This is a genomic window from Streptomyces sp. NPDC015032, from assembly GCF_043080425.1.
Lineage (GTDB): Bacteria > Actinomycetota > Actinomycetes > Streptomycetales > Streptomycetaceae > Streptomyces.
The window spans coordinates 459,483-516,848 of the sequence record NZ_JBIBVN010000002.1; the positions used below are offsets into that span (position 1 = coordinate 459,483).

Below are 57,366 nucleotides of genomic sequence, written 5' to 3' on the forward strand. Positions count from 1 at the left end.
CCCTGGGGGTGGGTGGTGCCGGGGCGGTTGCTTGGGGCCGGTCCCGCCGCCGCGCCCAATCCCAGCGGCGGGGGGGGCGGGGGCGGCCCACGAGGCCCCCCCCCCCCCCCCCCCCTCCTCGTCTTCCGTCCTCTCGGTCCCGCCCAATCGCGCGGGCCCTCGCCCGGATTCGGTCCCGCTCAGATACGGACCTGAACCGCACGGGCCAGCCGGTCGTGCAGACCACGGCCGTCACGGTCCCAGACCAGGGCCGGAATCGCCAGGCACAGCAGCACACTCCGGACGACCGCCCGCCCGAACGTCAGCCGGCCGCCGTTCTCGGAGATGACCCTGGTACCCAGGACGCGCTTGCCGGGCGTGCAGCCGATGGTTCCGACGGTGAGCACACTCAGTACGAGAAAGACGCCGAGCGCCCAGTTTCCCGCCGCCTGCTGGTCACCACGTGCGAACAGTCCGTATGCGATCAGCATGCACAGGGCCCAGTCGATGAAGAGCGCGCCGACGCGCCGCCCGAACGGCGCCATGGATCCCGGCCCGTGCTCGGGCAGACCGAGCCGCTTGCCCCGGTGGCCGAAGTCGGCCCCCATCTCCTCGGCGGCCGCGCGCGGCCCGGAGAGCCACGATCCGATTGCTTGCCTAGTGTCCACCCGAACACGGTACTGCGCCCTGTTTCGCTCCCCGCCGGGCGGGGGGCCGCCGCGGGCTCCCGGGCGGGCCGGACGAGGGGCCGGTACCGGCCTCGATGTGCCGCTCGCGCTCGGCTCGGTTAACTTCTGCGAAACAAATGGGTCATGCTGGAGAAATCCGGTCTGCCTAAGGTCGGGTCGAGCGTGTGCCACCGCACTGGCCGCACCACGAGTTGCAACCCCGTCCCTCCCGGGCCGGGAGTAGGAGGATTTGGATGTTCCAGAACGCCGACGACGCGAAGAAGTTCATCGCTGACGAAGACGTCAAGTTCATCGATGTCCGGTTCTGCGACCTGCCCGGTGTGATGCAGCACGTCACCGTACCGGCGGCGACCTTCGACCCGACCGAGGAGCTTGCCTTCGACGGTTCGTCGATCCGCGGTTTCCAGGCCATCCACGAGTCCGACATGGCGCTGCGCGCAGACCTGTCGACCGCCCGTGTCGACCCGTTCCGCCGTGACAAGACCGTCAACATCAACTTCTTCATCCACGACCCGATCACCGGCGAGCAGTACAGCCGTGACCCGCGGAACGTGGCCAAGAAGGCCGAGGCGTACCTCACCTCCACCGGCATCGCCGACACCGCGTACTTCGGTCCCGAGGCCGAGTTCTACGTCTTCGACAGCGTCCGCTTCCAGACGTCGTCGAACGAGAGCTTCTACCACATCGACTCCGAGGCCGGCGCCTGGAACACCGGTGCGATCGAGGACAACCGTGGGTACAAGGTCCGCTACAAGGGCGGCTACTTCCCGGTACCGCCGGTCGACCACTTCGCCGACCTGCGCGCCGAGATGTCCCTGGAGCTGGAGAAGAGCGGTCTCCAGATCGAGCGCCAGCACCACGAGGTGGGCACCGCCGGCCAGGCCGAGATCAACTACAAGTTCAACACGCTGCTCGCCGCAGCCGACGACCTGATGCTCTTCAAGTACATCGTGAAGAACGTCGCCTGGCGCAACGGCAAGACCGCGACGTTCATGCCGAAGCCGATCTTCGGCGACAACGGCTCGGGCATGCACGTCCACCAGTCCCTGTGGGCCGGCGGCGACCCGCTGTTCTACGACGAGCAGGGCTACGCGGGCCTCTCGGACACCGCCCGCTACTACATCGGCGGCATCCTCAAGCACGCCCCGTCGCTGCTGGCCTTCACCAACCCGACGGTGAACTCGTACCACCGTCTGGTTCCCGGCTTCGAGGCCCCGGTCAACATGGTCTATTCGCAGCGCAACCGTTCCGCCGCGATGCGTATCCCGATCACGGGCTCCAACCCGAAGGCCAAGCGCGTCGAGTTCCGCGCCCCGGACCCGTCGTCCAACCCGTACCTCGCCTTCTCCGCCCTGCTGATGGCGGGCCTCGACGGCATCAAGAACAAGATCGAGCCCGCCGAGCCGATCGACAAGGACCTGTACGAGCTGGCTCCCGAGGAGCACGCGACCGTCCAGCAGGTCCCGACCTCCCTCCCGGCCGTACTGGAGGCCTTGGAGGCGGACAACGAGTACCTGCAGGCCGGCGGGGTCTTCACCGCCGACCTGATCGAGACGTGGATCGACTACAAGCGGACCAACGAGATCGCCCCGATCCAGCTGCGCCCGCACCCGCACGAGTTCGAGCTGTACTTCGACCTCTGAGCCGCAGGGTCGGGCAGCCTGGGCAAACGCCCTGGAAACCGGCCATGACTTGTGAGAACTCTTCCCAGCAGTTCTCACTGTCACTGGTTGCCGTCCGTCCGCTCGTGTACCGGGTGCGCACCGCCCGGCCCGATCGCCGACGTGACGTCAGCAGCGTGAACGAGGGCCGCTGTCCCGTAACCGGGGCGGCGGCCCTCGTCCGCGTGCGGTCCGGTGCCCTCAGCGGCCGTGCACACTGCGGCGCTCGCGCGGCCACTCCGTTCCGGCTGAGAGCCTGTCGGGTGACCTTCGATCGGGTAGCGGACGCGGTCTGGTGCGTGCGGTTCCAAGGCGCCGGGATGTCCTTGGATGGGGTCTTCCCTGCTCGAACGAAGCTGAGAGCTTGGGGAAGGAGCTACTTGGACATTTCGGCAACGCGGGAAGCGTGCGTGCCAGGGCGTGGCCGCCCGATCAGAGGTCACCCGACAGGCTCTGAGCACGTCCGCCCGGGAAGGAAGACCTGGTGCCCGCACCGGCGGCCCGGACCACCCCGTGTGCCGTGACCGGCGAGCGCTACGGCCTCGATCGCGCGGAGCCGGCCGGGAAACCTCTCCCGCGTACGGTCTCTCCGGCGGTCACGTACCCGCGCTTCCTTTCTCGGGGACGGCCGCCACGCGGTTGCGGAGCGTACCGATGCGCTCGACCTCGACCTCGACGACATCGCCGGGGCGCAGATGGCGACCGGAGAACAGGCCGGCGCCGCGCGGTGTTCCGGTGAGGATCACATCGCCGGGTTCAAGGGTCTGGTAGCGCGAGAGGTAGGAAATCAGCTCGGCCACGCCGTGAATGAGACCGCTGGTGCGATCGTCCTGGCGTACCTCGCCGTTGACCAGTGTGCGCAGCCGCAGGTCGAGCGGCTCGGCGAATTCGTCCGGGGTGACCAGGCAGGGACCGAGCGGCTTGAAGGTGTCGAAGCTCTTGGACACGCCGATGGACGCGGTCGGATCACCCGACATCGCCCGCTGCTGGATGTCGCGCGCCGAGACGTCGTTGGCGATGGTCAGGCCGGCGAGGTGGCTCGCCGCGTCGGTGGCGTCGACGGCGGTGGCGGGCCGGCCGATCACGGCGGCCACCTCGCCCTCGTAATCGACCTGTCCGGCGGCGACCGCGGGGAGACGGATGTCGTCGCCGGGGGCGGTGACCGCGGAACCGGCGACCACCTGGAAATTCGGCTCCGTGGGCAGGGTGATGCCGGACCGCCCCATCGCGGCGAACATCTCCAGGGCCTCCTCCGCGTGGCTGGGGTAGTTGAGACCGACGATCAGGATCTTCCCCGGCCGGGGCACGGGGGCATGCACACGGACCTCGTCGAGAGCGACCCGCCGGACGACCGCCGCCGTGCGGGCCGCCGCGATCCCGGGACCGCGCAGGAGGGCGCCCAGGTCGGCGAAGGGGAGATCGAGTACGGAGAGCTCGCCGGGGCTCTCCTCCCTGGCAATGCCCAGGGCTGTGCTGTACAGGCGCATCACGGACTCCCGCGTGTCGGGGAAGGAATTTTTCTTGCTTCAGAGTCAAGAGTGTTCTTGTCTTGGAGTCAAGAGTTCACCGGTTGCCAGGCCCCTGTTTCCCGGTGCCGCTGATGAGGATGAGGGGGCGCCACCCAAAGGCCGTCCCGCAAGAGGGGCTGACGGGCCCGCGGCGAGGGCCCCTGGTGAGACCCCCCGGGTTCGGTGAGCCGCCCATATGCTCGACTCCATGACCACCGCTGCTCTTGTTCCTTCTGACGTCGTCCGTTATGTCGCTGAGGTATCGTCCGCCCTCGCCGGTGTGCGCCCGGACCTGATTGGTGTCTATGTGCATGGCTCGGCCGTGCTGGGGGGATTCAGCGCTGCACGCAGTGACGTGGATGTGCTGGCCGTGGTCGCCGAGCCCGGCACCCAGGCCGACCAGCAGGCCATGGGTGAGGCGGTGGTGGGGACCGCAGCGCGGTGCCCCGGCACGGGACTGGAGATGAGCATCATCACCGCGGCGACCGCGGCCGGCCTCGATTCCTGTCCGTTCGAGGTCCACATTCGCACCAGTGCGACCGAGAGCACGATCATCCCCGGAATCAACCATGCCGGTGACACCGACCTGATCCTGCACTGCGCCGTGTGCCGGGCGCATGCGCTCGCCGTCCACGGTCCCCCAGCAGCCGAGGTCCTCGGACCGGTTCCCGCCGACCGCGTCGGTGCGGCGATGGTCAGCGAACTTCAGTGGGCACTGGACCACGCGAACGCAACGTATGCCGTCCTCAACGCCTGCCGTGCGCTGCGATTCGCCGAGGACGGGCAGCTGTGCTCCAAGCTCGACGGCGGCCATTGGTACCTGGCTCACCACGGGGCCAACGCGGCCGTGGCCGCGGCCATCGCCCACCAACGTGACGGACGTACAGGACCGACGACGCCCGAAGCCGCCGCGTTCGTGGCGACGGCACGTGGCCGACTGGGCGGCCCGGAACTGCACTAGCACCCGTTCCCGGCACGCTCTGCCCCGTCGCGCCGCCGAGCACGCACGCGTGGCATCGCCCGCCCCCACGACCTCGCCCTCACCGGACAGCCGACGAGTCCGTCCAGCAGGGGCAGGGGTCCGACACCCCGAGATCATTGCGGGACAGCCTCTAGGCTGGGTTGCTATGCCACGGAACCGTCAACAGATCCCGAAAGCCGAGCGCGAGGCCGTCCTGGTCGACGGCGCCTGGGAGCTCTTCACCGCCAAGGGATACAAGGGGACCAGCCTGACCGAGGTCGGCAAGTCGGCGGGCGTCGCGGCCAACGCCGTGCGCTGGTACTTCCCGACCAAGGACGACTTGTTCGCCGCCGTACTGGACCGCCTCTTCCTGAGCGAGCGGGAGCGCGTCGAGACGGATCCCGCGATCAGGGACGACCCGCGGCGGCAATTGGTGACGTTCCTCGTCGACCTGGAGGTATATCGCGGGCTGCACCGGGAGGCCTATGACCGCATGGACGAGTCGCCCGCCCTCGCCGACGCCTACTCCCGCATGCAGGAGTGGCTGGAGGGCCGCCTTCTCGCGGCCGTCGCAAGCCGGCTGCCCGAGGGGGCAGATGTCGCGCCGGTGGCGGACGTGGCGCATGTGCTCTTCGAAGGGCTCCTGGTCAGCACCCGGGAGCTGGACCGGCCGGCCGAGGAGTTCGTCGACCTCCTCATGGAAGCGCTGGCGGCTCTCGCGGCAGCGCGCTGACGACGGTCTCTTGACTGCCATACAAGAGAATCCCTAAGCTTCTCTTGCATGGCAGCCAAGAGGGCTGTCGTGCCCTCGATAAGGAGGTCGCCACCCCATGGCTTCTCCCGGCAAACTTGCCCACGTCGTCCTGCGCACCGGCCGTCTGCCGGTCATGACCGACTGGTACGTACGCGTCCTCGAAGGCCACGTCACCTTCGCCAACGAGGCCCTCGCCTTCCTGACCTACGACGACGAGCACCACCGTGTCGCGCTGGTCGCCACCGGAGCGTCCGAGCATCCGACGGACGCGCACACCGGTCTGCACCACGTGGCGTTCACCTACGCGACCATCAAGGATCTGCTCGACACGTACCAGCGGCTGAAGGGGGACGGCATCCGTCCTTTCTGGTGCATCAACCACGGGCCGACCACCTCGATGTACTTCGAGGACCCCGACGGCAATCACATCGAGCTCCAGATCGACAATTTCGCCACCGTGGAAGCCCTCGACGAGTGGTTCCGGTCCGGAGCCTTCGAAGCCAATCCGATCGGGGTCGCGTTCGACCCCGACGACTTGGTGCGGCGCTTCGACTCGGGTGAGCCCTTCGCGGAACTGGTCAGGCGCGCATGAACGACATCGACGTCCCGGTCGTCATCATCGGAGCCGGCCCCGTGGGGCTGGCCACCGCGCTCGTCCTGGGCCGGCACGGCGTCCGCAGCGTGGTCTTCGAACAGTACGGCGGGATCAATCCGCACCCCCGGGCCCACATCGTCAACACGCGGTCCATGGAACTGTTCCGCGCCTGGGGCATCGCGGACGCCGTCCGCGCAGACGCGGTCGACCCGGTGTCGGCCGGCACCATCCTGTGGAAACAGACCCTCGCCGGGGAATCACTGGGCCGGATCGGCCTTGTCGAAGGACCGGAGGACCAGCTCCTGCGCCGGATCCATTCCTCCGCCGAGCAGCTCATCTCCTGTGCCCAGGACCGTGTGCAGCAACACCTCCTCGACGCGGTCCTCGCCCAGGGCATGGCCACCGTCCGCTACAACACCACCGTCGTGGAGGTGACGGACCACGGCGACTCGGTCGACGTCACCGTCGAAGACGTGAGCGGGCGAAGGATCCTGCGCACCCCGTACGTTGTGGCGGCGGACGGGGCGACCGGGGGCATGCGCGACAGGCTCGGCATCGCGATGGACGGCTCTCCGGTCCTCGGCCACCAGCTGAGCATCTACTTCCACGCCGACCTGTCCCCCTGGACGCGGCAGGATCCCGCCCTGCTGATCTGGCTGATCAACAGCGCCTCCCCGGGACTCCTCATCGGGATGGACGGCGTCCGCCGCTGGACCTTCCAGCGGAACTTGGACCCGGCCGTCGAATCGCCGCAGGACTACCCGCCCGAACGGTGCGCCCAGATCGTCCGGGACGCCGTCGGAACCACCGAACTCGACGTGGACATCCGCTCCGTGGGGCAGTGGACCATGACGGCCCGGACCGCCGAGACCTACCGCAGCGGCCGTGTCTTCCTCGTCGGCGACGCGGCACACCAGTTCCCGCCGACAGGCGGCCTGGGCATGAACAGCGGCCTCGCCGACGCGGACAACCTCGGCTGGAAACTCGCCGCCGTCCTGGCGGGCCGCGCCTCCGACGCCCTGCTCGACAGCTATGAGCGTGAACGCCGGCCCGTCGCCGTCGCCAATGCCCGCCACAGCATGCTCAACGCCATCAAGATGGCCGAGGTCGGGATCGGGCCCGAGACGACCAGGATCGCCGCACGCCTCGAAGGCGCGGACCCGGCAGTCGCCGCGGCGGAACGCCGACGGATCGCGGAGGCCATCCCTCCGCAGCGCCCGCACTTCGACGCGCTCAACCAGGAGATCGGATACGTCTACGGCCCGGCCCGGCAGGCCGACGGCGTCGACGGTCCCCCGCCGTCGGCCACCGACTACACACCGACCGTCGTTCCCGGAGCGCGACTTCCGCACGCCTGGGTCGAACGTGACGGGGAACGGGTGTCCACGCACGACCTCCTCGTGCCGGGCTTCACCCTCATCACGGGGCCGGGGGGAGCCACTTGGGCCGACGCCTTCTCGGAGGCCGCTGAGACCGGGGAAGGCATGGCGAAACGGACCGTCGTGATCGGACGTGACGTCACCAGCCCGGACGGCCACTGCCCTGAGCTGCTCGGGATCGGTGAGGACGGAGCCCTCCTCGTCCGGCCGGACGGCCACATCGCCTGGCACAGCACCGAGGGATCTTCCCTCGCGTCGGCTCTCGCCGCCCTGCTTCACGGGGCAGCGCGGCCCTAGGTACGGCCCGCCCAGGTTCTGTGCGGCCGCAGCCGGAAGACGCGGCCCTGTCCCTGCGCTCCCGGATTCTCGCCCAAGGCCGCTCGCCCCGCTCGGTGGCCCGGCGAGCCGGCCGACGGGCCCGCGGCCGGCGTTGCTTTCATTCCAGCGAGCCGGCTGCCGGGGCGCGCCGGCACTCCCGTGCCCCGGCCGTCGGCGCCCCGGCCCTCCGGCTCGGGAAGCCGGGCCCGGCCGCCCCGGTCTGCCATGCCCGGCTGCCCCCCGTCTGCCGGGCCCGGCCCACGGATGCCGCGTTCCGACCGGTGCCGACCGGCGCATCGTGGCGGCCCCTTCGGCATCACCGCCCCGGGCGCCCGCCCCTGCCGTACCGGGCAGACTCCGCGCCCGCCCCGCCGACCACCGATGCCCCATCTGGAGGAACCCAGTGGTGACCCCTCAGAACACAACCGGAACCCAGCCCACGCTTCAGGATCGATTCGTACGCGAAGAGGGCACCATCCACCTCACCGGCATCCAGGCTCTCGCCCGCCTGCCGCTCGACATCCGTCGCGCCGACCGTCGTGCGGGCCGCAGCACCGCGGGGTTCGTCTCCGGGTACGAAGGCTCGCCGCTCGCCGGATACGACATGGAACTCGCGCGCTGCCGCCCCCTCCTCGACGAGTACGACGTCGTCTTCCGCCCGGGTGTCAACGAAGAGCTGGCGGCGACGGCCGTCCAGGGCACCCAACTCGCCGCCGCGCAGCCGGACAAGCGCGTCGACGGCATCACGGCCATCTGGTACGGCAAGTCCCCGGGGCTGGACCGCGCCTCGGACGCCATCCGGCACAACAACCTGATGGGCACCCACCCGGCCGGGGGTGCGCTCGCCCTGGTCGGTGACGACCCCGCCGCCAAGTCGTCCACCGTCCCCGGTGCCTCCGAACTCCTCCTCGCCGACCTCGGCCTGCCCACGCTCTACCCGTCCGACCCCCAGGAAGCGCTCGACTTCGGACTGCACGGCGTGGCGATGTCCCGGGCAGCCGGCCTGTGGGTGGCGCTGAAAGTCGTGACGGCGGTCGCGGACGGCTCCGGCACCGTCGACGTGAGCGCCGACCGGATCTCACCGGTCGACCCGGATCTCGTCGTCGACGGAGTGCCGTACCGCCACACCGTCGGCACCCGGATGGTGCAACCGGCCCTCGGTGACCTGGAACGCAGCCGGGACGGCGCCCGCCTGGAGATCGCCCGCCGCTACGCCGTCGCCAACAACCTCAACCGGATCACCGTATCGGGGTCCGACGACCGCATCGGGATCGTCGCGGCAGGCAAGACCTTCCTCGACGTCCGCCACGCCCTGCGCATCCTCGGGCTCGACGACGCCGAACTGAAGCGGCGGGGTGTGCGCTTGCTCCACCTCGGCATGATCCACCCGCTGGAACCCACGGTCGTCGAGCGGTTCGCGAGGGGACTGCGTCACATCGTGGTCGTGGAGGAGAAGCGGCCACTGATCGAGGCCGCCCTCAAGGACCTGCTCTACGGGAGCGGTGACCGGCCGTCCGTTTCCGGCAAGCGCGCACCCGACGGTTCGGTCCTGTTCCCCCTCGACGGAGAACTCGATCCCGACACCGTCGCCGCACGGCTCGCACCCCGGCTGAACGAAATGTCCGAATTCCCCACCGTACGCAGCTGGTTGGACACGACGCGGCCGGCAGCGGCCCGACGCAGGACGCTGCCGCTCCTGCCGGTGGTGACCCGCACCCCGTATTTCTGTTCCGGTTGCCCCCACAACCTCTCGACCAAAGCACCCGAGGGTGCCGCCGTCGGAGCCGGGATCGGCTGCCACGCCATGGTCACGCTCATGGACCCCGCCCTGACCGGGGACGTGATCGGCATGACGCAGATGGGGGGCGAGGGCGCCCAGTGGATCGGCATGCAACCGTTCCTCGCACGCGACCACTTGATCCAGAACCTCGGCGACGGCACGTTCCACCACTCCGGCAGCCTCGCCGTCCGGGCGGCGGTCGCGGCCGGGGTGAACGTCACCTACAAACTGCTCTACAACTCCGCGGTGGCGATGACCGGCGGACAGCAGCCCACCGGTGTCATGCCCGTCCCCGCGATCGTCCAGGAGCTGTTGGCGGAGGGTGTCAAGCGCGCCATCATCACGACCGAGGACGTCAAGCGCTACCGGAAGGTCACTCTTCCGAAGGGCGTCGTCGTCTGGCACCGCGACCGGCTGCCCGAGGCCCAGGAGGTGCTCGCCCGGACCCCCGGCGTCACCCTGCTCCTTCACGACCAGGAATGCGCGACGGAACTCCGGCGCAAACGCAAGCGCGGCATCGCACCCGAGCCCACCGAGCGTGTGGTGATCAACGAGCGGGTGTGCGAGGGGTGCGGCGACTGCGGACAGCAGTCGAACTGCCTCTCCGTGCAACCCGTCGGCACCGAGTTCGGCCGCAAGACCCGGATCGATCAGTCCTCCTGCAACAAGGACTACGCCTGCCTGGCCGGGGACTGCCCCTCCTTCCTCACGGTCGTCCCCGCCGGAGGGAAGCGCGCCTTCACCTCCGCGCCCATGCCGGACAGCGCCGCCCTGCCCGATCCGAATCCTGCCGCTCCGGCGTCCCACACCACCCGGATCACCGGCATCGGTGGCTCCGGCGTGGTCACCCTCGCGCAGATCCTCAGCACCGCGGCCTCGCTCGTGGGCCTGCACGTCCGAACCCTCGACCAGACCGGCATGGCCCAGAAGGGCGGCGCGGTGGTCTCCGACATCAAGATCACCACGGAGCCGACGGATCAGGCGGGCAAGGCGGCCCTGGACGAGTGCGATCTCTACCTCGGCTGCGATCTGCTCGTGGCCGCGGAACCCGGAAACCTGTCGGCGACCGCCCCGGCGCGAACCGTGGCGGTCGTCTCCACGGCAGAGGTCCCGACCGGACAGATGGTGATCGACCCGGACGTGTCGTTCCCGCCCGCCGAACCGCTCAAGGAACGGATTCGGGCCGGGGCCAGGAACACAGTCTTCCTGGACGCGCGGCGGCTCGCCGTTGACCTGCTGGGCGAGGACCAGTTCGCCAATCTCCTGCTGGCGGGCGCGGCCTACCAGAGGGGTGGGCTGCCGCTCCCGGCGCACGCCATCGAGGAGGCGATCACCCTCAATGGCGTCAAGGCCGAAGCCAACCTCAAGGCGTTCCGCCTCGGCCGCCAGGCCGTCGCCGCCCCCGATGCCTTCGCCGCTCTCCTGAAGGGGCGTGCCGCTCCGGCGGGGCCGGGGCCCAGCCTCTCCTCCGCAGCCCGCCGCACCCTCGCGTCGGTCGGGGCTGCCCCCGGGTCGGAGCTTGCCCGGCTCCTGGAGGTCCGCGTTCCGGATCTCATCGCTTACCAGAACGCCGCCTACGCGACGAGGTACGCACGCTTCGTCGAACAAGTGAGGCAGGCCGAGTGCGAACGCGTCCCCGGCTCGACCGCCCTCACCGAGGCCGTGGCCACGTACCTGTACAAGCTGATGGCGTACAAGGACGAGTACGAGGTGGCCAGGCTCTCCCTCGACCCCGCGGTCGAACGGGAGGTGAGAGACCGCTTCGGGGACGGCGCGCGCATGTCCTACCGCCTCCATCCGCCCGTCCTGCGGGCACTGGGGATGAACCGTAAGGTCGAACTCGGCCCCTGGTTCAAACCCGTCTTCCGCGCCCTCGCGGCGATGCGCGGCCTCCGCGGCACACGCCTCGATCCGTTCGGGCCGGCGCGCGTGCGACGCACGGAACGGGCCTTGGTGGTCGAGTACGAGGCCACGATCACCGAGGTCTGCCGGGACCTCGACGAGAACGCCCACGGCCTGGCCGTCGAGATCGCTTCACTGCCCGACATCGTGCGCGGCTATGAGGAGATCAAGATGGCATCAGTCGCGCGGTACAGGGCCCGTTCCGAGGAACTCGTCGGCCGTCTGCGCTCCCTGACGCCCGCCTGAGTCCCATGCCGGGGTCAGAGCGCTTCTCCGGCTCTGCTTCGAGCTCTGGGGAACGGGATCGGTCACGGCGGGACCTGATTCGCCGCCAGATGTCATGACGGGGCCGCCGCCTCCTTCCGGAAGCGGCGGCCTTCACCCTATTCATCCCTCACCGAATCGCGAATGCGTATCCCCCGAATTCGCAACCGCACGGAATTAAACCTGAGACTGCCAATCCCAGGATGAACGGTCTCTTGTTGCCCCTCGGACCCCATGTGACGCTTTTCATTGCACGGACCCACCACGAAGGGGAATCTCATGCACGGAAAGAAGCGAATTCTCGCCCTGCTCGGCGTCCCGCTGGGTGCATCGCTGGCAATGGCACCCGGAATCTCCACCGGAGCGCACGCCGCAACACCTGGCAAGAGCGCGACATCGGGGGCCGCTTCACAGCCGTCGGCCGTTCCAGGAGCCTCCTGCTCGATTACTGGAATCGAAGACCCGAATGAGAGCGCGCAGATATCCGGCGCCGGATTCACCCCCGGACAGCTGGTCTCCTTCATCAGCGGGAAGCGCACGATCACCACTGCAACGGCTGACATCGGTGGAGCGGTCAAGGCGGTGGCGGTAGTCAAGGCCGACGACTCCGTCACGGCCCAAGAGGGAGCCAACCAGCAAGGTTGCCTGAACCTCGTCAAGGCGAGTGCGACATCGCAGACCGGCACAACCGTTCCGGGCAGCCCCGACGAGAGGGAACAGGCGCTCACCGCCGGGGCGGACGACGGCGCCGCGACGTGCAGGCAGAATTCCGACAAGCTCAGCGAGAACACCGGAAAGAGCCAGAGCTACGTGGCTGCCTACACTGAAGGGTTCAACAACAAGGTGGCATCCATCAGGGGTTGCGCCGCGATGCTGGAGCAGCTGAGGTCGGGAGTCCCGGTCTCGCAGAACCAGAACCAGAACCAGAACGAAAACCAGCGTGAAAACCAGAACCAGCGCGAAAACCAGCGCGAGAACCAGAACAGGAACCAGAACCAGAACCAGAACCAGGGTGAGCGTGCAGGCGGGCAGGGGAACCGCTGACCTCAGCCTCACCTGGAGGGCCCGGCAGCTCGCTGCCGGGCCCTTCGCGGTGTGGCCGGCGTGGTCGGCGTGGCCGGCGGGCTTCCCGGGCTCGCCCGGCGCACGGACCGTCCTCGTCCGCCACTCTCTGTGCACCCGAACACCGCCGGGCCGACTCCCCGGCTCGGTCCCTCAATGCGATCCCACCAATGGCGTAGTGCGGCGGTACGCCTCCTGGCGCTTCCGGCCGCATTTTCGCGCGTCACAGAGCGCTTTTCCGGAATCCGACTATCCTGGGGAGGAGGTACGACGAGGTACCAGGTAATGCCATCCGCAACAGTCGCCCAGCAGAGGGGACAACGGATGAATTACAACCAACGGCGAGTGGAACTCGCGAACTTCCTCAAAACACGACGACTGGCCCTTCAACCGGAAGAGGTCGGTCTTCCTTCGCGAGCAGCGCGGCGGACCCCGGGTCTGCGACGGGAAGACGTCGCCGACCTGGCAGGGATCAGCGTCTGCTGGTATTCCCGCCTCGAACAGGCCCGGAACATCCGGGTCTCCGACCAGGTCCTCAATTCGCTGGCCAAAGCCCTGCGCCTCAACGCCGAAGAGCGCGACTACCTCCTCGCCCTGGCGAACATGGACGCCCGTTCCAGCGCGAGCGTTCCCGCCGATGGTGTGACCCCGGCTCTCCAGCACATCCTGGACAGCCAGCACCCGCATCCGGCATTTGCCCTCGGCCCCCGTTTCAATATTCTGGCCTGGAACCAGGCCAGAACCGACGTCTACGGCGACCTCACCGAAATCCCCCCTGAGCACCGTCACATGCTGTGGCTGTTCTTCGGCGGATATCTTCGTGGACTGGTTCAGAACTGGGAGCCGAGCGCGCGATCGGTACTGGCCGCGTTCCGCGCGGCCACCGGTCTGTACGTCCACGAGCCGTGGTTCACCGCATTGGTTCGCGAACTGAGCGAGAGCAGCCCGGAGTTCCGCACCTGGTGGCAGCAGCACGAGATCGAAAGGCGTCGCGTCACCGCCCGGGAAGTGAAGCATCCTTCGGTCGGCCGCATGGTGCTGGAGGAGGTCGCACTCGTCGTCGACGACTGCTCGGACCAGCGGATCGTCCTTGAGGTCCCACAGCCCGGCACCGGCACCGAGAACAAGTTGACAGCACTCTCCTGCCTGCCTCGCCGGGCCCTTACTCCGCCGTGGTACGTGCTTCGTCGGCCGGCCTCGCGGGAACAGCGGAACAACACCTTCTGACAGCCGGCCCGGTGCCGGAACCGGCCCGCGCCCCGTCGGCGGCGCGGGCCGGTCGGCCGTCAGCGGCCGTAGCGGATCAGGGCGCGGACCATGCGGCAGGTCGTGTCGGACGGCGGGTGGATGCCGATGCGCTCGGCAGTCGTTCGTATCCTGGCGTCGGTCGCGGTCGACGGGTGGTAGACGCCCGTATCGAGCAGGGCGATCGCCAGGCGCATGGCCTTCAGGCGGCGGTTGTGGGAGACGTACCACTCACGGGGACGGCCCGCGGGGAGCGGCTTCTTCTGCAGGGGCTTGTGGAGCGGCTTGGTCGTGACTGCGGCAACGGCCATCGGCAACCTCCTGGCACGGTCGTGAAACCCTCACGAACTACCTCCATTTTACGGCCCACCACTGACAATCGTCGCTGGCCAGACGGGATTTCACGGCGTTCCTCCCGTACCGTTGGCCCCATGGAGATCTGGATCAATCCCGCCTGTTCCAAGTGCCGCAGCGCGGTGCAGCTGCTCGATGCGGAGGGTGCCGAGTACACCGTCCGCCGCTATCTGGAGGATGTGCCGTCACCGGACGAGATCCGGGCCGTGCTCGACCGTCTCGGGCTGGAGCCGTGGGACATCGCACGGATGCAGGAGGCGGACGCGAAAGAGCTCGGGCTCGGGGACTGGCCGCGCGAGGCCGGCTCGCGGGAGCGGTGGATCTCGGCGCTCGCCGGGCATCCGAAGCTGATCCAGCGGCCGATCATCACGGCGGACGACGGGACCGCCGTCGTGGCGCGTACGGACGAGGCGGTGCGGGACGCCATGGGGCGCTGAGCGTCCCGCGCGGCGGGCGCTATCGGGCGTCCGTCAGGAAGTCCTCGATCCTGCGGTTCAGTTCGGTGGCCGCCGGCTCGTGCAGCGGCAGGCTGTGGTGTGTCGCGCCGGGGATCGTCGCCGTCCGCGCATGCGGGAGCAGCCGGGCGGCGGTGGCGGCGACACGGGCCGGGTCATGGGCGCGGCTGTCCCCGGCCGTCAGGATCAGGGTCGGCACGTCCAGCCCGCTCAGGGCCTCGGGCGCGGGGCGGGGTCCGGTGACGGGGCGGGCCGACGGGAAGCCGGCGGCCGCACAGCGCAGCCGCAGCCACGCCGGATCGAGCGCGGCGCCGCCCGTCTCCCACCCCAGGAAGATCCGCGTCCGCGCGGCGCCGGGGCGGAGCAGCATCGGCAGAGCACGCAGCAGACAGCCGGGCCGGAATCCGGCGAAGCACTGGGCCGGGTCGAGCAGGATCAGCTTCCGCACGCGGTGGGGCCGCGCGTGCAGGGCGTGATGGAGGGCGATCCAGGCCCCGTACGAATGCCCGCACAGGACGCCGCCGTCGGCGCCCAGGCCGTCCAGCACCGTGTCGAGCGACGAGAGCGAGACGGCCGCGGTCCGGCGCTTCCTGAACACCGCTCACCGGGCCGTCACAGCACCTCCCCCACCCGCGCCCGGCACGGATTCGGCTCCGTCGGCGGGGTGATGCCGGCCGACCCCCCGGGCGCCGCCCCGACGTCCTGCTCGCGGTCGGCGCCGCGCACGCCACCTCGTTCCTGTCCGGTCAGGCGTCGAGCGTTGCTCTGGCCGGCGCGTACGCCCTGGCCCACAAACCGGCCGCGCGCGCTCCGACCACACCGCCTTCGTGAACTCCTCCTACTCCGCCACCTGCTTCTCCGCCTCGGCCAGCAGTTCCGTCAGGCGCAGTCCGAACCGGACGTCGCAGGGGTGCGGCACCCCGGTGCGTACCGAATCGATCAGTGCGTCCACCGCCGCGCGGAAGGAACCGACCGGGTCGCTCCACCGCGGCAGTGCCGCCGTTCCCGCCTCGCCCCTGAGCTCGATCTCGGTGCCGACCGCGCCGACCGGGGCACCCAGCGCAAGCGTCACGGTGCTGGACGCGCCGGAGGTGTGGCGGAGGATCAGGTGGGTGGTGTCGGACGGGCCGCGGGCCGCGGTCAGTCGCGTGACATCGCCCAGGACCGGGATCAGGACGGACAGGACGTGCGGGCCGACGTCCCACAGTCCGCCCTTCTCCCGGCGCCAGGGCGAGGCCGCGTACTCGCTGGTCACGCCGGGAGAGAACAGCGCCCCGATCCACTCGGCACGTGCGGTGAACCAGCCGTCCAGGGCGGCCTGTTCGGTGATCCAGGCGGAGGTCTCGGCCGCGAAGCGCAGGGTGCAGAAGACGACGGACGCGACCCCGGCCTGCCCGGCGGCGCGGGCGACCTCATGGGCCGCCGTCACGGTGGTCGCGACCGGCTTGTCCAGCAGCAGATGGCGGCCGGTGGCGGCGGCGCGGGCGGCGAGCGGGGCCTGGACGTCCGGCGGTACGGCGAACGCGATGGCGTCGCTGGCCGCGAAGAGCTCGTCGATGCCCGTCTCGCCGGTGTACGCCGTGGTGCCGTGGGCGGCGGCCAGCGCGTTCGCGGCCTCGGGGCGGCGGCCCCACACGCCGCTCAGTCCGGCACCCGGATGCGCGGCGAGGGCGGGGGCCTGGGTGTTCCGGGCCCAGGGGCCCGCACCGACGAGGCCGATACGCAGAGAGGTCGGGGGAAGTGTCGTCATGGCCCAAGTCTGCCGGGTTCACCGGGCCGATCCCGTATTGAGTTGGCGCAGCGTGAACTTCCTGGCTACGTTTGCGGTGCCGGCCGCGGGACTCCGGCCGCGACTTCCGGGACTTGCCTATGAAGCAGTGATTTCGCTGTTCGCGCCCCCATTCCCCGGCCGGCGTTCCGCCCCGCCCCGCGTACGGCGGCGCGTGACACCACGAGGGAAACCATGACGACCAGCACCGGCACCGATCTCGTGGCGGCCGAGGACGTGCTCCTTTTCGTCAATGCGACGATCACCGCGACCGGGCAGCGCGAATTCCGCACGACCGCGCACCAGCAGCAGCTCTCGCTGGACTTCCTCCACGCGTACGTACGGGTCAACTACCGCCGCGTGTACGCCGCCGCGCTCGCACTCGACATCAACGACCACAACGCCGCGCGCATCGTCCAGGGGCTGCTGGAGACGGCCGCCGACGCGGCCGCCGAGGAGAAGCGCACCGAGGGCCGGCTGATCGCCGCCCGGCTGGCGAAGCTGCCGCCGCAGCGCGTGTACCGGCTGTTCCGGGCGCTGCGCGCGGCCAAGGTGAACAACCGGCGCACCCGCGCGATCATGCGGGACTGGCTGACCGCCCGGCCCGACCCGGCGCACGACGCGGTGAAGTACCGCTCCGGGCTGAAGAGCGCCGCCCGCCATGTCCACCTCCGGTTCGGCGGCCCGGATGGGCCGGACGAGACGGGGGACTTCCTGTTCCGGCCGGGGCACCGGACGAGCTACCGGCACGGGCTGCTCGACGCCTGGCGGCGCGCCCACTACGAGCAGGGGGCCGTCGAGGAGTTGCCGTTCACCGTCGCCGAGGGCTTCGCCGCCCGGCGCGGGATGAAGCGCGAGGTGTTCCTGGAGCGGATGGCACCGCGGATGACCCGGCTGGAGCGGCTGCGGACCCTGGGGCAGCGCGGTGCCGGAGACGACCCGCGGCTGCCCGCGGAGGTGGATCTGACCGTGATGCCGCTGACCCGGCTCGCCCTGTACGTCCTGTCGCTCGGCTTCGAGGCGCGCAGCGCGCACCGCGCGGAGCTGACCCGTGCGTTGCGCACGGCGGCCCGTCGCGCGGCGGGGCCGCACGCCGGGGGCTGGGGCCGGGTCGCCGCCGTGCTGGACGACAGCTACTCGTCGTCCGGCTCGGGCGAGAAGCGGCGCCGCCCGCTCGCCGTGGCGCTGGCCTGCCACTTCCTGCTGGAGGCGCTGGCCGCGCCGGGCGCGTACACCCCGCTGTGGACGTCGGGCCGCACCGATCCACTGCTGGTCAGGCCCTGGGGGCCGACCCCGCTCGGCACCCGTGTGCTGGACGCGCTGGAACTGGGCCCCGACCGGCTGGTCATCGTCTCGGACGGCTGGGACAACGCGCCGCCCGGACTCGCGGGCGAGGTGCTGCGGGTCTGGCGGAGCCGGCTCGATCCGGACCGGCGTACGGCGGTGGTGCATGTGAACCCCGTATACGACGCGGACGGTTTCGATGTGCGGCGCCTCGCGCCGAGCGTGCCCACGGCGGGTGTCCGGGACGCGGAGGACCTGCCGGTGCTGGTGGAGATCGCGGGGTTCGCCGAGGGACGCACCGGAGCGGCGGCGCTGTACGCCTATCTGGACCGGCAGGTGGCACGTTTCGTGAGTGACGACGGGGCGGGAGCGGCATCGTGAACAGGCTCGAACTGACCGGGCTCGCCACCCGCCCCGCCCAGGTGTGGGGCGGCATCCGGCTGGTACCGCTGGTGCGCGAACAGCCCGTCGAGGGGCTGCGGCTGCACGAGGAGCTCTACACGGATTACGGGTACGGCGTCGTGGACGTCGGGCCGCGCACGCACTACGCCTCGGTCATCCCGCACGGCTTCGTCGCCGACTGGTCCGGCGGGGGCGAGCAGTCCGCCGCGTACGGTACGCAACTCGGCGCCGTGGCGGGCTCCGCGGCGCCGAACCGGCCGGCGCCCCGGACCGCGCGGCTCCAGCGCCACCGCCACCACCGGATGGCGAAGCGCCGGCCGGGCGACCGGCTGCGGTTCCTGCCGCTGCACCTCGCGCTGGAGGGCTATCTCGCCCTGCACTTCGGCGGCCCCTCCGTCGCCTGGGAGGAGTGGTCGCGGCGGGCGCTGCGCGACGGGCTGTCGCCGCGCGCCGAGGACGCGTACCTGGGGTGGTCGGTGCGCGGGCTCGGTGACGCGCTGCGGGTCTTCGAGATCCATCCCGGCCAGTGCGGAGTGATGGTGTACGCGGCCGACGCGCTCGCCGGCGCGTTTGTGCTGCCGCACCCGGACGACTACCGGCTGCTGCACCCGTCGCTGGTCGAGGACCTGTACGGCGAGCTGATCCACCAGTACGCGCTGTACGGCGCTCCGGTGCCGGAGTTCGCGGCGCGGATACCCGACGGTCCGCGGCTGCGGTCGCTCGCCGCGCTGCGGGTGGCGGCGCGGGAGTGCGAGCGGGAGTGGGCCGAGGCGCACGACACCCTGTTCGTGGGTGAGCTGCTGGACAGCTCGTACGCCTTCGACCGGGTGTACCGGATGGGTTCGTTCACGCTGTGGCGGTTCCTGCCGCCGTTCCGGACGGGCGGGGCGGGGCAGCACATCGGTGAGACGATCACCGATCACAAGGGGCAGGTCGCGTACCTGAAGACGTTCCGGCTGTCCGAGGCCCAGATCAGGCGCGGCCATCTGCTGCACCGGCTGGCCGACGCGGACTGGCGGCTCGCGGGGGCGGCCCGGGCGCTGGGCACCACTCAGGAGGAAGTGGTCCGCCGGATCCGCGCGGCCGGCTTCGAGTCGCTGCTCAGGGCCCGCGCGCAACCCGGCACACCTCGGTAACACGGGGTTCACATCCGGGCAACGGACGGGAAATCGCGCCTTGCGAAGCTGCCGACCAGGTCTGATCCCCGGCCGCCGCCGGCACGAGGGGCGTCACACCCGTCCGGGTGGGGCGCCCCTCGTCCTGGCGTCACCCGGTCTGCCGGGAGGCCACAGCGGTCCGCCGCTCCCTGAAGTACGGGGTGAGCAGGGCAACGCCAAGGGCCCGTATCGACGGGTGGGAGAGGTCTGCTGCGCCGTCACGTTCTCTGGTTCAATGGGGGCATGGCCGGTATTCAGTACACCTCGACAGGTCGCAGCGACCTCGAACCGTTCTGGCCTTCCCGTCAGCATCACGACTTCGACCGGGTGTGTTGCCGCGCGTTGAACGCGCAGGCCCTCTAAAGCCGCTCACCCCGGTCTTCGGTCCGCGCGCACGCAAGCAAGTCCGTCCCTCGACGACTCCTTCGCGCGAAAGAGCTGACCCTCATGGCGAACACTCGTACCTTCTCCGCCGCGACCGATGCCGCAACCGGTGCCGCCACCGCGGCGTCCTCGGCGACCGCTGCGGCCACCAGCCCCGCCCGCCCCCTCTCCCCCAACCGCCACCGGCTGCGCGCCGTCGACCCCGACGAGTTCATCCAGCTGGCCGACGTGGCCGAGTTCCTGCCGCCGGACGCCACCTGGCTGCCGGCACCCCAGCACACCGTTCCGGCGCTGCCGGGCCGGCCGCCGATGATCGGCTACCTGGTGCTCGTGCCGGCCGATCAGCAGCCGGCCGTCACCGCGGCCGCCGCCGCAGCCGCCCAGTACGTGGTTCGTGCACCGGTGGAGGACCCGGCCACGGGCCCGGTGCGCGTCGACCCGGTCCAGCGCACCGCCGCGGTGGACGGGAACACGCTCGACCTCACCTTCCTGGAGTTCGAACTGCTCGCCCACCTCGTCGCGCACCCGCACCGGGTGCACACCCGCGACCAGTTGGTGACCACGGTCTGGGGCTACGGACACGTGGGCGACGGACGCACCGTGGACGTCCACATCGCCCGGCTGCGCCGCAAGCTGGGCGCCGAGCACCGCCGGTCGATCCAGACCGTGCGGCGCGTCGGCTACAAGTACGCCCCCTGAGGTCCGCGGCGTACGCGGGAGAACGGCCCCGGTCCGGGTACGTCCGGACCCAGGCCGCCTCCACGTGCCCGGCGGGTCAGCCCCGCGTCCCGGACTCCACCGGGACCTCGGCCGCCCCCCGTACCCGGCTGGGGGCGGGCTGGGGCGGCCTGCTCGCAAAGACGTAGGGCGAGGTCGGCGGGGTGGTGCTGGGTACACCCCGCCCGGGTGGCGGAGCGGCTGACATCCGGGGCACCCGGCAGGCGAGACTGTCCCGGACGGGTCCCGCCACGGGGCCCGCCGAGGGGAGGACGGGACCGGGATGAACGCGATACGGACACGGACACGGGGCGCGCTGCGGGCCGCCGGGCGCGGATTCATCCTGTCGCTCGCCAGTCTGGTCGGGTCGCTCACCCTCTTCGTGTGGACCGTGCTCTCCCTCGTCTTCATCCCGCTGGGCGTCGGCGTGCTCACCACCCCCTACGTGCTGGAGCTGGTCCGCAGGCACGCCAACCGGCGGCGGCTGCTCGCGGTCACCTGGTCCGGCATCCGCGTTCCGGTCCCGTACCGCCCCTTCCCGAAGGATCTGCGCACCGGCTTCACGGGGCAGGTGGAGCGGACCACGCTGATGCTGAAGGACCCGGCGACCTGGCGGGACCTCCAGTGGCTGCTGGCCGACATGACCGCGGGCTATGTCGTGGCGACCCTGGCGACGGCCCTGATGCTGTACCCGCTGGAGGGCTTCGTCCTGGCGGCCGGGCTGTGGCGGGTCTTCACCGACGACCGGTACTGGTACGGGTTCGTGCCGGTCGACAGCCAGGCGTCGGGGCTGGCCGCCGCCGCGCTCGGCCTGGCGCTCCTGGCGACCGGTGTGCTGGTCAACGACCGGCTGGTGCGGCTGCACTTCGTGATCGCCCGCGCGTTGCTGGCCCCCACTCAGGAACAGGAGCTGGTGCGGCGCATCGACCGGCTGACCGAGACCCGGCACGAGGCCGTGGACACCGCCGCCTCCGAGCTGCGGCGCATCGAGCGCGATCTGCACGACGGGGCGCAGGCCCGGCTGGTCGCCATGGGCATGAACCTGGGCACCGTGGAGGCACTCATCGAGAAGGACCCGGCGCAGGCGAAGAAGCTCCTCGCCATGGCCCGCGAGTCCTCGGCGGAGGCCCTCACCGAACTGCGTGATCTGGTACGGGGCATCCACCCGCCGGTCCTCGCCGAACGCGGACTCGGGGACGCGGTCCGGGCGTTGGCGCTGCGGCTGCCCATCGAGTCGGAGGTCGGTGTGGAGCTGGACGGCCGGGCGGACGCCGCGGTCGAGTCGGCCGCGTACTTCGCGGTGAGCGAGGCGCTGACCAACGCCGCCAAGCATTCGGGGGCCGACCGCGTCTGGGTGGACATCCACCATGCCGACGCCGTGCTGCGGGTCTCCGTCACGGACAACGGCAGGGGCGGTGCATCGGTCGGGTCCGGCTCGGGACTGAGCGGAATCGAACGCCGGCTCGGTACATTCGACGGCGTCATGGCCGTCAGCAGCCCCGCGGGCGGTCCCACCATGGTGACCATGGAGATCCCTTGCGAGTTGTCCTAGCCGAAGATCTCTTCCTGCTGCGCGACGGCCTGGTCCGTCTGCTGGAGGCGTACGACTTCGAGATCGCGGCGGCCGTCGAGACGGGCCCCGAACTGGCCCGCGCGCTGGCCGAGTCGGCGCCGGACGTCGCGGTGGTCGATGTCCGGCTTCCGCCGTCCCACACGGACGAGGGCCTGCAGTGCGCGCTGGCCGCGCGGCGGGCCAGGCCGGGACTTCCGGTGCTCGTGCTCTCGCAGCATGTGGAGCAGTTGTACGCGCGCGAGCTGCTGGCGGACGGTATCGGCGGCATCGGCTATCTGCTCAAGGACCGGGTCTTCGACGCCGAGCAGTTCATCGACGCGGTGCGCAGGGTCGCCGCGGGCGGCACGGCGATGGATCCGCAGGTGATCTCGCAGTTGTTGTCGCGGCGCTCGCAGGACAAGCCGATGGGCGGGCTGACCCCGCGTGAGCGGGAGGTCATGGAGCTGATGGCGCAGGGCCGTTCGAACGCGGCGATCGCCTCGCAGATGGTGATCACGGAGCGGGCGGTGGCCAAGCACACCTCGAACATCTTCGGGAAGCTCGGTCTGCCGCCGTCCGACGACGACAATCGCCGCGTTCTCGCGGTCCTGGCCTATCTGGACCGGGGCTGAGCCGGTTTTCCCCGCGGTCGTGGGGTCACGGGGCCGGCCGGCCGGATGTCGCTCCAGCTCCGGCGCGGCCCCGGCCCGCCGCCCCTCCCCCACCTCCGCACTCGGTACCCTGTCCACCATGACGACCGGGGTGCGGCGCAGGATGGGCGTCGAGGAGCGCAGACAGCAGCTGATCGGTGTCGCGCTGGAGTTGTTCAGCCACCGCTCCCCGGACGAGGTGTCGATCGACGAGATCGCGGCCGCGGCGGGGATCTCGCGGCCGTTGGTCTACCACTACTTCCCGGGGAAGCAGAGCCTGTACGAGGCGGCGCTGGGGCGGGCGGCCGAAGAGTTGGCGGCACGGTTCATGGAGCCGCGCGAAGGGCCGCTCGGGGCACGGCTGTTGAGAGTGATGGCGCGGTTCTTCGACTTCGTCGACGAGCACGGTCCGGGGTTCTCGGCGCTGATGCGGGGCGGGCCCGCCGCCGGGTCGTCGACGGCGAACGCCATGATCGACGGGGTCCGGCAGGCGGCGTACGAGCAGATCCTGGCCCATCTGGGGGTCGAAGATCCCCCGGCACGGCTGGAGTTGGTCGTGCGGTCGTGGGTTTCGCTGGCCGAGTCGACGGCGCTGATCTGGCTGGACGGGCGCCGGATTCCGCGCGAGGAACTGGAGACGCAGCTGGTGCACGACTTCGCGGCGCTGGCCGCGGTGAGTGCCGCACACGACACGGAGATGGCGGGCATCGTGTTGCGGGTCCTCTCGCAGGAACCGGCGGACGGGCCGTTCGCGGAGCTGTTGAACCGGCTCTCCGCGCTGGCGCCCACCGCACCGGCCGTTCCCGCGCAGCGGCTGCCGTAGCCCTGGACGGGACGGCTCTCAGCCGAGCAGTTCGCCCTGGAGCGCGGCCGCCAGGCCCACCTCCGCGTTGTCCGCACGGCCCCGTTCGAAGGCGCGCTGGTAGGCGGCGTCGCCGACCGCCGCGCGGGCCTGGCGTTCGCAGGCTTCGCGCAGCGGGCCCAGTTCCGGGGTACCGCGTTGCGGGTGGCCGACCATGCGCCAGTAGACCTGCCCCGTGCCGTAGACCCGGGCGGCGCGGGCACCCGCGCCCTGGGCCGCGATCGCCGCCGCCAGGATGTCCAGACCGAGCGCGATGCCGAATCTGTCCCGCATGCGGTGCTTGCCGGCGAGCATCGAGCGGGCGTAGGTGGCGGAGGAGTCGGCGTCGCCCCGCAGCAGAGCGATCAGGGCGAGTTGGTAGTCGACATAGCTACGGGTCCAGCACTCGTCCTGGGCGTCGCAGGCCGTGCGCAGGGCCATGGCCGCGTCCACCGCCTCGTCCAGCCGTCCCAGGCTGGTGAGGGCGAAGACCGTGATGAGATGGCAGCGCAGCCGGTAGGCCGATTCCAGCGGGTTGGCGGCGCCCGTGGAGCGCAGTACCCGGTCGACCTGGCGCAGGCTCGCCTCGGGGCGGCCCGTCATCAGATCGGTGAGGCCGCGCAGATAGGCGGCGGCGAGGATGCCTTCGTCGGCCCCGTCCCGGACCGCGGACTGGGTGCACTCCCTGCCCAGACGCCGGGCGGCCGGGTAGTCGCCCTGGAGCATGACGGTGATGCCCAGCACCCACAGGGCACGGGTGCGGTGGGGGCCCTCGGCCGGTCCGACGTCCAGAGCGCGCTGCGCGTACTCGCGGGTCTGCGGCAGATGGCCGCAGCAGCACCAGAAGAAGCCGATCCGGCCCGCCATCTCCTGGGCGGCCACGGTGTCATGGGCCAGCAGGTGGTCGAGGGCGGCGCACAGGTCGGCGTGCGACTCGGTGATGCGGTGGTACCAGAAGATCTGGTCGTCACCGGTCCAGCCCGCGTGTGCGTACCGGGCCAGGCCGAGGAAGCAGGCGGCGTGCCGGTCGGCCGCGGCCCGTTCCTCGCCGAGTTCGGCGAGCCACATCCGCCCGTACTCGCGGATGGTGTCGAGCATGCGGTGCCGTACGCCGTCCCGTCCGACGACGGACTTGGCGACCAGGCCCTTCAGCGCCTCGGCCACACCGTCCTCGGTGAGCGGCCCCGCGGCGCAGATCCGGCGGGCCGCGGCCTCGTCGAAGTCGCCGCGCAGGACGGTCAGCCGCGCCCAGAGCAGCCGCTCCAGCGGGGTGCACAGCTCGTGGCTCCAGCCGATGGCCGTGCGCAGGGTGCGGTGGCGCGGCGGCCAGAGCGAGCCGTCGGCCGGTACGTCGAAGCGGGAGCCGATCCGGGCGGCGACCTGTTCGACGGTGTCCCGGCCGAGGGCTCCCGCCGCGAGTTCGATGGCGAGCGGGATGCCTTCGAGGCGGCGGCAGATCTCGGTGGCGGCCTCGGCGTCGCCCGGCGCGTCGAGGGCGAGGCCGGGGGCCGCCGCGGCCGCCCGGTCCCGGAACAGGGCGAGTGCGTCGCCCGCGCCCTCGACGGGCAGCGGTTCCACCCCGACGAGCTGCTCGCCCCTGATGTACAGGGGCTGCCTGCTGGTGGCCAGCACGGTGAGGCCGGGTGACGTGGTGAGGATCTCGCCGAGCAGATGGGCGCACGCGGAGCGCAGATGCTCGCACGAGTCGAGGACCAGCAGTAACTCCTTGTCGACGAGCCATTCGCACAGCACGTCGATGGGCATGCGCAGGGTGTGGTCGGAGAGCCCGACCGCGTCGGAGACGGTCGCGATGAGCAGCCCCTCGTCGTGGAGCGGTGACAGATCGGCCCACCGGGCTCCGTCGCGGTACGCGTGCGCCGCCTGCCGGGCCGCGCGGACCGCGAGCCTGGTCTTGCCGACACCGCCGCTGCCGGTGAGGGTGGTCAGCCGGTGCGTGGCGAGGGTGCGTTCGAGCCGGGCAAGTTCCGCCTTCCGTCCGACAAAGCTCGTTGTCTCCTCGGGGATGTTGCTCGCCATGGTCACCGTCGCTGAAACAGGTGGACCGGCCGGTCCCGGCCCCTGGTTCCGTACGGCTCAGGCAGGGGAGAACACCTGGCGTACCGGAAAGGGGCCGGAACCGGTCGGGGGGGTGGGAGGGCGCGCCCGGAAGTGCGGTACTGCTGGCACTCCCCGGCGGCTACTGCCTTCCCACGTTAGACCGTTTTGGCTCAGCGGAGGGAGAACACCGCCACCGTGCGTCCCGGGACGGTGAAGCTTCCCGAACTCCTCTCGTACGTGGACTTCTTGACGGTAGGATTCGCGCCCGCAGCCTGGACGGGATGCAGGGTGTACCGCTTCCCCGCCAGGCCGGCGACCCTCTGGGTCCCGGTGCCGGGGGTGGCGTTGACGACGACCACCAGTTTCCCGAGCCGCATGGTGATCACCCCCGGTGTCTCGTCCTTCCCCGAGAGCGGGAAGGACAGGGCGGACTGCACCTGCTCGGTGGTGGAGAGGCCGAAGTCCTTCTCCGTGGACCGGATGGTGAGCAGGTCCCGGTACGCGGCAGAGGCGCCGTCGATCTGCGCGCAGCCGGGGCTGAGCGCGGCATCGGCCAGCAGTGGCCTCGCATAGGACCACATGGACCCGTTGTCGGCGGCCGACGGCAGTCCGCGGCCGAAACCGTTGCCGTCGCGGCAGTCCCAGTGCAGGGCGTTGAACCAGTCGCCGCTGTCGTACGAGTTGCGGTCCAGGGACTTGGAGCGCAGCAGGTCGGTGCCCGCCTGGGAGAGCGAGGGTCCCTGCGAGAGGGTGGCCGTCGCCATCGCCAGGACCTGCATGCGGGCCCGGTCCGCCGCCGAGGTGCCCGTCGGGAGCTTGAAGGCGAGCGCGTCGTACAGCGATTCGTTGTCGTGGGCGTCCGCGTAGGCGAGTGCGTCACCGGGGGCCGCGGCGTATCCGGCCGGGGCACCGTTGCAGTCGACGCCGGAGCCCCTGACCGTGTTGCCGGACGAGTCGGTGAAGGCGTAGTCGGCGAGGTTGCCGGTGAGGCCGACCTTGATCAGGTCCTGGTAGTGGAGCAGCCGGGCCTTCTGTTCGGCCTTGGTGCCATTGGCGGTGGAGGTGTTCGGGTCGGTGTAGAGGCCGCTCGCGAAGCCCTGCACGCGCGGGTCCCCGTCGAAGGGACTGCCGCCGCGGACGGCGTCGCGGGACCGGTCGGAGAAGGTGGCGACACCGGTGCCGGCCATGTTCTTCTGGGTGGCCTGGACGAAGCGGGCGTCGTCGGCGATCTCGCCGAAGTTCCAGCCCTCCCCGTAGAGGATGATCTTCTTCCCGTCGACGCCGTCCTCGGCCACGGTCAGCGCGTCGAGCGCCTTGCGGACGGCGAGGATGTTGGCCTTGGGGTGGTGGCCCATCAGGTCGAAGCGGAAGCCGTCGACCTTGTACTCCTTGGCCCAGGTGACGAGTCCACGACGAGCTTGCCCATCATGGTGTTCTCGGGCGCGGTGTTGGCGCAGCAGGTGGAGGTGGCGACGGTGCCGTCCGCCAGCAGCCGCTGGTAGTAGCCGGGCACGATCCGGTCGAGTACGGACTTGTCGTCCTGGCCGGAGGCGACGGTGTGGTTGTAGACGACGTCCATGACGGTCCGCAGTCCCGCGCCGTTCAGTCCCTGCACCATCTGCCGGAACTCGACGGTGCGCCTGGTGCCGTTGGGGTCGGAGGCGTAACTGCCCTCCGGGACGGTGTAGTGCAGCGGGTCGTAGCCCCAGTTGAAGCCGTCCCGCGCCGCGGCCTTCGCGACGCAGGCCTGCTGCTCCTCGGGGTCGGGGGCGTACCCGGACAGGTCGCAGGCCGGCTTCTGCTGACCGGACTTCTCCTCGGGGATGGTGCCGATATCGAAGGCGGGCAGCAGGTGGACGTAGCTCGTGCCCGCGGCGGCGAGCCGCTTGAGGTGTTTCATCCCGTCGGAGCGGGTGTCGGTGAAGGCGAGGTACTCGCCGGGGTGCTTCGAGGTGCGGTCCGCGATCGAGAAGTCGCGGATGTGCAGTTCCTGGATCCGGGCGTCCCGCAGGGGGACGGCGGCGGGCTTCCTCAGCCCGGACCAGCCCTTCGGCGCGAGGGCCGGGTCGTCGAGGCCGACCACGAGGCTGCGTGCGGAGTCCGTGGTCAGGGCGGTGGAGTAGAGGTGGGCGAACAGGTCGGGTGGCGGGACGTGAACGGGGGCCGGGGGCGGGGCGTACCGTGGCGTTCCCGCGGGGCGACGCGGAGTCGTCCCGCACCGCGGGCGGGCCGTTCCCATGAGGGCGTCGCCCCGCGGGGAGCACCCCGATGTGTTCCCGGCCCCGGGGGTCGCCTGCCGGACCGGGGCGCTCGGGCCCGCCCCGGTCCGGTCACCGAGGTCAGCTGCGCCAGACGTCGCTCGTCGGGAAATGCGGGTGACGGTGCAACCTCACCGGCCGGGCCGGTCACGGACAGGAGAGGCGGCCGGAGTCGCTCACTCCCCGCCGGCCCGATCAGGGCCGGCTCCGGGCGCTTCTCCGGTACGCCCGGACGCGGCGTCCGGGTCCCGGGCGCCGCGGACCGGGGCGGTGGACCCCCGTACCACCAGCTCCGGCTGGAACACGTACTCCGTGCGCTGCACGGGGCTCCCGCCGATCTCCTCCAGCAGGGCGCCCACCGCGGCCGCCGCCATCGCCTGGACGGGCTGACGTACCGTCGTCAGCGGCGGATCGGTGAACGCGATCAACTGCGAGTCGTCGAAGCCCACCACCGACACGTCGTGCGGCACGTCGAGCCCCCGCTCCCGGGCCGCGCGCACCACGCCCAGCGCCATCAGGTCGCTGCCGCAGACGATGCCCGTGCATCCCCGGTCGAGCAGCGCACCGGCCGCGACCTGACCGCCCTCGACACCGAACAGGGCGGAGCAGACCAGGAGTCCGGCCTCGTCCCGGTCCAGGGCCAGCAGGTTCACGGCGGCCTCGATGAAACCTTCCCTCTTGCGGCGGGACGGCACATAGCGCTGCGGCCCGATGGCCAGGCCGACCCTGCGGTGGCCGAGATCGGCGAGGTGGCCGACGGCCATCCGCGCGGCGGCGGAGTCGTCGGGCGAGACGAACGGGGCGCTGATCCGCTCGTTGTAGCCGTTGATCAGGACGAACGGCACACCGCGCTCGGTGAGCACGGCGTACCGGGCCGGGTCGGCCGACAGGTCGGCGTGCAGCCCGGACAGGAAGACGATCCCGCCGACGCCCCGTTCGACGAGCTGCTCGACGAGTTCGTCCTCGGTGGCGCCGCCGGGCGTCTGGGTGCAGAGCACCGGGGTGTAGCCGTGCCCGGCCAGTATCTGTTCGACGGACTGCGCGAACGCCGGGAAGATCGGGTTGGTGAGTTCGGGGGTCACCAGTCCGATCAGCCCGGCGCTGCGCTGCCGCAGCCGTACGGGGCGTTCGTAGCCCAGGATGTCCAGCGCCGCGAGCACCCGCTGACGCGTGGTGTCCGCGACGCCCGGTTTCCCGTTGAGCACCCGGCTGACGGTCGCCTCGCTGACCGCTGCCTGGCCGGCGATGTCCGAAAGCCTCGGCGCACCGCCGGCTCTGGGCTCAGGGACGGTCACACCGTCCACCACACCGTGGTGTCCGCGGGCAGCTCGATCTCGGCGCCGTCGGTGACGACCGGGGTGCTGGACAGCAGGACGGTGCCGCGTACGGGGATGCGCACCGGGCGGCCCGTCGTGTTGACGGTGCAGACGAAGCCGAGGCGGGCGAAGATCAGCAGCCCCTCGGGGGCCTGGAGCCACTCCACCGCGGTACCGGCGCCGAGCCCCGGGTGCGCCCGGCGGGCGGCGATCGCGGCCCGGTACAGCTCCAGTGTGGAGCCGGCGACGCCGGTCTGCGCCTCGACGCTCAGCGCACCCCAGCCTTCGGGCTGGGGCAGCCAGCTGCCGCCGCTGCCGAAGCCGTACGAGCCGCCGTCGCGGGTCCACGGGATCGGCACCCGGCAGCCGTCGCGGAAGCCGTCCTGGCCCTCCGCGCGGAAGAACGACGGGTCCTGACGGGCCTCGTCGGGCAGGTCGGTGACGTCGGGCAGGCCGAGTTCCTCGCCCTGGTAGACGTACGCGGAACCGGGCAGCGCCAGCATCAGCAGGGTCGCGGCGCGGGCGCGGCGCAGGCCCAGCCCGGGGTCGCCGGCCGTGCGGATCTGGGTGCCGAGGCCGGGCGGGTTGGCGAACCGGGTGGCGTGCCGGGTGACGTCGTGGTTGGAGAGCACCCAGGTGGTGGGGGCGCCGACGGGGCGCATGGCGTCGAGCGAGGTGTCGATGACCTCGCGGAGCTCGGCGGCGTCCCAGGCGGTGGACAGGTACTGGAAGTTGAACGCCTGGTGCATCTCGTCGGGGCGCACGTAGTTGGCGGTGCGCTCGACGGTCGGGGTCCAGGCCTCGGCGACGAGGATGCGCCCGCCCGTCGCCCACCACCGCCCTTCCGACGAAGACCCTTCGGGCCTCTTCTTCACGGGGTACTCGTCGAGAATGGTGCGCCAGGAGCGGTAGATCGCGTGGACCCCGTCCTGGTCGAAGAACGGCATGACGTCGTTGCCGAGCAGCTTGAGCTGGTCGTGGCTGCCGAGGTCGGGCAGGCCCGCGGCCTTCACGAGGCCGTGGGCGACATCGACCCGGAAGCCGTCGACGCCCATGTCGAGCCAGAAGCGCAGGATCGAGCGGAACTCGTCGGCGACGGCCGGGTGTTCCCAGTTGAAGTCGGGCTGCTCGGGCGCGAAGAGGTGGAGGTACCAGTCGCCGGGGGTGCCGTCCGGGTCGGTGGTGCGGGTCCAGGCGGGGCCGCCGAAGATGGACTCCCAGTCGTTGGGCGGGAGTTCGCCGTCCGCGCCCTTGCCGGGCCGGAAGTGGTAGCGCCCGCGCAGCGCGGAGCCGGGCCCCTCGGCGAGGGCACGCCTGAACCACTCGTGCTGGTCGGAGGAGTGGTTGGGCACCAGGTCCACGATGATCCGCAGACCCAGGTCGTGGGCGTCCCGGATCAGCGCGTCGGCGTCCAGCAGGGTGCCGAACATGGGGTCGATGGCACGGTAGTCGGCGACGTCGTAGCCCGCGTCGGCCTGCGGGGACGCGTAGAACGGGCTGAGCCAGACCGCGTCGACACCGAGCTCCTTGAGGTACGGGAGTCTGGCGCGTACGCCGGCGAGATCGCCCATGCCGTCGCCGTTGCCGTCGGCGAAGCTCCGTGGATAGACCTGGTAGATCACCGCGTCCTGCCACCAGCCGGTCTGGTGGGCCGGAGCGTCGGCGGACGTGCCGGTGGAGGGGGCAGCGAGGTGCTGGGTCATGTCGTCCCTGGGGTGTCTGGGTGGGGAGCGTCGCCGGGACCGGTCGGGAATCCGGCGAGGCCGTGACTTGGTGCGTGCGGTACGGGGCGTGTTCTCAGCCCTTGACGGCTCCGGCGGACATGCCGGTGACCAGGTGGCGCTGGGCGAAGAGGAAGACCAGGGCCGCGGGTATCGCGATGAGCACGGATGCGGCGGTCATCAGCCCCCACTGGGCTCCGTACCGGTTGACGAAGAGCTGGAGTCCGCCGGCGAGGGTGAGGTTGTCCTCGCCGACCATGAAGGCGGAGGCGTACGCCACTTCGCCCCACGCGGTGATGAAGGAGTAGAACGCGGTCACGGCGAGGCCGGGCTTGGCGAGCGGCAGGATGAGCCGCCAGAACGTGCCGAACGGGGTGAGGCCGTCGACCTGCCCGGACTCGTCGATCTCGCGCGGGATGGTGTCGAAGAAGCCCTTCATCATCCAGGCACAGAACGGCACCGAGATGGTGAGGTAGGTGATGACGAGTCCGGCGGGCTGATTCAGCAGCCCCATGCCCGCCATGATGTTGTAGATCGGCACGATGAGGACGGCGACCGGGAACATCTGGGTGATCAGCAGCGTCCACATCAGCCCGCGCTCGCCGGGGAAGCGGAAGCGGCTGACGGCGTAGCCGGTGGAGGCGGAGACGATGACGCCGAGAAGCGTGGTGAGCCCCGCGATCAGCAGGGAGTTACCGAACCAGGTGAGGAACTTCGTGTTCTGGATCAGGTTCGTGTAGTTCTCGAACGTGGTCTCTTTGAAGAAGTCCGTGGTGGTCGCGTACGCGGCGGGCTTCAGCGAGGTGAGCAGGACCCACAGCACGGGGAAGACGGCGATCACGGACGCGACGACGAGCGTGAGGTGCAGCCCGGCGGAGGCGATCGGCGAACGCTCGCCGCGCAGCCGGACCTTGCGGACGGAGTGCCGTGCGGAGGTCGCCGGGGCGGTGGTTGCGGGGGCGGTGGTCACCAGTCGTCTCCCTGGGTGCGCAGGACTCGCCGGTACACGGCGGCGAAGATCAGCAGGAGTACGAGGATCAGCACGCCCCAGGTGGAGGACTGCGCGAAGTCGCGCGGGCTGATCTCGAAGGAGAACTTGTACGCCTGGGTGACCAGGATCTGGGTGGCCTCACCGGGTCCGCCGCGGGTCAGCAGGAAGATCACCGGGAACATATTGAAGGTCCAGATGGTGGAGAGCAGGATCACCGTGGTGGAGACCGGCCGCAGTCCCGGCAGCGTGATGTGGCGGAACCGCTGCCAGGCGGTGGCGCCGTCCATCTCGGCGGCCTCGTACTGCTCGCTGGGGATCGACTGCAGTCCGCCGAGCAGGGCGACCATCATGAACGGCACGCCGAGCCAGACGTTGACGGCGATGACGGAGAACTTCGCCCAGGTCGGGTCGTTCAGCCACGGTATGCCGTCGATCCCGCCACCGGAGAGGATCTTGTTGAGCAGCCCGCGGTCCTCGTTGTAGAGGAAGCGCCAGGCGAAGACGGAGACGAAGCCGGGGATGGCCCAGGGCAGGATGAGCGCCATCCGGTACGCGGAGCGTCCGGCGATCCGGCGGTTGAGGATGTTGGCGAGGGCCATGCCGAGACAGAAGGTGATGGCCACGCAGGAGACCGTCCACACCAGGGTCCAGCCGAGGGTGCCGAGGAACTGATTGCCGGTCAGGGCGTCGGTGTAGTTGTCCAGGCCCACGAACTTGTACGTGGCGGGCATGTGGTTGACACCGATGGACCGCTCGACGTTGCGCTCGTTGGCATCGGTCATCGACAGGTAGATGCCGCGGACCAGCGGATAGCCGATGATCACGCCGATGACGACGGTCACCGGGGCGACCATGGTCCAGGCGTACCAGTGGGTCGACAGGGCCCGTCGGAGCCTGCCCGGCGGCGGGGGGTTGCCAGTACCGCGGCTCCGGCCGCGGGCGACGTCGTCGCCCGCGGCCTTCGCCACCGACTGGCTGGTGTGGACAGCCATCAGCCGGCCTGCCTTCCTGTTACTTCCAGCCCTTGAGGAGCTTGCGGTAGGAGTCGCCGGTCGCCTTGACGGCCTTCTCCGGCGAGGTCTGGCCGGTGAGGACCTTGGTGTATTCGGTGACGAGCGGCGCGAAGAGGCTGCCGGTCTCCGGGATCCAGGGGCGCTCGACAGCGGTCTCGACGACGGGCTTGAAGAAGCCGACGATCTCGTTGTCGATGACGTCCTGCTTGGCGTAGGCGGAGGTACGGGTCGGCAGCAGGCTCAGCTCCTTGGTGACCTTCGCCTGGGTGTCGGCGGACGTCATGTAGTCGACGAACGCGTAGGAGGCGTCGAGGTTCTTGGAGCCCGCGTACACGGCCAGGTTGTGACCGCCCTGCGGGGCACCCTGCGCGGCGGAGCCGGCCGGGACCGGGGCGATGCCCAGGTTGGCCTTGTCCTTGAACTCCTTGCCGGCGTAGGTGTCGGCGACGGCCCACGGACCGTTGATCATCATGGCGACCTTGCCGTCCTTGAAGGACGCCTGCATGTTCTCCCAGCCGTCCGTGGCATCGGTCTTGGCGGCACCCGAGTCGACGAGGTCCTTGGCGACCTTCATCGCCTTGACGCCCTCGGGGTTGTCGATGGTGACGGACTTGGTGGAGGCGTCGACCATGTCGCCGCCCTCGCCGTAGAGGAAGGAGAGGAACCAGTACGCGTCGTCGCCACGCAGGTACATACCGGTCTTGCCGGTCTTGTCCTTGATCTTCTTGGAGACGGTCTTCAGCTCGTCGACGGTCTTGGGGACCTCGACGCCGGCCTCCTTGAAGATCTTCTTGTTGTAGAAGATGCCCATGGAGTCGATGACCTGCGGCACCGCGTACGTCTTGCCGTTGTACCTGGTGGACGCGGCGGCCTGCTTCAGGAAGTCGTCCGGCTTCTGCAGGGCGGAGGTGCCGTCGAGCGGGGCCAGGTAGCCGAGGTCTGCGAACTCGGGGGTCCAGGCGACCTCGGAGCGGATGACATCGGGGGCGTCGGAGCCGGCCTGCGCCGCGTTCTTGAACTTGTTCTGCGCGTCACCGAAGGGCACGTTGACGTACTTGATGCGGACCTTCGGGTGCTGCTTGGTGAAGTCCTCGGCGATCTTCTTGAAGACCTTGTCCTCGCTGCCCGCGGTGGAGGTGTCCCACCACGTCACCGTGCCGGAGAGCTCGCCCGAGCCCTTGCTCGTGCCATCGGACTCGCTGCCGCTGCCGCAGGCGGTCGCCGCGAGCGCCAGGGCCGCGACCAGGGCGGTGGCCGTTATGCCACGTCGCATCTGAACTCCTTCAACTGCCGTACCGCTCCGTCGCGGCGCCGGGTCGACGTGAACGTAACAAGGATGAAAGAACGCCGAAAGAGTTTGCGGAAGATTTCTGCAAGCTTCGGCGATCGTTACATTTGCGTGTCCTCACGGTTGCCGTCAAGCCTCTTGACGGCAGGAGTCGACCCCTGACAGGGGCAGGCGAGAGCCCCCATCTCCGCAGTGCGACGATCTGACCGCGATCCGCAAACCAGGCTCGCAAAGCTTTGCAAGAAGTTGCCGCGACCTCCCCCCGTCCCCTCCCGCAGGCACGGTCGTCCGATTCCAGCGGATGGTGGGCAATCCGACATACGCCCGGTACAGTCCACTTCCATGACCGCACGGCTTGCCGATATCGCAACTCAGGCGGGGGTCAGCGAAGCTACGGTCAGCCGTGTACTGAACGGCAAGCCCGGTGTTGCAGCGGCCACCCGCGAATCCGTTCTCGCCGCGCTCGACGTTCTTGGCTACGAGCGTCCCGTACGCCTGCGCAGGCGTAGCGCGGGACTGGTCGGGCTGATCACGCCCGAGCTGGAGAACCCCATCTTCCCGGCGCTGGCGCAGGTCATCGGCCAGGCGCTGACCCGGCAGGGCTACACCCCGGTGCTGGCGACCCAGACCCCCGGCGGCTCCACCGAGGACGAGCTGACCGAGATGCTGGTCGACCGCGGCGTCTCGGGCATCATCTTCGTGTCCGGGCTGCACGCCGACACCTCGGCCGACATGCAGCGCTACGAGCAATTGCGCGCCCAGGGCGTCCCGTTCGTCCTGGTCAACGGCTTCTCGCCCAAGGTCCAGGCGCCGTTCATCTCGCCGGACGACCGGGCCGCGATGCGGCTCGCCGTGACGCATCTGGTGTCGCTGGGGCACCAGCGGATCGGCCTGGCGGTCGGGCCCAAGCGGTTCGTGCCGGTCCTGCGCAAGATCGAGGGCTTCCGCTCCACCGTGCAGGAGCAGTTGAACCTCACCCCGGACGAGGTGGAGGGGCTGATCCAGCACTCGCTGTTCACCCTGGAGGGCGGGCAGGCCGCCGCGTCGGCGCTGATGGAGCGCGGGTGCACGGCGGTGGTGTGCGCGAGCGACATGATGGCGCTCGGCGCGATCAGGGCCGCCCGCCGGCTGTCGATGGACGTGCCGCGCGATCTGTCGGTGGTCGGCTTCGACGATTCGCCGCTCATAGCGTTCACCGATCCGCCGCTGACGACGATCCGTCAGCCGGTGACGGCCATGGGCCAGGCCGCTGTGCGCACCCTCCTGGAGGAGATCGGCGGCACCCCCGCCCCGCACAGCGAGTTCGTCTTCATGCCCGAACTGGTCGTCCGCGGCTCGACGGCCGCGGGTCCCGGGCCCGCTCCGGCCTCCGCGGGCGGACCTCTTCCGGGTTCGCAAGCCCGCGCCTGAGGACTGTCCGGCACACAGAACACAGATGTGCGACCCGGAACCGATCGGCGGATGATCGGGTGGGGTGGCCCTTTCTGGCAGACTCTGCGCCTATGGGTGAATTGAGCGCGACGTCACAGGACAGCCGGCTGGAGGCCACCCCGTCACCCATCGTGGACGAGGCGGCCTCCGGGGCTGACACGAGGCGGAACGCCGGGCGGCTCGACGACTCCCCGGCGAGATCGCGTTTCCCGCGTTCGCTGCGGTCCTTGCGGTCCCCTCGCCGGCCGCGCATCTGGTTCGAGATCCTGCTGGTCGCGGCCAGTTACTGGGTGTACTCGCTGGTGCGCAACGCGGTCCCGGAGCAGAAGACCGAGGCCCTGCGCAACGCCGACCGGATCTGGTCGGTCGAGACCCACCTGGGCATCGCCGTCGAACAGGCGGTCAACCATGCCGCGAATTCCGTGACATGGCTGATCGTGTCGATGAACTACTACTACGCGACACTGCACTTCGTCGTCACCGTCTGTGTGCTGGTGTGGCTGTTCCACCGTCATCCCGGCCGTTACGCGGCGGCCCGGCTGGCCCTGTTCGCCACCACGGCCGTGGCGCTGCTCGGTTACTACCTGTTTCCGCTGGCACCACCCCGGCTGATGAACGGCGCCCACTTCATCGACACCGTCCTGGTCCATCAGACCTGGGGTTCGATGGCCTCGGGCAACTTCAAGAACATGTCGAACCAGTACGCGGCCATGCCCTCGATGCACATCGGCTGGTCGCTCTGGTGCGGCCTGACCGTCTTCGCCCTGGCCTCCGCCCCGTGGGCCCGCGTGCTGGGCCTGCTCTACCCGGCGGCCACCCTGATCGTGATCGTGTCGACCGCCAACCACTTCTGGTTGGACGCGCTGGGCGGCATGATGTGTCTGGCCATCGGTTACGCGGCGTCGTACGCCTGGTACGGCTCGCTGCCGCACCGCCTCGCGAAGCGGGTTCCGCTGCCATGGGAGGGGCCGCGGCCGGCCGCCCTGTCCGCCGGCCTGCCGGGGCACAACTGAGGCGCTCCGCCCCCGATCGCCGGACGGGCATGACGCCGGCCCGGAGCGGAGCCACGAAAGAGCGGCCCCGCACGCCGACGGAAGGCCCCTCACGCCCCGTAGAACCGCTCCTCCACCACCGCCCGCGCCCGGCGAGTGATCCGCCGGTAGTCGTCCAGCATGTCCCCGACATGCCCTGGCTCGTACCCCAAGTACCGGCCCACCGCGGTGAGTTCACGAGGTCCCGATGGAAACGTGTCGCCCGGCCGCCCCCGTACCAGCATCACCGCGTTGCGGACCCGCGTCGCCAGCACCCACGCCTCGTCCAGCGTCTGCGCGTCCTCGCCCGAGATCAGCTCCGCCGCACACGCCGCCGCCAACGCCTCGCGGGTCCGGGTCGTCCGCAGCCCCGGCTCGACCCAGCCGTGCTGCATCTGCATCAGCTGGACCGTCCACTCGACATCGCTCAGTCCGCCGCGCCCCAGCTTGGCGTGGAGCGTCGGATCCGCACCCCGTGGCAGCCGTTCGGACTCCATCCGGGCCTTCAGACGGCGGATCTCACGGACCGCGTCCTCCCCGAGGCCCTCCATCGGGTACCGCAGCGGGTCGATCAACTCGATGAAGGCACGGCCGAGTTCCATATCGCCCGCCACCGGCTCGGCACGCAGCAGCGCCTGGCTCTCCCAGACCAGCGACCAGCGCCGGTAGTAGGCCTCGTACGACTTGAGCGTACGCACCAGCGGCCCGCTCCTGCCCTCCGGCCGCAGGTCCGCGTCGATGATCAACGGCGGGTCGGCGGTGGGCAGTTGCAGCAGTCTCCGCATCTCCGCGACCACCGCGTTCGCGGCCCGCCCCGCCTCGTGCTCGTCGACGCCCTCGCGCGGCGAGTGGACGAACAGCACATCGGCGTCGGAGCCGTAGCCGAGCTCGTGCCCGCCGAACCGGCCCACGCCGATGACCGCGAACCGGGTGGGCAGGGTGTCCCCCCACTGGTCGCGCACGGCGGCGCGCAGGGCTCCCGCGATCGTGACGGCGTTCAGATCGGTGACCGCGTTGCCGACCCGGTCGACGAGGGCCCCGGGGTCCTCCTCGGCGGGGCTCTCCTCCGTACCGTACGAGCCGATGAGGTCGGCGGCCGTGGTCCGGAACAGCTCGCGCCGCCGCACCCCGCGCACCGCGGCGACGGCGGATTCGGCATCCTCCGCCCGCCCCACCGCGGCCAGCACCTCCTGTTCCAGGTGCTCCCGGCTGCGCGGCTTCAGTCCCTGCGGATCGCCGAGCAGAGCCACCGCCTCGGGGGCGCGCAGCAACAGGTCGGGGGCGAGCCGGCCGGCCGACAGCACCCGGGCGAGGTTCTCCGCGGCCGCGCCCTCGTCCCGCAGCAGCCGCAGGTACCAGGGGGTCTTGCCGAGCGCGTCGGACACCTTGCGGAAACCCAGCAGCCCGGCGTCCGGGTCGGCGGAGTCCGCGAACCAGCCGAGCAGCACCGGCAGCAGGGTGCGCTGGATCGCGGCCTTGCGGGACACCCCGGACGACAGCGCCTCCAGGTGCCGCAGCGCGGCGGCCGGATCGGCGTATCCGAGGGCTTCGAGCCGGTGCCCTGCCGCCTTCGCGCTGAGCCGGGACTCGCCGGGCGCGAGCTGGGCGACGGCGTCCAGCAGCGGCCGGTAGAACAGCTTCTCGTGCAGCCGCCGCACCACGGACGCATGCCGTTTCCATGCCTGGTTGAGCTCGCTGACGGGATCCGTGCGCATCCCGAGGGAGCGCCCGATCCGCCGCAGGTCCGCCTCGCCCTCCGGGACGAGATGGGTGCGGCGCAGCCGGTAGAGCTGGATGCGGTGCTCCATGGCGCGCAGGAAGCGGTACGCGTCGTCCAGCTGCGCGGCGTCCACCCGCCCCACGTAGCCGCCCGCGGCGAGCGCCCGCAGGGCGTCCAGCGTCGAGCCGCTGCGCAGGGTCGCGTCGCTGCGACCGTGCACCAGCTGGAGCAGCTGTACGGCGAATTCGACGTCCCGCAGCCCGCCGGGGCCGAGCTTGATCTCGCGGTCGACACGGTCGGCGGGGATGTTGTCGACGACGCGGCGGCGCATCTTCTGCACGTCGGCGACGAAGTTCTCGCGGTCCGCGGCCTGCCATACGAGCGGCGAGACGGCCTCGACGTACTCCGCGCCCAGCTCGGGGTCGCCGGCCACCGGCCGGGCCTTGAGGAGCGCCTGGAACTCCCAGGTCTTGGCCCAGCGCTGGTAGTAGGCGAGATGCGAGGACAGCGTCCGGACGAGGGGCCCGTTGCGGCCCTCGGGGCGGAGGTTGGCGTCGACGGGCCAGATGGTGCCCTCGACGGTCGTGTCGGAGCAGATCCGCATCATGTGCGCGGCCAGCCGGGTGGCGGCCTGCACGCCCGCGCTCTCCTCGACGCCGTCGGCCGGTTCCGCGACGAAGATGACGTCGACGTCGGAGACGTAGTTCAGCTCGTGCCCACCGCACTTGCCCATCGCGATGACGGCGAGCCGGCACTGGGCGGCGTCGACGGGTGCGGCCGTTCGGGCGATGGCGAGCGCCGCCCGCAGGGTCGCCGTGGCCAGATCGGCCAGTTCGGCGGCGGCCTCGGCGACGTCCGTCGTACCGCACACATCGCGGGCCGCTATGGCCAGCAGGCACCGGCGGTAGGCGACGCGCAGCGAGTCCGGGTCGTCGGCCCCGGCGAGCCCCTGCTCGAATTCGGGCACTCCGGGGTGCAGATCGGTGGCCTCGTAGGTGACGAGCGCCTGCCAGTCGCGGGGGTGACGGGACAGATGGTCGCCGAGGGCCTCGGACGCCCCGAGTACCCCGAGCAGCCGGTCCCTCAGCGGTTTGGCGGTGACGAGGGTGTCCAGCAGGACCTGCCGCTCGTCCGGCTCCTCGGCCTCCACGAGGCGGACGACCCCGCGCAGGGCCAGATCGGGGTCGGCGGTGGCCCCGAGGGCGTCCAGGAGCACCGGATCGGAGCGTACGGACGACAGCTCGGGCAGGTCGAGGAGCTGCTCGGCGGCGGAAGGGTCGGTGAAACCGTGCCGCAGCAGTCGGGTGAACGTGCTGCTCCTGCGCCCCGGCACCGTCGTCATTCCGCGCTCTCCTGCTCGCCGTCCACACACAATTCAGCCGTTCCGACATTAGCCTCGCACCGATGAGTCCGGAGCGGGCGCGCGGTCAGCACTTCACAGACACGATCACTTCGAGGACCCGACCGGGAGGCCCGCATGTCCGGATTCGAACCCTTCGCCGAGCTGGATGCCCGCTACAGCCACGAGAGCGCGACGGCCGGTCCGTGGCCGGCGGCGGAGGAACTGCTGACGACCGCGGAGATCTACTGGCTGAGCACGGTCCGTCCGGATGGCCGCCCACATGTCACCCCGCTGATCGGGGTGTGGGCGGAGGGCGCGCTGTACTTCAGCACCGGGGCGGCGGAACGCAAGGCCCGGAATCTCGCCGCCAACCCGGAGGTGATGCTGACGACCGGCGTCAACACGATGTCGCAGGGGCTCGACGTGGTGGTCGAGGGCCGGGCGCAGCGGGTGACGGACGAGGAACGGCTGCACCGGCTGGCCGCGGCCTGGGAGTCGAAGTACGGCCCCGAGTGGCACTTCGACGTACGGGACGGCGCGTTCCTGCACACGGGCCATGTGGCGCTGGTGTTCGAGGTGTCACCGCGTACGGTCTTCGGCTTCGGCAAGGGCGCCGTGTTCAGCCAGACGCGGTGGCGGTTCGGCTGAGAGCCTGTCGGGTGACCTCTGAGCGGGCGGGGCCTCGCGTGCCCGGCTCTCCGTACGGCTGCGCTCCCCGGGCCCGGCCGCGCCGGACACGTCGCGGCCACGGTCCCGGTGTGCGACCGGACCGCCCCCGTCCACCACGGCACCCGGCCCGCGCAGCGCCTGGGAGTAAGGCCGGGCTCCCGTCGGCGGGGCCCGGTTCACGGGCCGTCAGGGGTGGCGGCGCCGGGCCGGGTCGCGACGACGACGGTCGCGTACAGCTCGTCGGAGGTGACGACGCGCGGGATCAGGCCGCTGCGGGCGATGGTCTCCTCGGCCCGGGCCGCCTGCCGTTCGCTCGTCTCGACCAGCAGATGGCCGCCCGGTGCCAGCCACCGCGGGGCCTCGGCGGTGACCCGCCGCAGCACGTCGAGACCGTCCGTGCCGCCGTCGAGTGCGACGCGCGGTTCGTGGATGCGGGCCTCCGCGGGCAGCAGTTCGACGTCCTGCGTCGGTACGTACGGCACATTGGCGAGCAGAATCTCCACCCGGCCGCGCAACGAGCCGGGCAGCGGCTCGAAGAGGTCGCCCTCGTACACCCGGCCCGCATCGGCGATGTTGCGGCGGGCACACCGCACGGCCGCGGGTTCGACGTCGGCGGCGTGCAGTTCGGTCCGGTTCAGTGTCGCGGCGAGCGCGGCGCCGAGGGCGCCCGATCCGCAGCAGAGGTCGACGACGACCGCGCCGGGCCCGGCGAGGGCGGCGGCCTGCCGGACCAGGAACTCGGTGCGGCGACGGGGTACGAACACGCCGGGGTCCACGGCGATCCGGAGACCGTTGAACTCGGCCCAGCCGAGGACGTGTTCCAGGGGCAGGCCGGCGGCCCGCCGTTCGACCATGGCGGCGAGCTCGGCGGGGTCCGCGGCCGTGGAGAGAATCAGCTCCGCCTCGTCCTCGGCGAATACGCAGCCGGCGGCGCGGAGTGTGGTGACGATGGAGGAGACGACGAGCGGTGAGGCGGAAACCGACATGAAGCGGAGCCTTTCGGGAAAGCCGATGGGCGCTCCGCGGTCGATTATGTCGGGTCGACCACGCGATCGTGCGGAGTGAGCACCCAGCCTGATACAGCGGTAATGGGTCTCACCTCCTTGGTCGGTCCCGTGTGGGGACGGGTCACACTACCTCAGTCGCGGCGTCCGGCGGTGCTCCGGCCGGGAGGACCCGTCCGGCCCGCTTCCGTTGTTCGCTCCCCCCTGCCCGCCGCCCGTACGACCCCCGCCGCAGCCGGGGCAGACGTACGGACGGCAGGGCCTGCTACAGATCCACGCTGTCGCGCAGCTTCGTCGGCGTCAGGAACAGGGCGGCGATCACACCGATCAACGCGATCGCGGCCGAGATCAGGAAGATGGTGCCGGTCGCGTCGCCGTACGCGGCACGCACCACTTCCTGGATCGGGGGCGGCATCGCGTCCATGTTCAGGGTGGCGCCGCCCGAGGACGAGGCCGCGGGGTCGACGCCGAGCTTCGCCAGGCCGTGGGTGATCTTCGTGGCGACCTGGTTGGCGAGCACCGCCCCGAGGACGGAGACCCCGATCGTGCCGCCGAGCGAACGGAAGAAGGTGATCGCGCCGCTGGCCGCGCCGAGTTCACCGAGCGGGACGGTGTTCTGGAGGACGAGGACGAGGTTCTGCATCGACATGCCGACGCCGACACCGACCGCGAGCATGCCGACCGAGACGAGGACCAGCGAGGTCTCGTGGTCGATGGTGGACAGGCCCAGGAAGCCCAGGGTGAGGACGACGACACCGGTGATGATGTACGGCTTGACCTTGCCGGTCCTGGAGACCAGGCGTCCGGCGACGGTGGAGGAGACCAGCACGCCGAACATCAGCGGGATGGTGAGGAGTCCTGCCTCGGTCGGCGAGTAGCCGCGGCCGATCTGGAAGTACTGGCCGAGGAAGACCGCGCCGCCGAACATCGCCATACCGACCGCGAGACTCGCGACGATGGCGAGTGCGGGATCGCGGCGTCGTACGACATGGAGCGGGACGACCGGCTCGTCGACCCGGTTCTCCACCACGACGGCGGCGATCAGGATCAGGGCGCTGGCGGCGACCATGACGAGGGTCTGCCAGGACAGCCAGTCGAAGTCGTTGCCGACGAAGGTGACCCAGAGCAGCAGCAGGCTGACGCCGGCGGCGATCAGCGAGGCGCCCAGGTAGTCGACCTTCGTCTCCGGACGGCGGATCTCGGTGAGGTGCAGGGTGCGGGTGAGCATCACGAGGGCGATCAGCGTGAACGGGACGGCGATGAAGAAGCACCAGCGCCAGCCGAGCCACGACGTGTCGGTGATGAAGCCGCCCAGCAACGGCCCGCCGACGGTGGCGACGGCCATGACACCGCCCAGGTACCCGTTGTAGCGGCCGCGCTCCTTGGGGCTGATCATCGCCGCGATGATGACCTGGACGAGCACCTGCAGAGCGCCCATGCCGAGGCCCTGCAGGGCGCGGAAGGTGATCAGCTGCCCGGTTGACTGGGCGAATCCGCAGGCGATCGACGAGACGACGAAGATGCCGATGGATATCTGGAGCAGCAGCTTCTTGCTGAAGAGGTCGGCGAGCTTGCCCCAGATCGGGGTGGAGGCCGTGGACGCCAGCAGGGACGCGGTGACGACCCAGGTGTACTGCGACTGGGTGCCGTTCAGTGAGCCGATGATCTTCGGCAGTGCCACCGAGACCACGGTGCTGCTGATCATCGCCACGAACAGCACGATCAGCAGCCCGCTCAGTGCCCGCAGCACATGGCGGTGGTCCATCGGCGCGACTTCGGTCGGCGCGGCCGTTCGTGCGCTCACACGCAACCTCCGGAGGGTTCGGACATGGGCAGGAGAGGCTTCACCATACATGCCCAATGGGCAATTTTGCTCACTGGGCAACTATGCTCGGCGCGGAGATAATGAACCCATGGAGAGCTCTGTGGGACTGCGGGAACGCAAGAAGGAAGCCACCAGGCAGGCCGTGCACGAGGCCACCCTGCGGCTGACCGTCGAGCACGGCTTCGACCACGTCACGGTGGAGGCCGTCGCGGACGCGGCGGGGATCTCCCGCAGAACGTTCTCCAACTACTTCACGGGCAAGGAGGACGCCCTCCTGTACGGGGAGGAGCGGCAGATCAGGGAACTCGTCCGCACCCTGCGCGACCGGCCCGCCGAGGAGACCGCGTGGGAGGCGCTGCGGGCGTCGATGTCGCAGTTCACCGAGCGCGTCGCACCCCCGGAGCGGGAGTGGGCCCTGCGCACCAGGCTGGCGATGCGTCACCCCTCGCTGCTCGCCCGCCAACTCGCCAACCACGCCGCCCTGGAACGGGACCTGGCCGAGGCGGTGGCGACCCGTCGGGGCCCGCGGGAGAACCCGGTCCGCCCGCTCGTCCTGGCCGCGGCGTTCCTGTCCTCGCTGCGGATCGCCATGCGGATGTGGATCGAGGAGGACCTGGCCCGGGAGCCCTCCGAGGTGATCGACGAGATCCTGGACGAGATGGGCCACCGGTTCGACTGACGGAGCACACGGCTCCGCGTTACGGGCCGCTGCTGGCTGCCGCGATCGGCGGCCCCGGAAAACGGTTCGACGGCTTCGCGGGGCCTGGCACAGTGGCGCGCCATGGCGGCCTTCGAGCGGGTGACCGCTGCGGACGTGCGGCTCATCCCCGGGCGCGCGAGCTGTACTACAGCGTCGGGTTCCGGGAGTTCGCGCGGGACGCACCGCTCATCGGAACCAGGACCGCGGGCTGAGGACCGGCCGTTCGGGCAGACGAACCGGGACATGGCGCTCCCCGACCGTCGGCCCCGGTTGCCGTTCCACGACGCGCACTGCTTCCTGAGCGGCTGACCTGCGCCTACAGCACCGGCAGCAGGTTCTTCAGCTCGAAGGCGGTGACCTCGCTGCGGTACTCCTCCCACTCCTGCTTCTTGTTGCGCAGGAAGAAGTCGAAGACGTGCTCACCGAGCGTCTCGGCGACCAGCTCGCTCTTCTCCATCAGCGAGATCGCCTCGCCCAGGTTCTGGGGCAGCGGCTCGATGCCCATGGCGCGGCGTTCCGCATCGGACAGGGCCCAGACGTCGTCGTCGGCGCCGGCCGGGAGTTCGTAGCCCTCCTCTATGCCCTTGAGGCCCGCGGCCAGCAGCACCGCGTACGTCAGGTAGGGGTTGGCGCCGGAGTCGATGGAGCGGACCTCGACCCGGGCGGAGCCGGTCTTGCCGGGCTTGTACATGGGGACGCGGATGAGCGCGGAGCGGTTGTTGTGACCCCAGCAGATGTACGAGGGGGCCTCGCCGCCGGCGCCCGCGGCGCGGGACGAGCCGCCCCAGATGCGCTTGTAGGAATTGACCCACTGGTTGGTCACGGCGGAGATCTCCGCGGCGTGGGTGAGCAGACCGGCGATGAAGGAGCGGCCGACCTTGGACAGCTGGTACTCGGCGCCCGACTCGTAGAAGGCGTTGCGGTCGCCCTCGAAGAGGGAGAGGTGGGTGTGCATGCCCGAGCCGGGGTACTCGGAGAACGGCTTCGGCATGAACGTCGCCTGCACGCCCTGCTCCAGTGCCACCTGCTTCATCACCAGGCGGAAGGTCATGATGTTGTCGGCGGTGGAGAGCGCGTCGGCGTACCGCAGGTCGATCTCCTGCTGGCCGGGGGCGCCCTCGTGGTGGCTGAACTCGACCGAGATGCCCATGGATTCGAGCATGGTGATCGCCTGGCGGCGGAAGTCCATGCCGACGTTCTGCGGGGTGTGGTCGAAGTAGCCCGAGCTGTCGGCGGGGGTGGGGCGGCTGCCGTCGACCGGCTTGTCCTTCAGCAGGAAGAACTCGATCTCCGGGTGGGTGTAGAAGGTGAAGCCCAGGTCCGAGGTCTTGGCGAGGATGCGCTTGAGGACATAGCGGGGGTCGGCGAAGGACGGCGAGCCGTCGGGCATCAGGATGTCGCAGAACATCCGGGCCGTGCCCGGGGCCTCCGCGCGCCACGGCAGGATCTGGAACGTGCCCGGGTCCGGTTTGGCGATCATGTCGGACTCGTACACCCGGGCGAAGCCCTCGATGGCCGAACCGTCGAAGCCGATGCCTTCGTCAAAAGCCTGTTCCAGCTCGGCGGGGGCGACAGCAACGGATTTGAGGTAGCCGAGGACATCGGTGAACCACAGCCGTACGAAGCGGATGTCTCGCTCCTCAAGCGTCCTGAGGACGAATTCCTGCTGCTTGTCCATAGCCACATCCTTGCAGTTCAGACGGTCCGTGCACCACCGCCCGGGGTAGGGAAGATGCTCCAGTATCACGACCCGGGATTTCACCCAGATTACGCACACGACGTGAGAGGGAGCACCCTGCCACCCACTACGATCTGCGCCCATGGCGCGCAAGGGGTGGAGCGGCTTCGCGACGGCCCCGTGAGCACCTGTTCCCGACCGCTTCTTGTCCCTTCCCTCCTCTTCGCAGAAGGACCTGACGACATGAGCTTGGACCGCAGGACCCGCATGGAGCAGATGCGCAACACCGACCGCTCGCGTGAGCGCCGCAACCGTGTCCTGGCCATAAGCCTGAGCGTCCTCGTCGTCGCGGGTCTGGTCGGTTTCGGCTCGTACCTGGTGCTGGACAAGTCCGAGGCGTCGGCGAAGAAGCCCGATGCCCGGGCGGACGACGCCAAGGCGCCCGGGGCGGACCGGAAGACGCCGGCCGTCGGGCCGATCGAGGGGCTGAAGACGTGGGACGCGAAGAAGCTGACCCGCAACCACGTCACCACGCCGGTCACGTACCCGATGAAACCTCCGGTCGGCGGTGACCACAACCCCGTGTGGATGAACTGCGAGGGCGAGGTGTACGAGAAGGCGATCCCCGACGTGAACGCCGTGCACTCGCTGGAGCACGGATCGGTATGGGTCACGTACACGGACAAGGCCTCGGACGCCGATGTGGCGAAGCTCGCCGAGCGGGTCGGCAGGACGCCGTACTCGCTGATGAGCCCGTACGAGGGCCAGGCCGGGACGATCATGCTGAGTGCCTGGGGCAATCAGGTGACGGTGGACGGCGCCGAGGACCCGCGGGTCGACCAGTTCTTCAGCAAGTTCGTGCAGGGGGCGCAGACGCCCGAGCCCGGTGCGCCCTGCACGGGCGGGCTGGGGGCCCGATGACCGCGGTAGGGCGTGGCCGGCGGGTCGAGTGGGCGGCGGGCTCCGCCGTCGTGCTCGCGCTGCTCCTCGCGGGGGTGGCGACGGTCGCCTCCGCGCGGGGCGACGGCGACGATCGCGTCACCGCTCCCTCCCCGCGCACGCCCGCGGTGGACTCCGCGGACGCCGGTTTCGCCCGCGACATGGCGGTCCACCATCAGCAGGCCGTGGAGATGTCCTTCATCGTGCGTGACCGTACGCGGGACGAGGAGGTGCGCCGCCTCGCGTACGACATCGCCAATACGCAGGCCAACCAGCGGGGCATGATGCTCGGCTGGCTGGACCTGTGGGAGCTGCCGAAGGCCGCCGCCGGGCAGGAGCCGATGGCCTGGATGACGGGAGGGCACGGGGGACACACCATGGACGGCATGGCGGGCATGGACGGGACGGGGGCGGGGTCCGGATACCGGGCCCATGACGGCTCCCTGATGCCCGGCATGGCCACCAGGACCGAACTGGACCGGCTCCGCGGGGCGAGCGGCAGAGCGGCCGAGGTCCTGTACCTCCAGCTGATGACCGACCACCACCGGGGCGGCATCGACATGGCCCGGGGCTGCGCCCGGCTGTGCACGGTGAAGGCGGAGAAGCGCCTCGCCGGGGGGATGGCCGAGGCCCAGCAGTCCGAGCTGGACATGATGGCCGGCATGCTGGCGGCACGAGGGGCGAAGCCCCGGTCCTGAGAGATTCCCGCCGGCCCGCATCTGCACCCGAACGGGTGACAGCGGTCGCGTGCTCCGAACGGGCCCATGACGATGGGTTCGCTCGGGGCCGAACAGCATGCCCACCGGCACGCAGGAGGAATCCCTCATGACCACCGCCAAGGACATCATGCACACCGGGGCCACCTGGATCCCCGCGCACGAGACGCTCGACCGCGCCGCGCAGCTGATGCGCGACCACAAGGTGGGCGCGCTGCCCATCTCGGCCCGCGGCGCACAGGACCGGATGATCGGCATCCTCACGGACCGCGACATCGTGATCGGCTGCGTGGCGATGGGACACGATCCGTCGAAGATGACCGCGGGCGACCTCGCCCACGGCACCCCTCGCTGGATCGACTCGGAGGCGAACGTGGAGATGGTTCTGGAGGAGATGCAGACCCATCGGATCCGCCGGCTTCCGGTGGTCGAGAACAAGAAGCTGATCGGCATGATCAGCGAGGCCGATCTGGCGCAGCACCTCACCGACGAGCAGATCGCCCACTGGGTGGAGAAGGTCTACTCCCCCAGCGGCTGACCGGTCCCCCAGCGGCTGACCGGCTCGCGACCACCCGGATCAATGGCCTGGTATCCCTTGCACACGAGGGGTACCGGGCTGCCCGTGCGGTGCGCCCGAGGTCCCCGGGAGAGAGTCCCGCAGATCTCCCGAACAGCCCCGGAGAGCTGGGGCGATACGTTTCCGCGCGCGCCCCGCACCCAGCGCGGGTAGGGTGCTCGGCATGACTCTGAGTAGATACGCGACATACGGACAGTTGGGACAGTTGTCTCTGTTCGTCGCGCTGCTCATCGGGATCGTTCACCTCCTCGGGGGTGGCGGGGCGCGTCTCTTCCCGGTGCCGTGGCCGGCTCCGCGGCCGGGCCGGAACCGTCGCGCCCCGTTGTCGGTGCTGCGGATATAGGAGGGGCGCCTCCCCCTCCCCCAGCAGACCGAAATACCCGACAACACCCCGAGGTGCTCTCCGTCATGCGCACTCCACCTACTCGACGTGCCGTGCTCGGCGCCGCCGTCGCCACCGCCGGTGCGGCGGCTCTGGCCTCGTGCTCCGGCGAATCCGGCACGGGCCGCAGCGGTACGACGTCCGGCAGCGCGGGCCACGGGACCTCTCCCCGCGGAGGGTCCAAGGGCGAGTACGTCTCCCCGGACGGGGAGGAGGTCGCCGCGGCCGAGGCCCGGCGGCCCTCCGGCCCCGTACGGAAGATCGACCTCACCGCCACCCCGTCCCGGCTCGATCTGGGCGGCGGCCTGGTCGTCGGCTCCTGGGCCTACGACGCCCGGCTGCCCGGACAGGAGCTGCGGGTCTCGGTGGGCGACATCGTCGCGCTCAAACTCGCCAATCACCTTCCGGCGGCGACCACCCTGCACTGGCACGGCCTCAACGTGCGCAATGACATGGACGGCGTACCCGTCCTGACCCAGAAGCCCATCCGGCCGGGAGCGGAATTCGCGTACCGCTTCAAGGTGCCGCACCCCGGGACGTACTGGTTCCACCCGCACACGGGCGTCCAGCAGGACCGCGGGCTGTACGCGCCACTGATCGTCGAGGACCCGAAGGAGACCCTCAAGTACGACAAGGAGTGGGTCGTCGTCCTCGACGACTGGGTCGACGGGGTGGACGGCTCCACGCCCGACGGCGTGCTCGACGAGCTCAGCCATGGCAGGGGCGGCATGGACCACGGCGATTCGGGCCACGACGGGATGGACCACAAGGGCGACTCGGGGAACAGCGGGCACGGCGGGCACGGCGGGTCCCCGAAGAACCCCAAAGCCGCCAAGCGGCGTTCCGGCCCCTCGCGGATCGCAAAGAATTCCTACAGCGAACTCCTCAAGAGCCACGGGGGCAATGTCGCCTACCCGCACTACCTGATCAACGGCCGCATCCCGAAGTCCCCCAGCTCCTTCACCGCCCGGCCCGGCGACCGCATCCGCCTGCGCATCATCAACGCGGGCGGGGACACCCCCTTCCGTGTCGCGCTCGGCGGCCACCGGATGACGATCACCCACACCGACGGCTATCCCGTCCGGCACACCACGACGGACGCCCTGGTGCTGGGCATGGGCGAGCGGTACGACGTGATGGTCACCGCAGGGGACGGAGTGTTCCCGCTGACCGCGCTCGCCGAGGGCAAGCGGGCGTCGGCACTGGCCCTGCTCCGTACTGGGAAGGGCACGGCACCCACCGCGTCCGTACGGCCCAAGGAGCTGGACGGAAGGCTGGTGGAGGCGCACGAGCTGGCGCCGGACGAGTCCGTGGCACTGTCCGTGCGCAAGCCGGACCGGACCATCCGGTTCCGGATGACCGGCAGCATGGCGGCGTACGACTGGGCCTTCGACCACGAGCCGTACAACCCCCGCCAGCGGCATGCGGTCAAGGCGGGTGAGCGGGTCAGGCTGGAGTTCTACAACGTCACGGAGATGTGGCACCCCATCCATCTGCACGGACACTCGTTCGGCCTCGTGGGACCGGCGGGGCCGGATCACCGGGCCACCCGGCGGGGCCAGGCCGCCTGGGCGCGCAAGGACACCGCGATCATCCGGCCGAACAACTCGCTGGCCGTGGAGTTCGACGCGGACAACCCGGGGCTGTGGATGCTCCACTGCCACAACATCTACCACTCGGACGTGGGCATGATGACGGTCGTCGGCTACCGCCGCTGACTGGTTCCCGGCGGGCGGCCGGCCGGGCGGGCGGCCCGCCAGGACATCGCGTCAGTCAGACGATTACACTGGGGCGCGTGCCTCAACTACGCCTCGCACTGAATCAGATCGACTCGACCGTCGGTGATCTCTCCGGCAACGCCGAGGCGATCGTCCACTGGACCCGGCACTCCGCCGAACAGGGCGCCCACCTGGTGGCGTTCCCCGAGATGGTGCTGACCGGCTACCCCGTCGAGGACCTGGCCCTGCGGCCGTCCTTCGTCGACGCCTCGCGTCAGGCGCTGCGCGCGCTCGCTGCCCGTCTCGACGCGGAGGGCTTCGGGGAGCTGCCGGTCGTCGTCGGTTTCCTCGACCGCTCCGATGCGGCCCAGCCGCGTTACGGCCAGCCCGCCGGCGCCCCGCAGAACGCCGGCGCGGTGCTGCACCGGGGGCAGGTCGCGCTGGCCTTCGCCAAGCACCACCTCCCCAACTACGGCGTCTTCGACGAGTTCCGGTACTTCGTGCCGGGCGACTCGATGCCGGTCGTACGGGTCCACGGCGTCGATGTGGCGCTCGCGATCTGCGAGGACCTCTGGCAGGACGGCGGCCGGGTGCCCGCCGCACGGGCCGCCGGTGCCGGGCTGCTGCTGTCGATCAACGCCTCGCCGTACGAGCGGGACAAGGACGACACCCGGCTGGAACTGGTCCGCAAGCGGGCCCAGGAGGCCGGCTGCACCACCGCGTATCTGGCGATGATCGGCGGTCAGGACGAGCTGGTCTTCGACGGCGACTCGATCGTCGTCGACGGGAACGGCGAAGTGATCGCCCGCGCCCCGCAGTTCGCCGAAGGCTGCGTCGTCCTCGATCTGGACCTTCCGGCCGCCGCGGCCGAGGCGCCGTCCGGTGTGGTGAACGACGGGCTGCGGATCGACCGCGTGGTGCTCTCCGAGGAGCCCCTCCCGGCGTACGAGCCGGAGCTGGCCGGAGGTTACGCGGAGCGGCTCGACGACGACGAGGAGCTGTACTCGGCGCTGGTCGTGGGCCTGCGTGCGTACGCCGCGAAGAACGGGTTCGGCAGTGTACTGATCGGGCTCTCCGGCGGGATCGACTCGGCGCTGGTCGCCGCCATCGCCTGCGACGCGCTGGGGGCGCAGAACGTGTACGGCATCTCGATGCCGTCGAAGTACTCCTCCGACCACTCCAAGGACGACGCGGCCGAGCTGGCCCGCCGCACCGGGCTGATTTTCCGCACCGTACCGATCGAGCCGATGTTCGACGCGTACATGGGCTCGCTCGGGCTCACCGGCCTCGCCGAGGAGAACCTCCAGTCGCGGCTGCGCGGCACGATGCTGATGGCCGTCTCCAACCAGGAGGGCCAGATCGTCCTCGCACCGGGCAACAAGTCCGAGCTGGCGGTCGGCTACTCGACGCTGTACGGCGACTCGGTCGGGGCGTACGGGCCGATCAAGGACGTCTACAAGACGTCGGTCTTCCGCCTCGCCAAGTGGCGCAACCGCGCCGCCGAGGAGCGCGGGCAGACTCCGCCGATCCCGGAGGCGTCCATCACCAAGCCGCCCAGCGCCGAGCTGCGCCCGGGACAGGTCGACACGGACTCGCTGCCCGACTACGACGTACTGGACCGGATCCTGGAGCTGTACGTCGACCGGGACCAGGGTCTGGACGAGATCGTCGCGGCCGGGTTCGACGCCGCGCTGGTGGCGAAGACGCTGCGGATGGTGGACACGGCGGAGTACAAGCGGCGGCAGTACCCGCCGGGCACGAAGATCTCCCCGAAGGGCTTCGGCAAGGACCGGCGGCTGCCGATCACCAATCGGTGGCGCGAGTCGGTCTGAGCGAGCGGCCACCGGGCCGTCCGGCGGCCGCTCCTCCCCCGGTCGCCGGACACCCTTGGTTCCTGTTCGGAGCAAACCCTCTCAGACGGTTTGCTCCCGCGGGTGAACGGACCGTTCCGTCAGAGTTCCACGCGCGCGGCGATCGGAAGGTGGTCGCTGTCCGTCGCCGGGAGCGTCCACGACGACATCGGTTCGACGCCCTTCACCAGGATCTGGTCGATCCGCGCCATCGGGAACGAGGACGGCCAGCTGAAGCCGAAGCCGTCGCCGGCCGCGCCCTGGGTGGACCGCATCTGCGAGGAGACCGCCTGGAGCGCGCGGTCGTTCATCGTGCCGTTGAGGTCACCGAGCAGGATCACCTTGCCGAGCCGTTCGTCGGCGATGGCCTCGCCCAGGGCATCCGCGCTCTCGTCGCGCTGGTTGGCGGTGAATCCGGCGTGCAGCTTGACCCGTACGGACGGCAGGTGGGCCACGTAGACGGCGACCTCGCCCCGGGGCGTCTTCACCGTGGAACGCATCGCCCGGGTCCAGCCCATCTTGATGTCGACCGGCCGGGTGTCGCTCATCGGGTACTTGCTCCACAGGCCGACGGTCCCCTGCACCGAGTGGTACGGGAAGCGGTCGGCGAGCGCCTTCTTGTACGCCGGCACCCGGCCGCTCGGCAGCTCCTCCAGGGCGATGACGTCGGCGCCGGAGTCGGCGATCTTCCGGGCGGTGCCCGCGGGGTCGGGGTTGTCGGCGTTGACGTTGTGGGTGGCCACTGTGAGCCCGCCGCCGCTGCCGGACTTGTCGTTGAGCAGGAGTCCGCCGAAGAGGTTGAGCCAGACCACGACCGGCAGCAGCAGGGCGATCAGCGCGGTCGCCGAGCGGCGCACCAGGCCCAGGATCAGCAGCAGCGGGATGAACACGCCGATCCACGGCAGGAACGTCTCGGTGAGGCTGCCCAGGTTGCCGATGGTGTTCGGGATGTCCGCGTGCAGGGCCATCGCGAGGGTGAGAAGGACCGCGCAGACGGCGAGGACGATGCCGCGCCGCCAGATGCCCTTGTCATGGCGCCATCTGTCGAGCAGGTCCCGGAAGCGGGATCCGGTTCCGGTGGGCCGCGGCTCCGCACGGTCGTTCCCGGTGTCCGCTCCGTACCCCTGCACCATCGCGCTGTCCTCACTGCCTTGCCTTGCGTGTCGCCGCGCCCTCGACCCTAGGCGATGGACGGCGCGTTTCCCGCCGTCCACGGCGACTGTACTGCCACGAGGACGAAGGGCGGGGCCCGGCGAGTTCCTGCCGGACGGGGCCCACGGGGGCTTGTGACAGAACGATCACACTCGGGCGGGTCCGGGCGGATCAGCCGCCGTCGGCGGGCAGGAGCCGGTCGCCGGGGGCGGGCCGGGGGGCGAGGCCCTCCGTCAGGGCCTGGACGATGCGGTGGGCGAGGTCCTCGGGCAGCACTGCTTCGGGCCGGTGGATGGTTCCGGGGGTTCGATGGCGCGCAGGACGTCGACGAAGAGCTCCTCCTTGCCGCTCCACCGCCGGTAGATGGTCGCCTTGCCGACGCCCGCGGTCCGGGCGATCCGCTCGATGGACAGGCCGGCAAGGGGCTCACCGGCCTCCAGAAGTCCGGCCACGGCGTCCAGGATCGCCCGTTCGGCCGCCGCGCTGCGCGGTCGGCCGCTTCGCGGTTCCGGACCCTGCCGGACCGAATGGTTCCGGTTCTGCGTCTGCGCCTGTACCCGCACGTGAATCCACGGCCCACTTCCCGTGGACCGGCACGGGATGCCACCATGGAACCGGTCCGGGGACGCCGACAGGGCGCCTCGAGATGACGAAGGAGCCGTTGGCACATGTCGCTGCAGGCTGCGCAGAACAAGTCCGCCGCACCCCCCGCGGGTGCCCCCACCGACAGCAGCAAGGCGCTGTACGGAGGCAAGAGCACCCGCCGTATCTCCATCCATGACATCGCCGCCGCCACCGAGCGCGGCGAGAAGTGGCCCATGCTCACCGCCTACGACGCGATGACCGCGTCCGTCTTCGACGAGGCCGGCATCCCGGTCATGCTCGTCGGCGACTCCATGGGCAACTGTCACCTCGGTTACGAAACCACCGTGCCCGTCACGATGGACGAGATCGCGATCCTCTCCGCCGCTGTCGTCCGGGGCACCCGGCGCGCCCTGATCGTCGCCGACCTGCCCTTCGGGGCGTACCAGGAAGGGCCCGTCCAGGCCCTGCGCAACGCCACCCGGCTGATCAAGGAGTCCGGCGTCGGTGCGGTCAAGCTGGAGGGCGGTGAGCGCAGCCACGAGCAGATCCGGCTGCTGGTCGACGCCGGTATCCCGGTCATGGCCCACATCGGCCTGACCCCGCAGTCCGTCAACGCGATGGGCTACCGGGTACAGGGCCGCGGCGAGGAGGCGGCCCAGCAGATGCTGCGCGACGCCAAGGCGGTACAGGACGCGGGCGCCTTCGCCGTGGTCCTGGAGCTCGTACCGGCCGAGCTGGCCGCCGAGGTCACCCGCACCCTGCACATCCCGACCGTCGGCATCGGCGCCGGTCCCGGCACCGATGCCCAGGTGCTGGTCTACACCGACATGGTCGGGCTGACCGGCGGCAAGGTGCCGCGCTTCACCAAGCAGTACGCGAACCTGCGCAAGGTGCTGGGCGACGCGGCGAAGGAGTTCGCGCAGGAGGTCGTGGGCGGCGGCTTCCCGGCCGCCGAGCACACCTTCCACTGACCACTGATCCCAGCAGGGCCTGATCAGCCGGACAGGCCCTCGCACGGACCACTGCCCGCACCACCGACAGCCCGCCGACATCCCCCATCGGCGGGCTGTCGGCCTGCTGTCGGTGGAGTGTCGGCGGCGCCTGGTCCCATGGTGGGCATGACGCGAATCGACAAGAACCCCAGGAGCGGCTCGAACGCCGTCGAGGTCCGGGGGCTGGTCAAGCACTACGGCTCGACCAAGGCTCTGGACGGCGTGGACCTCGATGTCCACGAGGGCACCGTGCTCGGTGTGCTCGGTCCCAACGGCGCCGGCAAGACCACACTCGTACGCTGCCTGTCCACCCTGATCGTCCCCGACGCCGGACACGCCACCGTGGCGGGCTACGACGTGGTGAAGCAGCCCCGCCAGCTGCGCCGCACCATCGGTCTGACCGGGCAGTACGCCTCGGTCGACGAGAAGCTCTCCGGCTGGGAGAACCTCTACATGATCGGGCGGCTGCTCGATCTGTCCCGCAGGGCCGCCCGGTCCCGGGCCGACGAGCTGCTGGAGCGGTTCTCGCTCACCGACGCGGCCAGGAAGGCCGCGATGGAGTACTCCGGCGGCATGCGACGCCGGCTCGACCTGGCCGCCTCCATGATCGGCAGCCCGGCCGTCCTGTATCTGGACGAACCGACGACGGGGCTCGACCCCCGCACCCGCAACGAGGTCTGGGACGAGGTGCAGCGGATGGTCGCGGAGGGGGCGACCGTGCTGCTCACCACCCAGTACATGGAAGAGGCCGAGCAGCTCGCCAACGAGCTGACCGTCATCGACAGGGGCAAGATCATCGCCCGCGGCGGGGTCGACGAGCTGAAGGCCAAGGTCGGCGGCCGCACCCTGCAGATCCGGCCCTCGGACCCGGCGCAGCTGCCCGCGATGGCGCAGGCGATCCGGGAAGCGGGCCTGGACGGGGTCTCGGGCGCGCAGGCCGTCCCGGACGAGGGACTGCTGTACGTACCGATCCTCAGCGACGAGCAGCTGACCGCCGTCATCGGCCTGCTCGGCACCCGGGGCTTCTCGCTGGCGCACGTCGCCACCGCACTGCCCAGCCTGGACGAAGTGTTCCTGGCCATCACCGGCGAGAAGAGCACTTCCGCCACCGACACGATCCCCGAGGAGGTCGCGGCATGAGCACGGCGACTCTGACGCCCACCCCCACCGAGCCCGCACCGGTGCAGGCACTCCGCGACGAGGGCCGGATCGGGCTGCGCGGCAATCTGCGCCACATCGGTGCCCTGACGCGCCGCAATCTGCTCCAGATCAAGAAGGATCCGGAGTCGATGTTCGACGCGCTCCTGATGCCGATCGTCTTCACGCTGCTGTTCGTGTACGTGTTCGGCGGCTCGGTCGGCGGCAGTATGGGCGGCGGCCGGCAGGAATATCTGAACTATCTGATCCCGGGTCTGATGGCGATGATGGGCATGAACATCGCCATGGCGGTCGGCACCGGCGTCAACGACGACTTCCGCAAGGGGGTCATGGACCGGTTCCGTACGATGCCGATCGCCCGCTCCTCGGTCCTCATCGCGAAGATCGTGGTCGAGCTCGGCCGGATGATGGTCGCCACCCTGATCCTGCTGGGCATGGGCTTCGCGCTCGGCATGGAGCTCCAGACCTCGGTGCTCGGATTGATCGAGGCGATGGCACTGTCGGCCGTGTTCGGGGCCGCCATCATGTGGATCTTCATCCTGCTCGGGCTGACCCTGAAGACGGCCCAGGCGGTTCAGGGAATGGGGATGATCGTGCTGATGCCGCTCCAGTTCGGCTCCTCGATCTTCGCCCCGACCCAGACGATGCCCGGCTGGCTCCAGACGTTCACCGAGTACAACCCGCTGTCCAATCTGGCGGACGCGGCGCGCGGTCTGATGATGGGCGGTCCGGTCGCCCACTCGGTGTGGGTGACGCTCGGCTGGGCCACGGTGATCACCGCGGTGATGGCGCCGCTCGCGGTCGCCAAGTTCCGCAAGAAGTCCTGAGACGCGGTCCGACGCCGGCAGGTGCCGGTGCCGGACCGCGGGCCGGCCGGAGGCCGGCGTCGGTACGTACGCGGCCGGCCCGTGGTCCGGGCCGCGGTTCATTCCCGGTACGCGTCGACGAGGGCGGTGGCCTCCTCCAGGGAGAGACCGCCGCCCCCGGCGTACGCGGCCTCGTAGGCGGTCCGGCCGACGACGGCGACGGCCATTTCTTCCGTCCGGACGTAGTCGTGCCGCTCCATCGACGTCGGTACGTGCTCCCGGGGCAGCAACTGCTTGGCGGCCCCCAGCAACCGGGCGGCAAGCACGGCCCGTTGCTCGCCGCCGATCCCGGCCAGCGTCCGGGCGAGGGTGACGAGATGGACGACGGACATGTGCGGCGCCACCATCTGCGACAGCGGGTCGTGGGACCGCGTCAGCGCTTCCAGGCCCCGGGGCAGGGCTTCGGCGTACAGCCCGTCCTGGTTGTCCAGCCAGGCCAGCGCGCCCAGCACAAACCCCTCGAAGATCGCCACCGTCTCGGCACGGAACTCCTCGCGCAGCACCGTCAGTTGCTCGCGCGCCTCACCGGTGCGGCCACTGCGGCCCAGCCACAGGGCGAGGTAGAGCCGGGCGGCGGGCCTCGCCTCGTGCCTCGCCCGGTGCTCCTCGGCGAGCACCTCGCGCAGGATCTTCTCGCCCTCGTAGCCGCGGCCCAGTTCGGTGAGGACGGACGCGTATCTGGCGCGCAGGACCGACACCTGGGACTGGGCGCCGAGCCTTTCCGC

45 protein-coding genes and 2 pseudogenes (1 of these 47 cut by a window edge) are annotated in these 57,366 nt (G+C 70.5%); 28 read left to right on the plus strand and 19 right to left on the minus strand.

What is annotated here, in order from left to right:
• Window positions 1–179 precede the first annotated feature (179 nt).
• A complete protein-coding gene (locus tag ACF08M_RS04960) occupies window positions 180–647 on the minus strand; it encodes an RDD family protein (RefSeq protein ID WP_392183810.1) in 468 nt (155 codons plus the stop codon).
• Window positions 648–901: 254 nt separating this feature from the next.
• On the opposite strand from ACF08M_RS04960, the gene glnA (ACF08M_RS04965) reads away from it, so the two are divergent.
• Window positions 902–2,311 carry a type I glutamate--ammonia ligase gene (gene glnA, locus ACF08M_RS04965; RefSeq protein ID WP_392183811.1) on the plus strand — a complete coding sequence of 470 codons (1,410 nt, stop codon included), beginning with the start codon at window positions 902–904 and terminating at the stop codon, window positions 2,309–2,311.
• A 614-nt stretch (window positions 2,312–2,925) separates the two neighbouring features.
• Here glnA (ACF08M_RS04965) and ACF08M_RS04970 read toward each other — a convergent pair.
• A complete protein-coding gene (locus ACF08M_RS04970) occupies window positions 2,926–3,816 on the minus strand; it encodes a fumarylacetoacetate hydrolase family protein (RefSeq protein WP_392183812.1) in 891 nt (296 codons plus the stop codon).
• Window positions 3,817–4,045: 229 nt separating this feature from the next.
• Between ACF08M_RS04970 and ACF08M_RS04975 the strand changes: the two genes are divergently transcribed.
• The 7 genes from ACF08M_RS04975 (at window position 4,046) to ACF08M_RS05005 (ending at window position 14,079) form a co-directional block, all read left to right on the plus strand.
• On the plus strand, window positions 4,046–4,798 hold the full coding sequence (locus ACF08M_RS04975) for an aminoglycoside adenylyltransferase domain-containing protein (RefSeq protein WP_392183813.1): 753 nt from the start codon (window positions 4,046–4,048) through the stop codon (window positions 4,796–4,798).
• A gap of 166 nt (window positions 4,799–4,964) precedes the next feature.
• The gene (locus ACF08M_RS04980) at window positions 4,965–5,531 is read left to right on the plus strand and encodes a TetR/AcrR family transcriptional regulator (protein ID WP_392183814.1); all 567 of its coding nucleotides are present in this window, start codon (window positions 4,965–4,967) and stop codon (window positions 5,529–5,531) included.
• A 97-nt stretch (window positions 5,532–5,628) separates the two neighbouring features.
• Entirely contained in the window at window positions 5,629–6,144 is a 516-nt protein-coding gene (locus ACF08M_RS04985; RefSeq protein ID WP_392183815.1) for a VOC family protein, read from the plus strand.
• Complete coding sequence (locus tag ACF08M_RS04990) at window positions 6,141–7,823, plus strand: FAD-dependent monooxygenase (protein WP_392183816.1); 1,683 nt, start codon at window positions 6,141–6,143, stop codon at window positions 7,821–7,823. The genes ACF08M_RS04985 and ACF08M_RS04990 overlap by 4 nt, the downstream gene beginning before the upstream one ends.
• A gap of 427 nt (window positions 7,824–8,250) precedes the next feature.
• Complete coding sequence (locus ACF08M_RS04995) at window positions 8,251–11,772, plus strand: indolepyruvate ferredoxin oxidoreductase family protein (protein ID WP_392183817.1); 3,522 nt, start codon at window positions 8,251–8,253, stop codon at window positions 11,770–11,772.
• 297 nt (window positions 11,773–12,069) lie between these two features.
• Complete coding sequence (locus ACF08M_RS05000) at window positions 12,070–12,834, plus strand: hypothetical protein (protein ID WP_392183818.1); 765 nt, start codon at window positions 12,070–12,072, stop codon at window positions 12,832–12,834.
• Between the two features lie 342 nt (window positions 12,835–13,176).
• The gene (locus ACF08M_RS05005; RefSeq protein ID WP_392183819.1) at window positions 13,177–14,079 is read left to right on the plus strand and encodes a helix-turn-helix transcriptional regulator; all 903 of its coding nucleotides are present in this window, start codon (window positions 13,177–13,179) and stop codon (window positions 14,077–14,079) included.
• A 59-nt stretch (window positions 14,080–14,138) separates the two neighbouring features.
• Here ACF08M_RS05005 and ACF08M_RS05010 read toward each other — a convergent pair whose 3' ends face one another.
• The gene (locus tag ACF08M_RS05010; RefSeq protein WP_392183820.1) at window positions 14,139–14,408 is read right to left on the minus strand and encodes a hypothetical protein; all 270 of its coding nucleotides are present in this window, start codon (window positions 14,406–14,408) and stop codon (window positions 14,139–14,141) included.
• A 120-nt stretch (window positions 14,409–14,528) separates the two neighbouring features.
• Between ACF08M_RS05010 and ACF08M_RS05015 the strand changes: the two genes are divergently transcribed.
• Window positions 14,529–14,888, plus strand: coding sequence for an arsenate reductase family protein (locus ACF08M_RS05015; protein ID WP_392183821.1), 360 nt, complete (start codon window positions 14,529–14,531; stop codon window positions 14,886–14,888).
• A 19-nt stretch (window positions 14,889–14,907) separates the two neighbouring features.
• Here ACF08M_RS05015 and ACF08M_RS05020 read toward each other — a convergent pair whose 3' ends face one another.
• Both ACF08M_RS05020 and ACF08M_RS05025 read right to left on the minus strand, forming a co-directional pair.
• Complete coding sequence (locus ACF08M_RS05020) at window positions 14,908–15,504, minus strand: alpha/beta fold hydrolase (protein ID WP_392183822.1); 597 nt, start codon at window positions 15,502–15,504, stop codon at window positions 14,908–14,910.
• Between the two features lie 240 nt (window positions 15,505–15,744).
• Window positions 15,745–16,656: a Gfo/Idh/MocA family protein gene (locus ACF08M_RS05025; RefSeq protein WP_392183823.1), complete on the minus strand. Its 912-nt coding sequence runs from the start codon at window positions 16,654–16,656 to the stop codon at window positions 15,745–15,747.
• Between the two features lie 213 nt (window positions 16,657–16,869).
• On the opposite strand from ACF08M_RS05025, the gene ACF08M_RS05030 reads away from it, so the two are divergent.
• The 6 genes from ACF08M_RS05030 (at window position 16,870) to ACF08M_RS05055 (ending at window position 23,643) form a co-directional block, all read left to right on the plus strand.
• Window positions 16,870–18,339: a hypothetical protein gene (locus ACF08M_RS05030; protein ID WP_392183824.1), complete on the plus strand. Its 1,470-nt coding sequence runs from the start codon at window positions 16,870–16,872 to the stop codon at window positions 18,337–18,339.
• Window positions 18,336–19,496, plus strand: a complete 1,161-nt coding sequence (locus ACF08M_RS05035; protein ID WP_392183825.1) for a hypothetical protein — start codon at window positions 18,336–18,338, stop codon at window positions 19,494–19,496. The genes ACF08M_RS05030 and ACF08M_RS05035 overlap by 4 nt, the downstream gene beginning before the upstream one ends.
• Window positions 19,497–19,964: 468 nt before the next feature.
• On the plus strand, window positions 19,965–20,600 hold the full coding sequence (locus ACF08M_RS05040) for a winged helix-turn-helix domain-containing protein (protein ID WP_392183826.1): 636 nt from the start codon (window positions 19,965–19,967) through the stop codon (window positions 20,598–20,600).
• A gap of 301 nt (window positions 20,601–20,901) precedes the next feature.
• Window positions 20,902–22,170, plus strand: coding sequence for a sensor histidine kinase (locus ACF08M_RS05045; protein WP_392183827.1), 1,269 nt, complete (start codon window positions 20,902–20,904; stop codon window positions 22,168–22,170).
• Entirely contained in the window at window positions 22,155–22,802 is a 648-nt protein-coding gene (locus ACF08M_RS05050; protein ID WP_392183828.1) for a LuxR C-terminal-related transcriptional regulator, read from the plus strand. The genes ACF08M_RS05045 and ACF08M_RS05050 overlap by 16 nt, the downstream gene beginning before the upstream one ends.
• 118 nt (window positions 22,803–22,920) lie before the next feature.
• On the plus strand, window positions 22,921–23,643 hold the full coding sequence (locus ACF08M_RS05055; RefSeq protein ID WP_392183829.1) for a TetR/AcrR family transcriptional regulator: 723 nt from the start codon (window positions 22,921–22,923) through the stop codon (window positions 23,641–23,643).
• A gap of 18 nt (window positions 23,644–23,661) precedes the next feature.
• Here ACF08M_RS05055 and ACF08M_RS05060 read toward each other — a convergent pair whose 3' ends face one another.
• From ACF08M_RS05060 to ACF08M_RS05090, 7 genes and pseudogenes are all read right to left on the minus strand, one after another.
• Window positions 23,662–25,698 carry an ATP-binding protein gene (locus ACF08M_RS05060; RefSeq protein ID WP_392183830.1) on the minus strand — a complete coding sequence of 679 codons (2,037 nt, stop codon included), beginning with the start codon at window positions 25,696–25,698 and terminating at the stop codon, window positions 23,662–23,664.
• 191 nt (window positions 25,699–25,889) lie between these two features.
• A pseudogene (gene pulA / locus ACF08M_RS05065) lies at window positions 25,890–27,841 on the minus strand (pullulanase-type alpha-1,6-glucosidase); the annotation flags it as partial.
• 312 nt (window positions 27,842–28,153) lie between these two features.
• Window positions 28,154–29,284 carry a LacI family DNA-binding transcriptional regulator gene (locus tag ACF08M_RS05070; protein ID WP_392183831.1) on the minus strand — a complete coding sequence of 377 codons (1,131 nt, stop codon included), beginning with the start codon at window positions 29,282–29,284 and terminating at the stop codon, window positions 28,154–28,156.
• Window positions 29,269–30,996, minus strand: a complete 1,728-nt coding sequence (locus ACF08M_RS05075; RefSeq protein WP_392183832.1) for a glycoside hydrolase family 13 protein — start codon at window positions 30,994–30,996, stop codon at window positions 29,269–29,271. Before ACF08M_RS05075 ends, ACF08M_RS05070 begins: the two co-directional genes overlap by 16 nt.
• A 94-nt stretch (window positions 30,997–31,090) precedes the next feature.
• The gene (locus ACF08M_RS05080) at window positions 31,091–31,984 is read right to left on the minus strand and encodes a sugar ABC transporter permease (protein ID WP_392183833.1); all 894 of its coding nucleotides are present in this window, start codon (window positions 31,982–31,984) and stop codon (window positions 31,091–31,093) included.
• On the minus strand, window positions 31,981–32,997 hold the full coding sequence (locus ACF08M_RS05085; RefSeq protein WP_392183834.1) for a carbohydrate ABC transporter permease: 1,017 nt from the start codon (window positions 32,995–32,997) through the stop codon (window positions 31,981–31,983). Before ACF08M_RS05085 ends, ACF08M_RS05080 begins: the two co-directional genes overlap by 4 nt.
• A gap of 19 nt (window positions 32,998–33,016) precedes the next feature.
• Entirely contained in the window at window positions 33,017–34,291 is a 1,275-nt protein-coding gene (locus tag ACF08M_RS05090) for an extracellular solute-binding protein (RefSeq protein WP_392183835.1), read from the minus strand.
• Window positions 34,292–34,648: 357 nt separating this feature from the next.
• Here ACF08M_RS05090 and ACF08M_RS05095 point away from each other — a divergent pair, with 357 nt between their 5' ends.
• Together ACF08M_RS05095 and ACF08M_RS05100 are read left to right on the plus strand one after the other, a co-directional pair.
• Window positions 34,649–35,716, plus strand: a complete 1,068-nt coding sequence (locus tag ACF08M_RS05095) for a LacI family DNA-binding transcriptional regulator (protein ID WP_392183836.1) — start codon at window positions 34,649–34,651, stop codon at window positions 35,714–35,716.
• 92 nt (window positions 35,717–35,808) lie between these two features.
• Window positions 35,809–36,750, plus strand: coding sequence for a phosphatase PAP2 family protein (locus ACF08M_RS05100; protein ID WP_392183837.1), 942 nt, complete (start codon window positions 35,809–35,811; stop codon window positions 36,748–36,750).
• 89 nt (window positions 36,751–36,839) lie between these two features.
• Here the strand turns inward: ACF08M_RS05100 and ACF08M_RS05105 are convergent, their stop codons facing one another.
• Complete coding sequence (locus ACF08M_RS05105) at window positions 36,840–39,830, minus strand: bifunctional [glutamine synthetase] adenylyltransferase/[glutamine synthetase]-adenylyl-L-tyrosine phosphorylase (RefSeq protein WP_392183838.1); 2,991 nt, start codon at window positions 39,828–39,830, stop codon at window positions 36,840–36,842.
• Between the two features lie 135 nt (window positions 39,831–39,965).
• On the opposite strand from ACF08M_RS05105, the gene ACF08M_RS05110 reads away from it, so the two are divergent.
• Window positions 39,966–40,478, plus strand: a complete 513-nt coding sequence (locus ACF08M_RS05110; RefSeq protein WP_392183839.1) for a pyridoxamine 5'-phosphate oxidase family protein — start codon at window positions 39,966–39,968, stop codon at window positions 40,476–40,478.
• A gap of 197 nt (window positions 40,479–40,675) precedes the next feature.
• On the opposite strand, the gene ACF08M_RS05115 is transcribed toward ACF08M_RS05110, so the two are convergent.
• A complete protein-coding gene (locus ACF08M_RS05115; RefSeq protein WP_392183840.1) occupies window positions 40,676–41,485 on the minus strand; it encodes a putative protein N(5)-glutamine methyltransferase in 810 nt (269 codons plus the stop codon).
• A gap of 283 nt (window positions 41,486–41,768) precedes the next feature.
• On the minus strand, window positions 41,769–43,268 hold the full coding sequence (locus ACF08M_RS05120) for an MDR family MFS transporter (protein ID WP_392183984.1): 1,500 nt from the start codon (window positions 43,266–43,268) through the stop codon (window positions 41,769–41,771).
• Window positions 43,269–43,416: 148 nt separating this feature from the next.
• Between ACF08M_RS05120 and ACF08M_RS05125 the strand changes: the two genes are divergently transcribed.
• Complete coding sequence (locus ACF08M_RS05125) at window positions 43,417–44,007, plus strand: TetR family transcriptional regulator (protein WP_392183841.1); 591 nt, start codon at window positions 43,417–43,419, stop codon at window positions 44,005–44,007.
• A gap of 337 nt (window positions 44,008–44,344) precedes the next feature.
• Here ACF08M_RS05125 and glnA (ACF08M_RS05130) read toward each other — a convergent pair whose 3' ends face one another.
• Window positions 44,345–45,706, minus strand: coding sequence for a type I glutamate--ammonia ligase (gene glnA, locus ACF08M_RS05130; RefSeq protein WP_073735717.1), 1,362 nt, complete (start codon window positions 45,704–45,706; stop codon window positions 44,345–44,347).
• Between the two features lie 243 nt (window positions 45,707–45,949).
• Between glnA (ACF08M_RS05130) and ACF08M_RS05135 the strand changes: the two genes are divergently transcribed.
• The 6 genes from ACF08M_RS05135 (at window position 45,950) to ACF08M_RS05160 (ending at window position 51,870) form a co-directional block, all read left to right on the plus strand.
• Window positions 45,950–46,627 carry a DUF3105 domain-containing protein gene (locus ACF08M_RS05135; protein ID WP_392183842.1) on the plus strand — a complete coding sequence of 226 codons (678 nt, stop codon included), beginning with the start codon at window positions 45,950–45,952 and terminating at the stop codon, window positions 46,625–46,627.
• Window positions 46,624–47,343 carry a DUF305 domain-containing protein gene (locus tag ACF08M_RS05140; protein WP_392183843.1) on the plus strand — a complete coding sequence of 240 codons (720 nt, stop codon included), beginning with the start codon at window positions 46,624–46,626 and terminating at the stop codon, window positions 47,341–47,343. Before ACF08M_RS05135 ends, ACF08M_RS05140 begins: the two co-directional genes overlap by 4 nt.
• 127 nt (window positions 47,344–47,470) lie before the next feature.
• On the plus strand, window positions 47,471–47,899 hold the full coding sequence (locus ACF08M_RS05145) for a CBS domain-containing protein (protein WP_392183844.1): 429 nt from the start codon (window positions 47,471–47,473) through the stop codon (window positions 47,897–47,899).
• 202 nt (window positions 47,900–48,101) lie between these two features.
• Window positions 48,102–48,281: a hypothetical protein gene (locus ACF08M_RS05150; protein ID WP_392183845.1), complete on the plus strand. Its 180-nt coding sequence runs from the start codon at window positions 48,102–48,104 to the stop codon at window positions 48,279–48,281.
• Between the two features lie 65 nt (window positions 48,282–48,346).
• Window positions 48,347–50,038 (plus strand): multicopper oxidase family protein, encoded by a 1,692-nt coding sequence (locus ACF08M_RS05155; RefSeq protein WP_392183846.1) that lies wholly within the window; start codon window positions 48,347–48,349, stop codon window positions 50,036–50,038.
• Window positions 50,039–50,115: 77 nt separating this feature from the next.
• Window positions 50,116–51,870 (plus strand): NAD+ synthase, encoded by a 1,755-nt coding sequence (locus ACF08M_RS05160; RefSeq protein ID WP_392183847.1) that lies wholly within the window; start codon window positions 50,116–50,118, stop codon window positions 51,868–51,870.
• A gap of 119 nt (window positions 51,871–51,989) precedes the next feature.
• Here ACF08M_RS05160 and ACF08M_RS05165 read toward each other — a convergent pair whose 3' ends face one another.
• Together ACF08M_RS05165 and ACF08M_RS05170 are read right to left on the minus strand one after the other, a co-directional pair.
• Window positions 51,990–53,021 carry an endonuclease/exonuclease/phosphatase family protein gene (locus ACF08M_RS05165; protein ID WP_392183848.1) on the minus strand — a complete coding sequence of 344 codons (1,032 nt, stop codon included), beginning with the start codon at window positions 53,019–53,021 and terminating at the stop codon, window positions 51,990–51,992.
• Window positions 53,022–53,333: 312 nt separating this feature from the next.
• A pseudogene (locus ACF08M_RS05170) lies at window positions 53,334–53,609 on the minus strand (TetR/AcrR family transcriptional regulator); the annotation flags it as partial.
• A 99-nt stretch (window positions 53,610–53,708) separates the two neighbouring features.
• Here ACF08M_RS05170 and panB point away from each other — a divergent pair.
• The 3 genes from panB to ACF08M_RS05185 all read left to right on the plus strand — a co-directional run bounded on the left by panB (window position 53,709) and on the right by ACF08M_RS05185 (window position 56,602).
• Window positions 53,709–54,596 carry a 3-methyl-2-oxobutanoate hydroxymethyltransferase gene (gene panB / locus ACF08M_RS05175; RefSeq protein WP_392183849.1) on the plus strand — a complete coding sequence of 296 codons (888 nt, stop codon included), beginning with the start codon at window positions 53,709–53,711 and terminating at the stop codon, window positions 54,594–54,596.
• Window positions 54,597–54,734: 138 nt separating this feature from the next.
• Window positions 54,735–55,757, plus strand: a complete 1,023-nt coding sequence (locus ACF08M_RS05180) for an ATP-binding cassette domain-containing protein (protein WP_392183850.1) — start codon at window positions 54,735–54,737, stop codon at window positions 55,755–55,757.
• Complete coding sequence (locus tag ACF08M_RS05185) at window positions 55,754–56,602, plus strand: ABC transporter permease (protein ID WP_392183851.1); 849 nt, start codon at window positions 55,754–55,756, stop codon at window positions 56,600–56,602. Before ACF08M_RS05180 ends, ACF08M_RS05185 begins: the two co-directional genes overlap by 4 nt.
• A gap of 98 nt (window positions 56,603–56,700) precedes the next feature.
• Here the strand turns inward: ACF08M_RS05185 and ACF08M_RS05190 are convergent, their stop codons facing one another.
• Window positions 56,701–57,366: the 3' end of a BTAD domain-containing putative transcriptional regulator gene (locus ACF08M_RS05190; protein ID WP_392183852.1), read on the minus strand. The gene runs 2,826 nt beyond the window's last position; the window shows 666 of its 3,492 coding nt (coding positions 2,827–3,492); its start codon lies off the right edge, out of view — the gene reads right to left on this strand; it ends in the stop codon at window positions 56,701–56,703.

What these genes read in the sequence shown, in the direction of transcription:
- ACF08M_RS05045 (WP_392183827.1), top strand. Translation starts at nt 20,902, where the DNA reads ATGAACGCGATACGGACACGGACACGGGGCGCGCTGCGGGCCGCCGGG.
- ACF08M_RS05150 (WP_392183845.1), top strand. Translation starts at nt 48,102, where the DNA reads ATGACTCTGAGTAGATACGCGACATACGGACAGTTGGGACAGTTGTCT.
- ACF08M_RS05135 (WP_392183842.1), top strand. Translation starts at nt 45,950, where the DNA reads ATGAGCTTGGACCGCAGGACCCGCATGGAGCAGATGCGCAACACCGAC.
- ACF08M_RS05155 (WP_392183846.1), top strand. Translation starts at nt 48,347, where the DNA reads ATGCGCACTCCACCTACTCGACGTGCCGTGCTCGGCGCCGCCGTCGCC.
- glnA (WP_073735717.1), bottom strand. Translation starts at nt 45,706, where the DNA reads ATGGACAAGCAGCAGGAATTCGTCCTCAGGACGCTTGAGGAGCGAGAC.
- ACF08M_RS05145 (WP_392183844.1), top strand. Translation starts at nt 47,471, where the DNA reads ATGACCACCGCCAAGGACATCATGCACACCGGGGCCACCTGGATCCCC.
- ACF08M_RS05095 (WP_392183836.1), top strand. Translation starts at nt 34,649, where the DNA reads ATGACCGCACGGCTTGCCGATATCGCAACTCAGGCGGGGGTCAGCGAA.
- panB (WP_392183849.1), top strand. Translation starts at nt 53,709, where the DNA reads ATGTCGCTGCAGGCTGCGCAGAACAAGTCCGCCGCACCCCCCGCGGGT.
- ACF08M_RS05085 (WP_392183834.1), bottom strand. Translation starts at nt 32,997, where the DNA reads ATGGCTGTCCACACCAGCCAGTCGGTGGCGAAGGCCGCGGGCGACGAC.
- ACF08M_RS04990 (WP_392183816.1), top strand. Translation starts at nt 6,141, where the DNA reads ATGAACGACATCGACGTCCCGGTCGTCATCATCGGAGCCGGCCCCGTG.
- ACF08M_RS05000 (WP_392183818.1), top strand. Translation starts at nt 12,070, where the DNA reads ATGCACGGAAAGAAGCGAATTCTCGCCCTGCTCGGCGTCCCGCTGGGT.
- ACF08M_RS05015 (WP_392183821.1), top strand. Translation starts at nt 14,529, where the DNA reads ATGGAGATCTGGATCAATCCCGCCTGTTCCAAGTGCCGCAGCGCGGTG.
- ACF08M_RS05120 (WP_392183984.1), bottom strand. Translation starts at nt 43,268, where the DNA reads ATGGACCACCGCCATGTGCTGCGGGCACTGAGCGGGCTGCTGATCGTG.
- ACF08M_RS05100 (WP_392183837.1), top strand. Translation starts at nt 35,809, where the DNA reads ATGGGTGAATTGAGCGCGACGTCACAGGACAGCCGGCTGGAGGCCACC.
- ACF08M_RS05090 (WP_392183835.1), bottom strand. Translation starts at nt 34,291, where the DNA reads ATGCGACGTGGCATAACGGCCACCGCCCTGGTCGCGGCCCTGGCGCTC.
- ACF08M_RS04985 (WP_392183815.1), top strand. Translation starts at nt 5,629, where the DNA reads ATGGCTTCTCCCGGCAAACTTGCCCACGTCGTCCTGCGCACCGGCCGT.
- ACF08M_RS05005 (WP_392183819.1), top strand. Translation starts at nt 13,177, where the DNA reads ATGAATTACAACCAACGGCGAGTGGAACTCGCGAACTTCCTCAAAACA.
- ACF08M_RS05115 (WP_392183840.1), bottom strand. Translation starts at nt 41,485, where the DNA reads ATGTCGGTTTCCGCCTCACCGCTCGTCGTCTCCTCCATCGTCACCACA.
- glnA (WP_392183811.1), top strand. Translation starts at nt 902, where the DNA reads ATGTTCCAGAACGCCGACGACGCGAAGAAGTTCATCGCTGACGAAGAC.
- ACF08M_RS04970 (WP_392183812.1), bottom strand. Translation starts at nt 3,816, where the DNA reads ATGCGCCTGTACAGCACAGCCCTGGGCATTGCCAGGGAGGAGAGCCCC.
- ACF08M_RS05180 (WP_392183850.1), top strand. Translation starts at nt 54,735, where the DNA reads ATGGTGGGCATGACGCGAATCGACAAGAACCCCAGGAGCGGCTCGAAC.
- ACF08M_RS05055 (WP_392183829.1), top strand. Translation starts at nt 22,921, where the DNA reads ATGACGACCGGGGTGCGGCGCAGGATGGGCGTCGAGGAGCGCAGACAG.
- ACF08M_RS05010 (WP_392183820.1), bottom strand. Translation starts at nt 14,408, where the DNA reads ATGGCCGTTGCCGCAGTCACGACCAAGCCGCTCCACAAGCCCCTGCAG.
- ACF08M_RS05140 (WP_392183843.1), top strand. Translation starts at nt 46,624, where the DNA reads ATGACCGCGGTAGGGCGTGGCCGGCGGGTCGAGTGGGCGGCGGGCTCC.
- ACF08M_RS05125 (WP_392183841.1), top strand. Translation starts at nt 43,417, where the DNA reads ATGGAGAGCTCTGTGGGACTGCGGGAACGCAAGAAGGAAGCCACCAGG.
- ACF08M_RS05040 (WP_392183826.1), top strand. Translation starts at nt 19,965, where the DNA reads ATGGCGAACACTCGTACCTTCTCCGCCGCGACCGATGCCGCAACCGGT.
- ACF08M_RS05030 (WP_392183824.1), top strand. Translation starts at nt 16,870, where the DNA reads ATGACGACCAGCACCGGCACCGATCTCGTGGCGGCCGAGGACGTGCTC.
- ACF08M_RS05025 (WP_392183823.1), bottom strand. Translation starts at nt 16,656, where the DNA reads ATGACGACACTTCCCCCGACCTCTCTGCGTATCGGCCTCGTCGGTGCG.
- ACF08M_RS05165 (WP_392183848.1), bottom strand. Translation starts at nt 53,021, where the DNA reads ATGGTGCAGGGGTACGGAGCGGACACCGGGAACGACCGTGCGGAGCCG.
- ACF08M_RS04980 (WP_392183814.1), top strand. Translation starts at nt 4,965, where the DNA reads ATGCCACGGAACCGTCAACAGATCCCGAAAGCCGAGCGCGAGGCCGTC.
- ACF08M_RS05075 (WP_392183832.1), bottom strand. Translation starts at nt 30,996, where the DNA reads ATGACCCAGCACCTCGCTGCCCCCTCCACCGGCACGTCCGCCGACGCT.
- ACF08M_RS05110 (WP_392183839.1), top strand. Translation starts at nt 39,966, where the DNA reads ATGTCCGGATTCGAACCCTTCGCCGAGCTGGATGCCCGCTACAGCCAC.
- ACF08M_RS05105 (WP_392183838.1), bottom strand. Translation starts at nt 39,830, where the DNA reads ATGACGACGGTGCCGGGGCGCAGGAGCAGCACGTTCACCCGACTGCTG.
- ACF08M_RS05060 (WP_392183830.1), bottom strand. Translation starts at nt 25,698, where the DNA reads ATGGCGAGCAACATCCCCGAGGAGACAACGAGCTTTGTCGGACGGAAG.
- ACF08M_RS05185 (WP_392183851.1), top strand. Translation starts at nt 55,754, where the DNA reads ATGAGCACGGCGACTCTGACGCCCACCCCCACCGAGCCCGCACCGGTG.
- ACF08M_RS04975 (WP_392183813.1), top strand. Translation starts at nt 4,046, where the DNA reads ATGACCACCGCTGCTCTTGTTCCTTCTGACGTCGTCCGTTATGTCGCT.